42 protein-coding genes and 1 pseudogene (1 of these 43 only partly in view) are annotated in these 57,671 nt (G+C 70.0%); 21 read left to right on the top strand and 22 right to left on the bottom strand.

Annotation, left to right across the window (positions count from 1 at the left end):
- The 5 genes and pseudogenes from ACIBF5_RS18705 to ACIBF5_RS18685 form a co-directional block, all read right to left on the bottom strand.
- Positions 1 to 112: the start of an MBL fold metallo-hydrolase gene (locus ACIBF5_RS18705; RefSeq protein ID WP_396813163.1), read on the bottom strand. 2,072 nt of this gene lie to the left of the window's left edge; only the first 112 of its 2,184 coding nucleotides appear in the window; it begins with the start codon at positions 110 to 112; its stop codon lies off the left edge, out of view.
- A complete protein-coding gene (locus tag ACIBF5_RS18700; RefSeq protein ID WP_396813161.1) occupies positions 109 to 6,495 on the bottom strand; it encodes a hypothetical protein in 6,387 nt (2,128 codons plus the stop codon). Before ACIBF5_RS18700 ends, ACIBF5_RS18705 begins: the two co-directional genes overlap by 4 nt.
- 207 nt (positions 6,496 to 6,702) lie before the next feature.
- The gene (locus ACIBF5_RS18695) at positions 6,703 to 8,430 is read right to left on the bottom strand and encodes a sulfatase (RefSeq protein ID WP_396813159.1); all 1,728 of its coding nucleotides are present in this window, start codon (positions 8,428 to 8,430) and stop codon (positions 6,703 to 6,705) included.
- A gap of 66 nt (positions 8,431 to 8,496) precedes the next feature.
- On the bottom strand, positions 8,497 to 9,174 hold the full coding sequence (locus tag ACIBF5_RS18690) for an HAD family hydrolase (RefSeq protein ID WP_396813157.1): 678 nt from the start codon (positions 9,172 to 9,174) through the stop codon (positions 8,497 to 8,499).
- Between the two features lie 199 nt (positions 9,175 to 9,373).
- Positions 9,374 to 10,069 (bottom strand): annotated as a pseudogene (locus tag ACIBF5_RS18685) (CDP-alcohol phosphatidyltransferase family protein); the annotation flags it as partial.
- Positions 10,070 to 10,184: 115 nt separating this feature from the next.
- Between ACIBF5_RS18685 and ACIBF5_RS18680 the strand changes: the two are divergent.
- The 6 genes from ACIBF5_RS18680 to ribA all read left to right on the top strand — a co-directional run bounded on the left by ACIBF5_RS18680 (position 10,185) and on the right by ribA (position 15,253).
- Complete coding sequence (locus tag ACIBF5_RS18680; RefSeq protein WP_396813155.1) at positions 10,185 to 11,165, top strand: zinc-binding alcohol dehydrogenase; 981 nt, start codon at positions 10,185 to 10,187, stop codon at positions 11,163 to 11,165.
- Between the two features lie 3 nt (positions 11,166 to 11,168).
- Positions 11,169 to 11,567, top strand: a complete 399-nt coding sequence (locus tag ACIBF5_RS18675) for a 6-pyruvoyl trahydropterin synthase family protein (RefSeq protein WP_396813153.1) — start codon at positions 11,169 to 11,171, stop codon at positions 11,565 to 11,567.
- 37 nt (positions 11,568 to 11,604) lie between these two features.
- Positions 11,605 to 12,675 (top strand): glycosyltransferase family 4 protein, encoded by a 1,071-nt coding sequence (locus tag ACIBF5_RS18670; protein WP_396813151.1) that lies wholly within the window; start codon positions 11,605 to 11,607, stop codon positions 12,673 to 12,675.
- Positions 12,672 to 13,496: a class I SAM-dependent methyltransferase gene (locus ACIBF5_RS18665; protein WP_396813149.1), complete on the top strand. Its 825-nt coding sequence runs from the start codon at positions 12,672 to 12,674 to the stop codon at positions 13,494 to 13,496. The genes ACIBF5_RS18670 and ACIBF5_RS18665 overlap by 4 nt, the downstream gene beginning before the upstream one ends.
- A 124-nt stretch (positions 13,497 to 13,620) precedes the next feature.
- The gene (locus ACIBF5_RS18660) at positions 13,621 to 14,559 is read left to right on the top strand and encodes a YbhN family protein (protein ID WP_396813147.1); all 939 of its coding nucleotides are present in this window, start codon (positions 13,621 to 13,623) and stop codon (positions 14,557 to 14,559) included.
- A gap of 40 nt (positions 14,560 to 14,599) precedes the next feature.
- Positions 14,600 to 15,253, top strand: coding sequence for a GTP cyclohydrolase II (ribA, locus tag ACIBF5_RS18655; RefSeq protein ID WP_396813145.1), 654 nt, complete (start codon positions 14,600 to 14,602; stop codon positions 15,251 to 15,253).
- Positions 15,254 to 15,277: 24 nt separating this feature from the next.
- Here the strand turns inward: ribA and ACIBF5_RS18650 are convergent, their stop codons facing one another.
- The 3 genes from ACIBF5_RS18650 to ACIBF5_RS18640 all read right to left on the bottom strand — a co-directional run bounded on the left by ACIBF5_RS18650 (position 15,278) and on the right by ACIBF5_RS18640 (position 17,110).
- Positions 15,278 to 15,733 carry a deaminase gene (locus ACIBF5_RS18650; protein WP_396813143.1) on the bottom strand — a complete coding sequence of 152 codons (456 nt, stop codon included), beginning with the start codon at positions 15,731 to 15,733 and terminating at the stop codon, positions 15,278 to 15,280.
- Positions 15,730 to 16,419 carry a RibD family protein gene (locus ACIBF5_RS18645; RefSeq protein ID WP_396813142.1) on the bottom strand — a complete coding sequence of 230 codons (690 nt, stop codon included), beginning with the start codon at positions 16,417 to 16,419 and terminating at the stop codon, positions 15,730 to 15,732. Before ACIBF5_RS18645 ends, ACIBF5_RS18650 begins: the two co-directional genes overlap by 4 nt.
- Before the next feature lie 151 nt (positions 16,420 to 16,570).
- Complete coding sequence (locus tag ACIBF5_RS18640) at positions 16,571 to 17,110, bottom strand: MarR family winged helix-turn-helix transcriptional regulator (RefSeq protein WP_396813140.1); 540 nt, start codon at positions 17,108 to 17,110, stop codon at positions 16,571 to 16,573.
- Positions 17,111 to 17,217: 107 nt separating this feature from the next.
- Here ACIBF5_RS18640 and ACIBF5_RS18635 point away from each other — a divergent pair, with 107 nt between their 5' ends.
- From ACIBF5_RS18635 to ACIBF5_RS18615, 5 genes are all read left to right on the top strand, one after another.
- Positions 17,218 to 19,491, top strand: a complete 2,274-nt coding sequence (locus ACIBF5_RS18635; protein ID WP_396813138.1) for an LLM class flavin-dependent oxidoreductase — start codon at positions 17,218 to 17,220, stop codon at positions 19,489 to 19,491.
- A 98-nt stretch (positions 19,492 to 19,589) separates the two neighbouring features.
- Positions 19,590 to 20,600 (top strand): LLM class flavin-dependent oxidoreductase, encoded by a 1,011-nt coding sequence (locus tag ACIBF5_RS18630; protein WP_396813136.1) that lies wholly within the window; start codon positions 19,590 to 19,592, stop codon positions 20,598 to 20,600.
- 87 nt (positions 20,601 to 20,687) lie between these two features.
- Positions 20,688 to 21,335: a M15 family metallopeptidase gene (locus ACIBF5_RS18625; protein ID WP_396813134.1), complete on the top strand. Its 648-nt coding sequence runs from the start codon at positions 20,688 to 20,690 to the stop codon at positions 21,333 to 21,335.
- A 105-nt stretch (positions 21,336 to 21,440) separates the two neighbouring features.
- On the top strand, positions 21,441 to 24,452 hold the full coding sequence (locus ACIBF5_RS18620; protein WP_396813132.1) for a BTAD domain-containing putative transcriptional regulator: 3,012 nt from the start codon (positions 21,441 to 21,443) through the stop codon (positions 24,450 to 24,452).
- 60 nt (positions 24,453 to 24,512) lie between these two features.
- Positions 24,513 to 25,061, top strand: coding sequence for a GNAT family N-acetyltransferase (locus ACIBF5_RS18615; protein ID WP_396813130.1), 549 nt, complete (start codon positions 24,513 to 24,515; stop codon positions 25,059 to 25,061).
- Positions 25,062 to 25,218: 157 nt separating this feature from the next.
- On the opposite strand, the gene ACIBF5_RS18610 is transcribed toward ACIBF5_RS18615, so the two are convergent.
- The gene (locus tag ACIBF5_RS18610) at positions 25,219 to 26,112 is read right to left on the bottom strand and encodes a LysR family transcriptional regulator ArgP (RefSeq protein ID WP_396813128.1); all 894 of its coding nucleotides are present in this window, start codon (positions 26,110 to 26,112) and stop codon (positions 25,219 to 25,221) included.
- A gap of 96 nt (positions 26,113 to 26,208) precedes the next feature.
- On the opposite strand from ACIBF5_RS18610, the gene ACIBF5_RS18605 reads away from it, so the two are divergent.
- Positions 26,209 to 26,805: a LysE/ArgO family amino acid transporter gene (locus tag ACIBF5_RS18605; RefSeq protein WP_396813126.1), complete on the top strand. Its 597-nt coding sequence runs from the start codon at positions 26,209 to 26,211 to the stop codon at positions 26,803 to 26,805.
- A gap of 551 nt (positions 26,806 to 27,356) precedes the next feature.
- On the opposite strand, the gene ACIBF5_RS18600 is transcribed toward ACIBF5_RS18605, so the two are convergent.
- Together ACIBF5_RS18600 and ACIBF5_RS18595 are read right to left on the bottom strand one after the other, a co-directional pair.
- Entirely contained in the window at positions 27,357 to 27,728 is a 372-nt protein-coding gene (locus ACIBF5_RS18600; protein WP_396813124.1) for a hypothetical protein, read from the bottom strand.
- 32 nt (positions 27,729 to 27,760) lie between these two features.
- Complete coding sequence (locus tag ACIBF5_RS18595; RefSeq protein WP_396813122.1) at positions 27,761 to 29,269, bottom strand: helix-turn-helix domain-containing protein; 1,509 nt, start codon at positions 29,267 to 29,269, stop codon at positions 27,761 to 27,763.
- 214 nt (positions 29,270 to 29,483) lie between these two features.
- On the opposite strand from ACIBF5_RS18595, the gene ACIBF5_RS18590 reads away from it, so the two are divergent.
- Positions 29,484 to 30,089 (top strand): hypothetical protein, encoded by a 606-nt coding sequence (locus ACIBF5_RS18590; protein WP_396813120.1) that lies wholly within the window; start codon positions 29,484 to 29,486, stop codon positions 30,087 to 30,089.
- Here the strand turns inward: ACIBF5_RS18590 and ACIBF5_RS18585 are convergent.
- Complete coding sequence (locus ACIBF5_RS18585; protein WP_396813118.1) at positions 30,086 to 30,451, bottom strand: hypothetical protein; 366 nt, start codon at positions 30,449 to 30,451, stop codon at positions 30,086 to 30,088. The genes ACIBF5_RS18590 and ACIBF5_RS18585 overlap by 4 nt on opposite strands.
- Before the next feature lie 112 nt (positions 30,452 to 30,563).
- Between ACIBF5_RS18585 and ACIBF5_RS18580 the strand changes: the two genes are divergently transcribed.
- The 3 genes from ACIBF5_RS18580 (at position 30,564) to ACIBF5_RS18570 (ending at position 35,225) form a co-directional block, all read left to right on the top strand.
- A complete protein-coding gene (locus ACIBF5_RS18580) occupies positions 30,564 to 31,148 on the top strand; it encodes a metal-dependent phosphohydrolase (protein ID WP_396813116.1) in 585 nt (194 codons plus the stop codon).
- A gap of 53 nt (positions 31,149 to 31,201) precedes the next feature.
- Positions 31,202 to 32,074 carry a hypothetical protein gene (locus tag ACIBF5_RS18575; RefSeq protein ID WP_396813114.1) on the top strand — a complete coding sequence of 291 codons (873 nt, stop codon included), beginning with the start codon at positions 31,202 to 31,204 and terminating at the stop codon, positions 32,072 to 32,074.
- Between the two features lie 943 nt (positions 32,075 to 33,017).
- A complete protein-coding gene (locus ACIBF5_RS18570; protein WP_396813112.1) occupies positions 33,018 to 35,225 on the top strand; it encodes a discoidin domain-containing protein in 2,208 nt (735 codons plus the stop codon).
- A gap of 69 nt (positions 35,226 to 35,294) precedes the next feature.
- Here ACIBF5_RS18570 and ACIBF5_RS18565 read toward each other — a convergent pair whose 3' ends face one another.
- From ACIBF5_RS18565 to ACIBF5_RS18545, 5 genes are all read right to left on the bottom strand, one after another.
- Positions 35,295 to 36,011: a copper homeostasis protein CutC gene (locus ACIBF5_RS18565; protein WP_396813110.1), complete on the bottom strand. Its 717-nt coding sequence runs from the start codon at positions 36,009 to 36,011 to the stop codon at positions 35,295 to 35,297.
- A complete protein-coding gene (locus ACIBF5_RS18560; protein ID WP_396813108.1) occupies positions 36,008 to 38,122 on the bottom strand; it encodes a dipeptide ABC transporter ATP-binding protein in 2,115 nt (704 codons plus the stop codon). Before ACIBF5_RS18560 ends, ACIBF5_RS18565 begins: the two co-directional genes overlap by 4 nt.
- Before the next feature lie 12 nt (positions 38,123 to 38,134).
- On the bottom strand, positions 38,135 to 39,052 hold the full coding sequence (locus ACIBF5_RS18555) for an ABC transporter permease (RefSeq protein ID WP_396813226.1): 918 nt from the start codon (positions 39,050 to 39,052) through the stop codon (positions 38,135 to 38,137).
- A 5-nt stretch (positions 39,053 to 39,057) separates the two neighbouring features.
- Positions 39,058 to 40,017 (bottom strand): ABC transporter permease, encoded by a 960-nt coding sequence (locus tag ACIBF5_RS18550; RefSeq protein WP_396813106.1) that lies wholly within the window; start codon positions 40,015 to 40,017, stop codon positions 39,058 to 39,060.
- Between the two features lie 71 nt (positions 40,018 to 40,088).
- The gene (locus ACIBF5_RS18545; protein WP_396813104.1) at positions 40,089 to 41,897 is read right to left on the bottom strand and encodes a peptide ABC transporter substrate-binding protein; all 1,809 of its coding nucleotides are present in this window, start codon (positions 41,895 to 41,897) and stop codon (positions 40,089 to 40,091) included.
- 258 nt (positions 41,898 to 42,155) lie between these two features.
- Between ACIBF5_RS18545 and ACIBF5_RS18540 the strand changes: the two genes are divergently transcribed.
- The 3 genes from ACIBF5_RS18540 to ACIBF5_RS18530 are packed head-to-tail and all read left to right on the top strand — an operon-like array spanning position 42,156 to position 45,779.
- Positions 42,156 to 43,304, top strand: coding sequence for an ROK family transcriptional regulator (locus ACIBF5_RS18540; RefSeq protein WP_396813102.1), 1,149 nt, complete (start codon positions 42,156 to 42,158; stop codon positions 43,302 to 43,304).
- Between the two features lie 14 nt (positions 43,305 to 43,318).
- Positions 43,319 to 44,788: a M81 family metallopeptidase gene (locus tag ACIBF5_RS18535; protein WP_396813100.1), complete on the top strand. Its 1,470-nt coding sequence runs from the start codon at positions 43,319 to 43,321 to the stop codon at positions 44,786 to 44,788.
- Between the two features lie 4 nt (positions 44,789 to 44,792).
- Positions 44,793 to 45,779 carry an ROK family protein gene (locus ACIBF5_RS18530; protein WP_396813098.1) on the top strand — a complete coding sequence of 329 codons (987 nt, stop codon included), beginning with the start codon at positions 44,793 to 44,795 and terminating at the stop codon, positions 45,777 to 45,779.
- A 115-nt stretch (positions 45,780 to 45,894) separates the two neighbouring features.
- On the opposite strand, the gene ACIBF5_RS18525 is transcribed toward ACIBF5_RS18530, so the two are convergent.
- The 4 genes from ACIBF5_RS18525 to ACIBF5_RS18510 all read right to left on the bottom strand — a co-directional run bounded on the left by ACIBF5_RS18525 (position 45,895) and on the right by ACIBF5_RS18510 (position 51,227).
- Positions 45,895 to 47,946, bottom strand: coding sequence for a beta-galactosidase (locus tag ACIBF5_RS18525; RefSeq protein WP_396813096.1), 2,052 nt, complete (start codon positions 47,944 to 47,946; stop codon positions 45,895 to 45,897).
- A gap of 112 nt (positions 47,947 to 48,058) precedes the next feature.
- Entirely contained in the window at positions 48,059 to 49,399 is a 1,341-nt protein-coding gene (locus ACIBF5_RS18520) for an ABC transporter substrate-binding protein (protein WP_396813094.1), read from the bottom strand.
- A gap of 58 nt (positions 49,400 to 49,457) precedes the next feature.
- On the bottom strand, positions 49,458 to 50,402 hold the full coding sequence (locus ACIBF5_RS18515; protein ID WP_396813092.1) for a carbohydrate ABC transporter permease: 945 nt from the start codon (positions 50,400 to 50,402) through the stop codon (positions 49,458 to 49,460).
- A 3-nt stretch (positions 50,403 to 50,405) separates the two neighbouring features.
- The gene (locus ACIBF5_RS18510) at positions 50,406 to 51,227 is read right to left on the bottom strand and encodes a carbohydrate ABC transporter permease (RefSeq protein WP_396813090.1); all 822 of its coding nucleotides are present in this window, start codon (positions 51,225 to 51,227) and stop codon (positions 50,406 to 50,408) included.
- A gap of 437 nt (positions 51,228 to 51,664) precedes the next feature.
- Between ACIBF5_RS18510 and ACIBF5_RS18505 the strand changes: the two genes are divergently transcribed.
- On the top strand, positions 51,665 to 52,657 hold the full coding sequence (locus ACIBF5_RS18505) for a LacI family DNA-binding transcriptional regulator (RefSeq protein WP_396813224.1): 993 nt from the start codon (positions 51,665 to 51,667) through the stop codon (positions 52,655 to 52,657).
- A gap of 70 nt (positions 52,658 to 52,727) precedes the next feature.
- On the opposite strand, the gene ACIBF5_RS18500 is transcribed toward ACIBF5_RS18505, so the two are convergent.
- Complete coding sequence (locus ACIBF5_RS18500; protein ID WP_396813088.1) at positions 52,728 to 53,306, bottom strand: nucleosidase; 579 nt, start codon at positions 53,304 to 53,306, stop codon at positions 52,728 to 52,730.
- Between the two features lie 523 nt (positions 53,307 to 53,829).
- On the opposite strand from ACIBF5_RS18500, the gene ACIBF5_RS18495 reads away from it, so the two are divergent.
- Entirely contained in the window at positions 53,830 to 57,528 is a 3,699-nt protein-coding gene (locus ACIBF5_RS18495; protein WP_396813087.1) for a CARDB domain-containing protein, read from the top strand.
- Positions 57,529 to 57,671 lie beyond the last annotated feature (143 nt).

Raw genomic sequence — 57,671 nt, 5'->3', positions numbered from 1 at the left:
TAGCGAACCGGTCGTGGTCGATCCGCTCCCCGGCGTAGACCCCGGACCGCAGTACGGCCCGGGCCGCGTCGCCGGTCAGCGTCGCCAGGAGCCGGCCGGGGGTCCGGGTCATCCCCGTACGGTCCGGGTGGCGGCCGCCATGACCGGTTCGACGAAGAGCTGCCCGTCCTCGGCGCTGGCGACGAGCAACCCGAGGGTACGCAGCACGTCGACCACATCCGCCGTGCTGAGGTAGCCGCTTCGGGCGAGTTGGGCCGACCCGAGTGCGTCCGTACCCGGATCACCGGACTCCCCGTGCAGGGTGAGGTACTCGGCGATCGTCTCCGCGTCGGCGCGGTCGTCGGCGAACTCCGAGGCCAGGAACGTCCATGCCTGCTCCAGAGCGGCGTCGGCCCCGGCCCCTGAGGCGGCGACCAGCGCCTCCGCGTGCACCGGGTCGGCCAGATGGGAACGGATCCGGGCCAACGGATCGGCCCGGGTGCCGGCGTCGTTGTCGTGGGAGAGTTCCTCCGCGACCAGGTTCACGTTCACCGGCCAACCGCCGGTCGTGGCGAGCAGCTCGCCTCGGGACGCGTCGTCCTGGAATGGCAGCGTCGTCTCGGTGAGCCAGAGCCGTAGGTCGGTCTTGTCGTAACGGCGCAGGCCGGTCAGCCCGGAGGAGGCGTCGGACTCCGCGGCCGCGGTCAACCAGAGCGGTGCCTGCGACGGGGTGGTGACCAGGACGATGCCGAGCGTCCCGCCGGAGTGCGCGGCAATCAGCTCCCGAGCGGTCCGCCAGGCGTCACGGGCCACGTCCAGAGTCGCCGCCTTCAGGTCGACGAGCACCACCGCGTGGCCGCCGGCCGCCTTGACGGTGGCCTGCTGGCAGGTGTTCCGCAGGGACGACGGTTTCGCTTCGCAGAGGTGACTGCGGCGACTGCCGGAGTGGGCCCCGTTGTTCTCGTCCTCGATCGCCTTGATGCACCGCTCCACGGTCAGTGCCGACGACCCGGCGATCAAACGGACCTGACTGCGAGGTGCGAGCAGGTCCGCGATCTGCCGTGAGGTCAGCGGGCCACGGGTGAGCCCGGCACCGAACGCCGGTCGCATCAGGCTGCCGTCGAAGCTCTCCGGCAGCGGGGTCGACTCCGCCTGCTCCAGGAACTCGTCGACCTCGTCCTTCGACCCGAGCAGGTCGAGGACGTTCGGCGTACGCAGCCGGTAGCCACCGTTGGCGTACGAGAGCACCCCCAGGTCCACACACTCGTCGAGCAGCGCCCGGAACTCGCCGGTGCGTACGTCCTCCGGGGCGAAGCCCTGTGGCCACCACTGCTCACACTCCGCCCGCAGCTGGGTGGCGGTGAGGGCCGAACCGACGCCGTTCCCGTGCGCGTGGAACGCCACGCTGTAGGCGATGACCTTGTAGCGGGGGTCCAGGTTGAGGGTCCAGTCGAACCGCTTGCGGAACGAGTTCCGCAACGCGTCATCGGCCCAGACGATCTCCACGTCGTTGCCGGCGACGTGCTGCGGTGGTGCACCGGGCGCCATCGGTGCCCGTTGCAGATTGCGCAGCAACTGCGCGCCGAAGAGCTGGATCAGTGCCGGCTGGTTGTTTGCCAACGCCAACACGCGCGCGGCGTGGTCGTGGCCGGTGAACTGGTAACCGAGCGCGTGCAGGGGCCGGGTGAGCAGGTCGTACGCGGGCTGCGGCGCGAGCGGCCCGACACAGACCGGGTCACCGAAGTGCGCCAACGGATGGTTCGCCAGGCGCTCGAACCGGGCGGTCTGGTGCAGCCCGGCGAACACCACCTTGACCGCGCGACCGGTCCCCTCCATCAGCTCCTTGAAGTGGGTGACGTGGGTGAACCGACCGTCGGTGGCGTCCGCGTCGAGGAACGAGTCCGACTCGTCCAGCAGCAGGAGCAGTTGCCGTCCCGGTCGGGCGGCGGTCCACACCGAGACATGCCCGGTCAGCGCCGTGGCGATGTCACCAGAGGGAATCTCGCTCGGCACGATGCCCTTGTCCGCCAGCCGGGGCCAGAGCGTCGTCCACACCGCGTCGACCGGGTTGGCCTGACCGACCTTGTAGATCGACAGGTAGATCGCGTGCCGGGAGTCGCCGTCGTCGAACTCCCGGGTGGCCGCGCGCAGCAGCGCGGACTTGCCGAGCTGTCGGCCGCCGTACACGATGCAGGAACCCATCATGTCGACCACCTTGTCGCGCTCCTCGGCGCGGCCGTAGAACATCTCCTGCGGCACCAGGCCGGCGACGTCCGGGGTGAACGGTGTCGCCGACGTGAACGGCAGGGTGATCGCCATCGTGATGTCCCGGCCGGGCTCCGGCTGGGCGACGAGGTACGCGAACGCCGCGTCGTCGACCACGGCGGCGACCGGCAGTTTCCGGCCACTGCGGAACTGGCTCGCGAGTTCGCGACGGGCGGCCACATCGAGCGTGCCGAAGTAGAGCACGACCACCGAGTGGTCCGCCGGTTCGCTGCGGAGCAGCTCGACGAGTTCCTGCGGGGTCGGCGACCGCCAGACGGCGAGCAGGCGCAGGGTGTCGCCGGACGGGCTGATCGCACTGCCGAAGGCCGGGATGAGCGCCTTGCCGGAGGTTGCCCGTACGCCGGTGAGGTGCATCCAGTACGAGCGTCCGTGGGACTGCCCACGCCGGGACCGGGGTGTGTTCGTCTTGTCCACGAGGAAGCCGAGCTGTTCCAGGATGGCCTTGACCCGGCTGAGCGTACCGCCGCCTGCCTGGTCGAAGGACTTCGGCGACGACAGCGCCAACCACTGGCTGATTCGGCCGGAGGCGGCCTCCGGCCGACCGATCTGCGACAGGTCGACCCCGGCGCCGGTGAGCGCGTCAACCAGCCCGCCACCGGAGGGGTTCCGGCCGTCGTCGATGGCCCGCTCCAGTTCCGTGAGGAGACCCGTCTTCGGGCCGGCGGCTGCCGCGGCGTTGGCGAACATCGCCGGGAAGACCGGGTAGAAGAGCCGGAGGTGGTCCACGTCGGCGCGCGGGCCGGGCAGTTCGCGACCGCCACGCACGGTCTCCAGGTATTCGTTGGCGGTGGTCAGGTCACCCGTCTCGATGCAGTGGTCGATCCGGCTACGGGCCGCCGCCGGCACTTCGATCTCGGCGAGCTGCCACTGGATCGCCGAGATCGCCGCACGCGCCGTCGCCTCCCGGTCCGCCTCGATCCGTCCTACCCCCTTGAGCATGGTGTCGAAGTCGCGGCGTGGCCCCCGGGCGGCGGCCTCGTAGGCCCGGGCCCGAGTGGAGAGGTCCGCCCACTGGTCGGCGGTCATCCGCCCGAATCGGCGGTCGGCGTCGATGCTGGCGGCGAGAGCGGCGACCCGCCCGTCGAGCTGCTCCGTGGAGTCCGCGACCGAACGGTCCCGCACCGTGGAGAGCCGCTGCGCGAGCTGTGGATCGCTCGGCCGCAGGACCTCGATGAGGATGTGCGTACCCACCTGGTCGTGCTGCGCGGCCCGCTGCTCGAAGGCGGCCGTCCATCCGGCCGGGCCGGCGCGCAGCGCGTCGACCGCCACCGCGACGTCGCCGACCTCGACCCGACGGGAGAGCGTCAACTCGGAGGCGATGGGCAGCGTCGGGGCGAGCGTGAGGGCACCGACGATGACCCGTTCGGCGGGAATCTCCGGCCCGCTCAGGGTGGCCGTACCGTCGAGCAGTTCCAGCGACTCGGTCAGCAGCGCCAACCCGGCCTGCACTGCGGCGTCCCGGGCCTCGTGGCCGGTCCCGGAGAGTGCCGCCAACTCGTCCAGGGCTTGGCCTCGCACGGCGTTCACCCGGGTCCGCAGCTCCGCCATCGGATCGGCCATCCAGGTGCCGGCCGCCGGCCTGGTCAACTTCTCGGTCGCCTCGACCCAGTTGGTGAGCAGGACGGTGACGTCCGAGGTCCAGTCCAGCACCTTCTCACGTGCCCGGGCTTCGATCCGGCGAGTGCGCTTGCCGGACTGGGGACGGCGGGTGTCCTGGTCCAGCAGGGCCTCAAGGGACGACTTGGCGCGCAGTTCGCGGATCCGGTGCCGGACGAAGCTCAGCTCCTCGACGTCGCGGGAGCCGGCGGCGACGATGGTCAGCGGGGCGCCGAGGTAACCGCCGGGTGCCATCCACGCCTGCCACAACTCGGTCGCGGCCTGGTAGCGGATCGTCCGGGAGGGAGCAGACTGGAGCATGTCGCGGGCCACCCTGGCGAGCGCGGCGTGTTCCGCCTCCGCCTCGGCGGCCCCGGCCACCGCCCCGACACTGCTCGGGGTGAGGTAGGCGCCGTTGTAGATCGCGGTCAGCAGCGCCTCGGTGAGGTTCTCGACCGCCGAGCCGGACTTGACGATGCTGCTCGTGACGTCGCGCAGCGGGCCGGCGGCGCCGGCGATCGGGGAGAGGAGTCCGGCGCGTACGGACGCGGCGTAGACCAGCATCTGCACGTCCAGCCGGTCGTGCAGTGCCTCGGCGTCCAGTTGCCGGACGGCGTCGGCGAAGGCGGCGGCGTTGGAGCCGGCCGAGGTCCGCATCGCGGCGGCGTGCGCGGCGAGCCGGTGTGCGGCCACGACGGGTACGGGTGTCTCCGCCGCCTCCAGCAGCCAGGAGGCGAGTGCGTACTGGCGGTCGTTGAGCAGGGTGGTGTAGAGGGCGTCCACGCCGGGCGGGGTGCCCGCGGCATCGGCGGTCGTGAGGGGTACGGGTGCGGGTGCGGGTGCGGATGCGGATGCGGATGCGGATGCGGGTCGGTTGACAAGGGACTCGCTGGCGGCACGCGGGGCGGGGATCGTGAAGTTGAGCGCGGCAACGACCTCGTCGATGGTCACGTCCCAGCCCGGGAGCGTCGGGTCCAGCCCGATCGCGCCACCGTCGAACCGGCCGTTGCCGTGTATGTCCGCGTCGGTGAGCTGACGCTCGTACCCGGCCGCTACGACCAGCGGATCCGGGTCGGGCTCGTCGGCACGGGTGGTGGTCGTGCCCTCGTCGGGCTCCGGCACCGACGGCTCGGGCCCGATGACCTCCGGTGTGGCCACACTGGCCGCGGCCACCGATTCGCCCTCGACCTCCTCCTCCACCTCTCCCTCCTCTTCGACGTCACCCCCGGCCTCGGGGGCGGGGGCGGCCTCGACGGGCTCGACGGGTCCGACGAACTCGACGGGTCCGGCGGACTCGGCGGTGGCAGAGGCGGGACGGGCGCGCAGGGCTAGGGTGCCGGGGAGCATGCAGAGCAGCGCGGCGCCGGGGGACGCCTGCGAGGCCCGGCGGGCGAGTTCGGCGCAGCGCTCGGGGTCGGTCACACCGATGTCGATCGCCGTGACGAGGGCTTCGAGGCCGGCGAGCAGAGTTGGGTCGCTGTCGGCGTCGACCGTGGCGGCCAGGTCGGCGACCTGCTGGATCTCGGTGACGACGTACGTCGGCCCGGAGAGTGTGGTCAACTGCCGGACCCGCGCGACCAGTGCCAACGTCGACGACGCCGCGACCGTCTCAGCGAGGGACGACCGCGCCTGCTCGACGGTGGTCGGTAGCGCTACGCCGGTGGCGGCGGCCACCCGTACGAACAGGTCCTCCATCTCGGCGGCCAGTCGGATCATCCGGTCGAGTTCGGCGGCTGGAGGTATCCGACCGGCCTCTGCCGCCTGCGCCAGTGCCGGCAGGTCACGTCGGCGGAGCTGTCCGAGTACGGACTCGACGGCGTCACAGCGGGCGGAAAGGTCGGCCAGTTCCTCAGACGTCGCCCCGGCCCCGGCGGTCGCTCCGACCTGGGACGGGTGACCGTTGGCGGCGGCCGAGACACGATCGGCGGCCGGGACGGGACCGGCCCCACCGGCCCGGTCGAGTTCGGCGACGATCTCGACCAGGCGGCCCAGCGCCACCGGGTGCTCGGGCAGCAGGGGAAGCCGCTGACACACCTGCCGCCAGAGGCGCCGGACGATCTGGGCCTGGCTGTCGGTCCACCCGCCAGGCAGCTCCGCGACCAACCAGCCGAGCGCGGCGACCGCTCCCGGGTGCCCGGTGCTGACCATGGAGGACCAGACCGCGCCGCGTACGGCGGACGTGTTCCCGAACTGGCGGATGTCGCGTAGCGGGTCGTGTATGGCGGTGTCCGTCAGGAATCCCAGGCCGGACGGGTCGGCGCGGAGCAGCGCGGCGAGTTCACCCTCGGTGAGCATGCCGGTCATGGCACTGCTACGCACCCCGAAGTGCAGGGCATCATGCAGGACCCAGGCGGCCCGCTCCTCGGGCACCCTCGCGAGCATCGTCCGGGTCGACTGCGCGACCACATGGGCCGAGGCGCCGGCCCGTACCTTCAGCTCCCGCTGAAGCGTGGAAAGCTCCTGAGTGGACAGCCGGTGGAGTTCGTCGACGAGTTCGGCGACGGTCACCCCGTTCGCGGCGGACTTGGCCAGGCGCGCGGGGCGCGACTCGCGCACTTCGACGTCGCGTAGGGACCAGCCTCCGTCGCCGCCCCCGTCATCCGTACGAACCTGGCCGGGATCCGGGTCAGTCAACGAGATCTCCCTCACACCAGTCCGACGACTGCCCACTGTCTAGCACGCGCTCGCCGTGACCGGTGACCAGCGCGGCCCGGCGTGCCGTGGACAAGACCCGTTATCGCGACCTGGGGTGCCAAATGCCCAATATGTACGGTGGCCGATCTGCGACAGAACCGTGGGACGACAGCGCCCGGTTTCACCGATCCGACCCGGTCTGACCGGTCAGCCGAACGCGGTGAGGAACCGGTCGCGGAAGGCGTTCATCGGCCAGACCGGCGCCTGAGGGCCGGGCCGGAGCCCGTCCTGCCAGCCCCAACCGGAGACCCGGTCGAGTACGGTCCGATCCCGGGCGACGATGGTGATCGGCACGTCCCGGCTCGCACCCTCACCCGTGACGATCGGCGCGGGCTGGTGGTCGCCGAGGAAGACGAGTACGAGATCGTCGTCGCCGTACTTCTCCACGTAGGAGATGAGACTGGTCAACGAGTACTCGATCGAGCGTCGGTACTCGGTGCGTACCCGGGCGGCGTCACGCCACACGACGTCCGGCGAGTCGCCCTCCCTGGCCATGCTGTCGAAGACCGAACCGTCGCCGAGTTCGTCCCAGTCGACCATCCGGGGCAGCGGAGCCCACGGTCCGTGGCTCGACACCAGGGGGATCTCCGCCATCAGCGGCGGGCGGTCCGGCCGGGCCCGCTCAAGGCGTTCGAAGGCCGCCAAGGTGTACTGGTCGGGCATGGGGGCGAAGCTGAACCTCGGGCCCTGGTACCCGAGGTCACCGACCCCGTAGATCCGCTGATGCTGGTAGAACGCCCCCTCCGGCCAGGGCCGGGTCATCGCCGGCATGACGGCGACCGTCCGCCAGTCGGCCCGACGGAAGGCGCCGTTGAGGGTCAGCCGGTCGCTGGCCAGCAGGTTGCTGTAACGCTGCTGGTTGTTGATCCACAGCCCGGAGAGCAACGTGGCGTGGGCCAACCAGCTCCCTCCGCCTGCGGTCGGCGAGGTGAGAAAGGCACTGCGGGAGGCGAACCCGGCCGCGTTAAGCCGCTGGTTGCCCTCGTCGAGGAGCGCACCGACCTGTGGCGCGAACTCCGGATCCTGCACCGCGTCGCGCCCGTAGCTCTCGACGAAGGCGAGCACGACGTCCTTGCCGCGCAGCCCGGTCAGCAACTGCTCGCCCGGGGTGTCCCGGAAGGCGTCCACGGCCGCCTCGGCGGCGAACGTCTCCTGGTCCCGCAAACCGGCACGTACCTGGACCGTACGGTCGTAGGCGAGGGCGGCGGCCCCGCTCGCGGCGACCGGCAGTCCGGGCGCGAGTTCGGCGCCGAACACGGCGCAGACGACCCAGACGGCGCCGAGCCCGGTGACGACGCGGGTCGAGACGGTCCGGTGCCGCACCACCACCCGGGTCAGCCGCAGCACCGAGAGTGCCATCAGGACGAGCATGGCGAGGACGAGCAGCACCAGCACCACCACGGCGCCGATCGCGCCCGCCCGACCGACCGAGTCGGTGAGGACGCTGAAGGCGTCGTCGAACAGGATCCAGTCGAGCACCAGGTCGAACGGCCGGTCCAGGACCTTGAAGAAGCCCAGGTCGAGCAGCTTCACGACGGTCAACAGACCGAGCACCGCGCCGAGCACCAGCGCCGTGACCCGCCTCGCGCCGGCGGGCAGGAACAGGACGAGGAGTACACCGAGCAGTCCCTCGATCGGGATACGGGTGAAGGCTCCCGGGGTGAAACGGCTGATCTGCTCCGGTGCGACGAGCGCGAAGAGCACCAGAAGACCGGCGAGCACGGTGCCCACCCTCGCCATCAGTTGCCGACGCACGCTCCGGTCCCGCGTACGTTCGGCACCCGCGACCGGCCGGTCCTCCCCCGTACCCGGTGGTCCCTCGGTCGTTTCCCGCTCCGGAGCCGGTTCCCGTCGCGGACGAGTGACGAACGACAAGCCAAACACCTCTTACGCGAAGTCTGGTGGATCGGGTCGGTACGACGGCCGGCGGCGCTTCGCGGGTTAGCCGATTCCGGCCAGGGAGAGGATGTGTCCGAGCCCGCGCGGTCCGGTCGCGACCGGCCGGGGCAGCAGGAACACGCACATTCCGGCGGCAACCCCACCGGAGTCGGTGAGCGGGTTGTCTCCGACCATCAGGGTCCGCTCGGGTCGGACGCCCAACTGGTGACAGGCGGTGAGGAAGACTGTGGTGGAGGGCTTGCAGACGCCGTGCTCGTAGGACATCACGACGGTGTCCAGGTAGGGCGAGAGGCCCAACTGGTCCATCGCCGGACGCAGGTCGAACCCGGTGTCGCTGACGATGCCAATGCGCAGCCCCCGCTCCCGGAGGGCTTTCAGGGTCGGCAGGGTGTCCGGGAACGCCTCCCAGGATTCGGCGCTGACGGTGAGCGCGTACAGCGTTTCGCTCAACCCGGGGGCGAGTCGCTCGCACCCGGCCTCGTCGTAGAGCGCGGTCCAGACCTCGCGGTGCCGGGCGTTGGAGAGGTCCCGCCCCTTGGCCATCTCCTCTGCGGTGCTGCTGCGGTCGAGCACCTGCCGCCAGACCCGGGCGACCTCGTCGGGGTCGGGTGGTGCGACGCCGAGGGTGGCCACCGCCTGGTGCAGTAGCTTCTCGCCGCTGCCGGAGAGCCGGATCAGCGTGTCGCCCGCGTCGAACAGGACCGCCTCGAACTGACTCACGTCCGTATCTCCCTACTCCGGCCGGAAACTGGTGCACAGCATGAGGGCAGCGTCTCGCGGGATCGACAGGTGGGCCACCCGGACGAGGCCGCCGCCTGGCGCGGCAGGCCGTCCATCGTGGTCACCGGGCGTACCTGGTGGCCGGCTGCCGGGCCGCGTCCACCGGCCGGGACGGGGCCGCCAGGGTACGGACGGCTCCGGGTCGGACCGGGCGGTGACGCCACAGCCACCAGATGTCCCGGCCGAACGACTCGACCAACAACGTCAGTGCGATCCCCAGCCCGAGGGCGATCAGCGGGCGCGGGAGCAGGTCGGCGGTGGCGGTCACCAGCGCCACCCCCTGGATCGCCGCGACCACCTTGCGCCAGTAGCGGGGCGGCAGCGTCCCCCGCATCCACGGCAGCACCCCGATCGCCACCACGAAGGCGTACCGCATCCCGCCGATGGCCAGCGCCCAGGCGCCGATCACCGGCGTGAGGTAGACGCTGAGGGTGAGCAGGAGGAACGCGTCGACCTCCATGTCGAAACGGGCGCCGAGTGCGCTCGCGGTGCCCGTACGCCGGGCCACCTTGCCGTCGACCGCGTCGAGCAGGAGTGCGACGACGGTGAGGGTGACCAGCAGTCCCACCGGCACCGGTCGGACGAACGAGTCGGCGGTCAGCGCCGCCACGCCGCCGATGAGGGTGGCCCGGGTCAGGGTCACCCGGTCGGCCGGTCCCATCCGGGTCGCGCCCGAGCGGTGCAGCCCTCGACTCAGCAGGACACAGGTGGCGACTGCGTACACGACCCCGACCAGCCAGCCCGCCGCACCGAGGCCGACTGTTCCAGCAAGGCTCACCAACAGGACAACCTGGACAATCAATCCGATCAGCGGACCGCTTTGAACCGTGCGCACCCTGCCTCCGTGTCTATCGTGTGTACGACCTTGATAGGGAAACACGTAATATGCGGCCGTTCGGTTCGAACGGATCTTGGAGAGGATCGATGGGATCCTGGAAGAGGAGGGGCCGGTGACACGCGAAGCCCGGTCCTTCTGGCTCCGGTCCCCCGGGGTGGGCGAGATCCGGTCGACGCCCCTGCCCGATCCGGGACCGGACGACGTCCTCGTCCGCAGTCTCCACTCCGGCGTCAGCCGAGGCACGGAGACCCTGGTCTTCCGGGGCGGCGTCCCGACCGACCAGTACGCGACGATGCGCGCCCCCTTCCAGGAGGGCGACTTCCCCGCCCCGGTGAAGTACGGCTACCTCAACGTCGGCGTGGTCCAGGAGGGGCCGGCCGCACTGCTCGGTCGCATTGTCTTCTGCCTCTACCCGCACCAGAGCGCGTACGTCGTCCCAGCCACCGCCGTGACCGTGGTACCCGACGGCGTGCCGCCCGCGCGCGCGGTGCTGGCGGGCACCGTGGAAACTGCGGTGAACGCCCTGTGGGACGCCGCGCCGCTGGTCGGCGACCGGGTCACCGTGGTCGGTGCGGGCATGGTCGGCGCCTGCGTCGCGGCGCTGCTCGCCCGCTTCCCCGGGGTGCGGGTCCAGTTGGTCGACACCGACCCCGGCCGCGCCGACCTCGCCGTGGCGCTCGGAGTCGAATTCGCGTCGCCGGCCGAGGCCGCCACCGGGCGGGACCTGGTGGTACACGCGAGCGCGACCTCCGCCGGATTGCAACGTTCGCTGGACCTGCTCGCCCCGGAGGGTACGGTCGTCGACCTGAGCTGGTACGGCGACCGTCCGGTGAACCTCTCCCTGGGTGGCTCGTTCCACTCCGGTCGGCTGACCATCCGCAGCAGCCAGGTCGGCACCGTCTCGCCGGCCCGGTCGGCGAGACGCAGCTACGCCGACCGGCTGGCGCTCGCCCTGGACCTGCTCCGGGAGCCCGCGTTCGACGCGCTGATCACCGGCACGTCCCGCTTCGACGACCTGCCCGATGTGCTCGACCGACTGGCCGCGGGCACCCTGCCCGCGCTCTGCCACCTCATCACCTACGACCAGGAGTAACCCTTGTTCAGCGTGACCGTCCGTGACCACATCATGATCGCCCACAGTTTCCGGGGCGAGGTCTTCGGGCCCGCACAGCGGCTCCACGGGGCAACCTTCGTCGTCGACGCGACCTTCCGGCGCCCCGAACTCGACGCCGACAATATCGTCGTCGACATGGGGCTCGCCGCCCAGCAGCTCAAGGACGTTCTCGCCCCGCTCAACTACCGCAACCTCGACGACGAGGCCGCGTTCGCCGGGGTCAACACCTCCACCGAGGCCCTCGCCCAGGTGATCGCCGACCGTCTCGCCGAGCAGGTCCGGATCGGCGCCCTCGGCGAGGGAGCGCACGGGCTGACCGGCATCACGGTCACCCTGCGCGAGTCGCACGTCGCGTGGGCCAGCTACGAACGGTCCCTGTGAGAGTGCGGTCCTTCGGCGTACCGGCCGGGGCGGCACCGTGACCGTGGTGCACGTGGTGCTCCCGGGCGACATCGACGATCCGACCACACCCAGCGGCGGCAACAGCTACGACCGCCGGGTGTGTCAGGGGCTCGTCGCATCGGGATGGGCGGTACGCGAGCACGCCGTGCCGGGCGGTTGGCCGTACCCGGGCGCGACCGAACTCGCCGCCCTCACGGGTCTGCTCGCGACAATTCCCGACGACGCCGTGGTGCTTCTCGACGGCCTGGTCGCGTCGGCCGTACCGGAGGTTCTGGTGCCGCAGGCGCACCGGTTGCGTCTGGTGGTCCTGGTGCACCTGCCGCTCGGCGACGACGACGTGCCCCGCCGGGCGGCGGAACGCGAGGTCCTGGCGGCGTCGGTCGCCGTCATCACGACCAGCGAGTGGACCCGACATCGACTGGTCGCGCTGTACGCGTTGCCCGCCGACCGGATCCACGTGGCCGCGCCGGGCGTGGAGCCGGCCCCGGTGGCATCCGGCACGGCCGGCGGTACGGAACTGGTCTGCGTCGCGGCCGTCACCCCGCACAAGGGACACGACGTGTTGACCCGCGCCCTGGCCAGCGTCGCCGACCTCCGCTGGAACTGCGTCCTCGTCGGCGCACTCACCCGTGACCCGGACTTCGTCGAGGGGCTGCGCCGTCAGGTGGACGAACACGGTCTGACCGACCGGATCCGGTTCGCCGGCCCGCGTACCGGTGCCGACCTCGACGCCGCGTACGCCGCCGCCGACCTGTTGGTGCTGGCGTCACGCGGCGAGACGTACGGCATGGTGGTCACCGAGGCACTGGCGCGCGGACTCCCGGTGCTGGCCACAGCGGCGAAGGGGCTACCGGAGGCGCTCGGTCACACTCCCGACGGACGCCGACCGGGTCTGCTGGTGGCACCCGGGGACCCGGCCGCCCTCGCCGACGCGCTGCGGCGGTGGCTCGGCGACGCCGCGCTGCGGCAGCGGCTACGCCGGGCCGCCACCGACCGGCGGTCGACGCTCACCGGTTGGGAGGTCACCGGTCGGTTGGTCTCGGAGGTGCTGGCACAGGTGCCGGTGGTAGGCGGGAGGGCAGCATGACGGTGGAGAGCACCCGGGCGTTCGCGGCGTGGCTCGGGCTGCGCGAGCCGGCCGACGCGGCGGCCCGCGCGGTGGAACTGGTCGAACCGATCCGGCGGCGGCTGGTCGGCGGTCGACGTACGGTCGTCCACGACCTCGGCACCGGAACCGGCTCGATGGGGCGGTGGCTGGCCCCGCTCCTACCCGGCCCACAGCACTGGATCATGTATGACCGGGATCCTGAGCTGCTGGCGCGGGCCCGGGCCGAGATGCCCGCCCACGCCGCCGACGGCGCACCGGTCACGGTCGAGACCCGGCTACGGGACATCACCCGGCTGACCGCCGAAGACCTCGACGGCGCCACCCTGATCACCGCCTCCGCACTGCTCGACATGCTGACCGCCGAGGAGATCGAACGGATCGTGTCGGCGTGCGCGGCCACCGGCTGCCCCACGCTACTGACCATCTCGGTGATCGGCCGGGTGGAACTGACCCCGCCCGACCCGCTGGACGTGGAGATCACCGAGGCGTTCAACGCCCACCAGCGCCGTACGGTCGACGGGCATCGCCTGCTCGGACCGGACGCCGCGGCGGCCACCCTGGACGCGTTCGGCCGGCACGGGGTCGACGTGCTGGTCCGGCCGAGCCCGTGGCGACTCGGCCCGGCACAGGCCGAGCTGACCACCGAGTGGTTCGAGGGCTGGGTGGGCGCGGCCCGCGAACAGCGGCCGGACCTGGAGGCTCCGACAGCCGCGTACGCGCGACGCCGGCTGGCGCAGGCGACCACCGGCGGGCTCGATGTCGTGGTCTGGCACCACGACCTTCTCGCGAACTGTCAATGAACCCTCGGCCGCCGAAACACGTGTATACCCACGAACGCTCGTCGAGGGAGGCACGTGTGCGGAGGGTACCGGCAGCGCACCGAGGCATCGCCGACACCGCCGCCCGGCGTCGACGATGAGGCGGATGAACGGGGCCTGGGTACGGACGCTCGGCGGGATCGCCATCCTCGCCACCCTGCTCTGGTGGCTGGGCGCCGGTCCGTTCCTCGACGGGCTGCGCCTGATCGACGGCTGGGCGCTGGCCGCCGCACTCGGCATCGGCGTACTGACCACGGTCTGCTGCGCCTGGCGCTGGAGCCTGGTCGCCGGCGGCCTCGGTGTCTCGTTGCCGTTGAGCACGGCCGTGGCCCACTGCTATCGGGCGGTGTTCCTGAACGCCACGCTGCCCGGGGGCCTGGTCGGTGACGTGCACCGGGCGGTACGACACGGTCGCGATGCCGGTGACGTCGGTCGCGGCATCCGAGCGGTGGTCTGGGAACGGGTCGCCGGGCAGGTGGTCCAGGCCGTGGTCGCGGTGACCGTCCTGCTCGCGCTCCCGTCTCCGGTCCAGTCGTACCTGCCGGTGGCGATGGCGGTGGCGGTGGCCGGGGCGGTCGGTGCCGTACTGGTGGTCCGGGCGCTGCCCCGGGGTGGACAGTCACGGTGGGCGCGGGCACTGCGCGGCGCCGAGGCCGACCTGCGCGGCGCGTTCCTGGCCCGACACAACTGGCTGGGTGTGGTCCTGGCCTCCACTGTGGTGGTCGCCGGTCATCTGGCGACGTTCCTGGTCGCGGCCCGCACGGCGGGCTCCACCGCGCCGCTGTCCCAACTCGTGCCGCTGACCACGCTGGCGCTGCTGGCCATGCTGCTGCCGGCGAACATCGGCGGTTTCGGGCCGCGTGAGGGTGTGGCCGCGTGGGCGTTCGCCGCCTCCGGCCTGACCGCCGCCGAGGGCGTGACCACCGGCATCGTGTACGGGGCACTGGTGATCGTCTCAAGCCTGCCCGGCGCCGCCGTACTCGTGCTCCGGCGCCTCCGGGCACCCGCCACCGCCGCGCGCCGGGGCGCCACCGTGGGTGGTTGAGTCCCCACCCGGTACGGCACCGTTCAACCAAGGGAGACCCATGTACGACGCACTGCCTGTCGCGACAGTCCGGACGCAGGTCACGGTGCCGCTGCGCTTCCCTGACGGGTACGCCACGACAGCGCGGCTGTTCTCGTTCCACGGGCTGGTGGACGCCCGGGAGCACCTCGCGTTCGGCCTCGGCGACTGGGCTGGCTCGCTCGGCCGGTCGGTCGCCGGCGGACCGGCCCCACTGGTCCGCCCGCACAGCGAGTGCCTCACCGGCGACGTTTTCGGCAGCCAGCGGTGCGACTGCGGTCCGCAACTGCGCGAGGCGGTCGAACGGATCGCCGACACCGGCGGATTCCTGCTCTACCTGCGGCAGGAGGGACGTGGCATCGGCCTCTACGCCAAGCTCGACGCGTACGCGTTGCAGGACGCGGGGCTGGACACGTTCGAGGCGAACGTGGCGCTCGGTCACCGGGAGGACGAGCGCGACTACACCGCCGCCGCCCAGATGCTTGCCACCCTGGGCGTGGACCGGATCACGCTGTTGAGCAACAACCCGGAGAAGACCGAGCAGCTGCGCCGGCTCGGCGTGACCGTGACCGAGGTCGTGCCGACCGGGGTGTTCCTCTCCCCTGCCAACGCCGACTATCTGGCGGCGAAGGCCAGCCGCGCCGCCCGCGCCTCCGACCTGCCCGTCGTCAGTTGACCCGGATGCCGGTCACCGGCACCGTCAGGGTGACTGATCCGGTAGGAGCAGGTGGCCGTTGACGGCACGGACCTGGTCGGCGAGGTCGGGTATCTCGACCACCTCGACGCCGGCCGCCTGGAGCAACTCGACGGCGTGACAGTCGGCCAACAGCGGCGGTTCGCGCAGCGCGAACACGACCCGGCGAATGCCGGCGGCGAGTATCAACTGGGTGCAGCTCCTCGGCCGGGAACGGCGGGTGCTGCACGGTTCCAGTGAGCTGTAGATGGTGGCCCCGGAGAGGTCGGTGTCGGCGAGCTTGGCCAGCGCCGCCTCCTCCGCGTGCACGTACGGGTCGGTCTCGCGGGAGTAGCCGGTGGCCAGCCGCGCCCCGTCGGGGCCGACCACCACCGCGCCGACGGCGTAGGCGAAGCTGACCGGTGGGCTCTGGTACGAGAGCGCGATCGCCGCTTCGAGCCACTGGCGGTCGTGGTCGGTCACGCGGCACCGGCCCGGTCGGAAAGGGCGTAGCGGACCAGCACCACGTCGCCGATCTGGCGGACCTCGGCCACCCGGGCCCGTCGACCGGGGTGCCACGGGAACCGGCCGTCGTTGACGAACCGGGGCGCCCGGCAGTCGCCGACGAAGAACGGGGCGATCACCAGGTGCAGTTCGTCGGCGAGCCCGGCGGTGAGGAACTGGGTGTGCGTCGCGCCTCCCCCCTCCACCATGAGCCGGCGTACGCCGCGCCCGGCGAGGTCGGCCAACGCCCGTACCAGGTCGACCGGTTCGCCCCCGTCGACCACGGCCGCCACGCCCGCGAGCCGTTCCCGGGTCTTCTCGACCGTGCCGGTGGCGCAGTAGACGATCTTCTCGGTCTCGTCGCTGAAGAACCGGGCCGCCGGGTCGATGTCGCCGCTGCCGACCACCGTGACCCTGGTCGGTGACGCGGGCAGGCCGCGCGCGACCCGCTCGTCGCGGCGCCGCTGCGAGCGCACCAGGAGCCGGGGGTTGTCCCGCCGGATCGTGTTGGCGCCGACCAGGATCGCGTCGCACTCGGCCCGCAACGCGTCGACCCGGTCGAAGTCCTCGTCGTTGGAGAGCAGCAGCCGCTGGTCGCTGGCGTCGTCGAGGTAGCCGTCGATCGACGTGGCGCAACTCAGCAGGACGTACGGTCGCTCACTCACTGGCTCGACTCCCTGGTGCGCTGGACCGACCTGCCGCCGCACCCGGCGGTGCACCCGTCCGCGCTGGTACGAGCGGCCGGTCAGGCGAGGGTGCCGTTGCATTATCTGCCCTGGCACAGGGGGCGGGGCCGGGCCCCGACGGGAGTGTGGTCTACGGCGCCGATCTGTCGGCGGAGGCCGGGGCGAGGACGTCCTGCACCGCGAGGCAGGGGTCGGTGGCCGGTGCCGCGACATGGATCGCGTCCGCCGCGCGTTCGGCTGCGGCCCGGAACAGGTCCCGCTGCTGTTCCGGGAGCCCGGCGAGTACGTGTTCCTCGGCGTGCGCGACCCGGCGTTCGGCGTCGGCGAGCACCTGTCGTCCGTGCTCGGTGGCGACGATCCGGCGTGCGCGCCGGTCGCGCGGGTCCAACTGCCGCTCGATCAGGCCGGCGGTCTCCAGGTCGTCGAGCAGGTACGTCAGGACGCTCCGGTCGATCACGAGTCGGGTCGCGAGGGCGCCCTGGGTCGGGACGTCGTCGTGGACGACCACGCCGAGGATGTGGAAGCCCCGGCTGCCGTGGGGGAGCTCCCCCAACGCCTCCTCGACGTGTTCGTGCCAGCGGCGCAACACGGTGGCGAGGGACCAGCCGAGATTGGTGCCCGGCCGGCGGCGCTCCGGCCGGTTCGCGAGGTCTCCATCAGCGGCGGACATGCGATCGAGTCTAGCAAGGTAGGTTGATCACAACATGTGTTGTCGAGCAAATCATTTGCTGCCTAGAATTCATGTCGCACCAACGATCGTGAGGCAAGGAGAAGGGCATGCCCGACTACGGCCACGAACTCCTGTTCGGGACGTTTGTCACGCCGAGCGCGAACGACCCCGACCGGGTCGTGGCGCTGGCCGAGTTGACCGAGTCCGCCGGACTGGATCTGGCGACGTTTCAGGACCACCCGTACAACGCGGAGTTCCTCGACACCTGGACCCTGCTGAGCTGGGTCGCCGCGCGAACCGAACGGATCCGCGTCTCGGCGAACGTGCTCAACCTGCCGTTGCGCCCACCGGCGATGATCGCCCGGGCCGCCGCCAGCCTCGACCTGCTCTCGCACGGTCGGTTCGAGCTGGGACTCGGCGCGGGCGCGTTCTGGGATGCGATCGAGGGCATGGGAGGCCGTCGCCTGACCCCCGGTCAGAGCGTCGAGGCGTTGAACGAGGCGATCGACATACTTCGCGGCGCCTGGGACACCTCGACGCGGGGGCCGTTGCGGCTGCGCGACGGCCACTACCCGGTGCCGGGGATGCGACGAGGCCCGGCACCCGCCCACGACATCGGCATCTGGCTGGGTGCGTACAAGCCTCGGATGCTGGCGCTGACCGGCGCCAAGGCCGACGGATGGCTACCGACCCTGGAGTTCCTGAAGTCACCCGACCGGGTCACCGCCAACCGCATGATCGACGACGCCGCGACCGTCGCGGGGCGTGATCCCCGTCAGATCCGCCGCCTGCTCAACCTCCTCCAGGTCGACTTCTCCCCCACCAACCGGGGCCTGTTCCAGGGGCCGCCGGAGCAGTGGGTCGAACAACTGCTGCCCCTGGTGCTCGATGAGGGATTCAGCGCCTTCCTCGTCGGACGCGACGACCCGCGCATCATCCAGACGTTCGGCCAGGAGGTGGCGCCCGCGTTGCGCGAGGCCGTCGACCGGGAACGTGGCACGCGTGCCCCCACCACCGGACCGGCGCGGGCGACCGTGGCCCTGGCCCAACGCCAGCCCGGCCTCGACTACGACGCGCTGCCGGCGTCGCTCGCGGCCAAGGCGGTCGAGCCCGGGGACCCGGAGTACGACCGGGTCCGGCACACCTACAGCCACCAGGGAACACCTGCGGTGGTGATCCGGCCCGGCAACGCCACGGAGGTGGCCGAGGCGCTGGCGTACGCGCGGACACAGGACGTACCCCTGTCAGTGCGCAGCGGTGGCCACGGCATCAGCGGTCGCTCGACCAACGACGGCGGCATCGTCGTCGACCTGTCGAGAATGAACAAGATCGAGGTGCTCGACCGCGCGACCCGCCGGATCCGTCTCGAACCCGGTGCGCGCTGGGGAGAGGTCGCCCAGGCGCTCGCCCCGCACGGCCTGGCGATGAGTTCCGGCGACTACGGCGACGTGGGCGTCGGCGGGCTCGCCACCACCGGCGGGATCGGCTACCTGGCCCGCAGGTTCGGGCTGACCATCGACCACGTCGTGGCCGCCGAGATCGTCGTCGCCGACGGCAGGCTGCTCCGGGTCGACGCGGAACACCACAGCGACCTGTTCTGGGCGATCCGTGGCGCCGGCGGCAACTTCGGCGTGGTCACCGCGTTGGAACTCGAAGCGTACGAGGTCGGCGACGTGGCGTACGCCCAGCTTCTGGTCGACGCGACCGACACCGCCGGGATGCTGCAACGGTGGGGGCGACTCGTCGAGGACGCGCCGCGCGAACTCACCAGCTTCCTCATGGTCTTTCCCGCACGGCAGCAGAGCCCTCCGATGGCCCAGGTCACCCTCGTCTACGCCGGCGACGACGTGGACGCGGCGCAGGAGGCGCTCAGCCCGTTCCTGGAGATCGGGCCGATCCTCCAGCAGCAGGCGCAGTTGGTGCCGTACCCGGCGATCGTCGCCGCCCCGCACCACCGGCACCACGGACAGGGACTGGATGACGTACACAGTGGTCTGCTGCACCACATCACACCGGAGGCAGCGGGCGCGGTGGCGGCCATGATCCGCTCCGGGGACGTGATGACGGTCCAGTTCCGGTCGGTCGGCGGCGCCGTCAACGACCTTCCCCGCGACGCCACCGCGTACCCGCACCGGACCCAGAACTTCTCCCTGCTCGCCGCCACCGTCGCGGAACGACGGGCAGCACTCGACAAGCTCTGGGCCGACCTGTACGGGCAACTCGACGGCATGTACCTCAGCTTCGAGGCCGACACCGATCCGGAACGCCTGCTCGACGCCTTCCCCGAACCGACCCTCGGTCGGCTGCGCGAGGTCAAGGCCGCCTACGACCCCGAGAACATCTTCAACCGCAACTTCCCGATCCCCCCGGCGGACAGCTAGCCGCCCGACACGCGGCGTGGGGGGACGTTGCGAACACGATCGATAACGACAACCATGTCCGATAGGTCGGGTCGAGTCCCGTACCAGCGAGGAGGACCATGTCTCCCCCACAGGCACACCTGTTCCTGCTCGCCGGGCAGTACCCCGGCACCACCCACGCCCAGACCCTGGAGGCCGCCCGGCACTACGCGCTCGCCGCCGAGACCGCGAACTACGCCGGAGTGTGGATCGCCGAACACCACTTCATCTCGTACGGCATCTGCCCCTCCGCGCTGACCTTCGCCGCCCACCTGCTCGGCGCCACCAACCGGATCACGGTGGGGACGGCGGCCTGTGTGCTCTCCAACCGGCACCCGGTGGCGCTAGCCGAGGAAGCGGTGCTCCTCGACGAACTCGGCGGCGGGCGGTTCGCGTTGGGCGTCGGACGCGGCGGCCCCTGGGTGGACCTGGAGGTCTTCGGCACCGGACTGGACCGCTACGCGAACGGCTTCGCCGAATCGGTCGACCTGCTCGTGGCCTGGCTCTCCGGCGCCGAGGAGGTGGCCGGGACCGACCGCTTCCCGTTCCGCCCGGTCCGGGTGGTCCCCCGCCCCCGCCGACCGGTCCCGACCTGGATCGCGGCCACCTCCGCCCACACCGTCGACCTGGCCGCCCGGCACGGCCTCCCGCTCCTGCTCGGGCTGCACGCCGACAACACCGAAAAGGTCGAGCTGCTCGGGCACTACGCCCGCGTCGCCGAGGAACACGGCCACGATCCGTCGACGGTGGAGCACGCCAGTGCACACCTCGCGTACGTCGCCGACACCGACGACGACGCCCGTGCCGCCGTCCGGACACACCTGCCCGCACTGCTCGGCGGCGTGGACGAGTACGTCCGGATCGACGGCACCCCGACCGGTGGACGGGATCACCGGCGGTACGTCGAGCGGCTGCTCCAGATCCACCCGGTCGGCGCCGCAGCCTACTGCCGCGAACGACTCGCCGAGGCCGCGGCGACCACCGGCGTACGCCACCTGCTGCTGATGGTCGAGGCCGGGGGCGGCCGGTCGGCGACGCTCGACAACATCGACCGGCTGGCCGCACAGGTTATCGCCACAACCACGAGTTGAAGAGAAATTGGAGCGGGATCCGGCACGCTCGTCCCATCGGGGGGAGTCGCCGTCCGAACTGGGGCGGACACGCATCGTCGGGAATGGGTGCTGAACGTGGGCATGGTGCTGCTGTCCGATCCAGCGGTGATGGCGACTCCGGTACGAGAGTCCGGCGAGCCATTGGTGGATCTACGCAACGTGGCAGCGTTGCGGATCGACCAACGGCTCGCCGACCCGGACGGTAGGTACGCACACCTGCGGGTCGGGGTGGTGGACCGCCTGGTGATGGCACAGACCATGCTGCCGCCCGGGTTCAGGCTCCTCGTCGTCGAGGGCCACCGCCCGATGCGGACCCAGCGGCAGTACTTCGAGGCACACGTCCAGCGGCTACGGGACCGGACGCCCGACGCCGACGAGTCGACACTCTGGCACCAGGCCAGCCGTTACATCTCCCCACCGGAGGTCGCGCCACACGTGGCCGGAGCCGCCGTGGACCTGACCCTCTGCACGGTCGACGGCGAGGAGGTCTGGATGGGTACGGAGGTGAACGACACCGACACCGACACCTGTCACACCGACTCGGCAGACATCTCCGCCGAGGCGCGTACCAACCGGGACCGGCTCGCCACCGCACTGCGCACCGCGGGGCTGGTGAACTACCCGAGCGAGTGGTGGCACTGGTCGTACGGCGACCGCTACTGGGCATACCTGACGCACGCCAACCACGCCCCGTACGGGCCGGTCGAGGGCTGATCCGACCGCTCCGGACAGCCCCGTCGTCACCTCGACCCGCGAGCCGGCCGAACCACGGCCACTACGATCCAAGGGTGTCGGGTGGCGTAGTGGCTGGAGGTCGTCGTGCTGCAGGTCCGACTCCTCGGCCCGGTCGCGGCCTACTCCGCGGATGAGCCGATACCGCTGGGGGGCAGCAAACCCCGGGCGCTCTTCGCGGCACTGGTGCTCGAACGGGGACGGGTCGTGCCAGCAAACCGCCTGGTCGACGTGGTCTGGCCGGAAAACCCTCCGGAGCGGGCCCGCGCGCTGATCCAGACCTACATCTCCACGCTGCGCAAGTCGTTCGCCCGGCACGGGCACCCCGAGGTGATCGGCACCGAGTCCCCCGGCTACCTGGCCCGACTCGACGGCGCGACCGTCGACGCCGACCTCCTGGCCGACCTCGTCGACAGGGCGAGGGAACAGGTCGCGCGGGGCGACCTCGCGGGCGCATCCGGCCTGCTCCACCGGGCGGTCGGCCTCAGCCACGGACCGGCCCTGTCGGGACTGGGGAACTCCCCCCTGGAGGCGGAGGCCCGCCGACTCGACGAACTGCTGCTGACCGCGCTGGCCGAACGCTTCGAGATCGAACTGGGCATGGGCCGACTCGACCACCTCGCCGAGCTGACCGGCCTGGTGACGCGGCATCCCACCAACGAACGCCTACGCGGACAGTTGATGGTGACGCTGTACCGGCTGGGACGCCAGACCGACGCGCTCGCCTGCTATCGAGAGGGCCGCTCGGCCCTCGTCGATGAACTGGGGGTGGAGCCGGGGCGGCGGCTGCGGGACCTGCACAGCGCGATCCTGCGCGGCGGCGGCGACCTGCTTGAGACCAGCCAACCGGCTCGGGAACCCCGACCCCCGGCAGTCGTCCCGGCGCAGGTGCCGCTCGGCCCCTCCGACTTCACCGGACGCGAGGCGGTACGTACCACGCTCGCCGACGCGCTGCGGACCGCGACCCCCGGCACCCACGTCCTGGCCGGCCAGGGCGGCAGCGGCAAGTCCGCCCTGGCCGCCTGGGTCACCCGGCAGGTGGCGGAGTCGTTCCCGGACGGTCAGCTCTACGCCGAGATGCGGGGCATGACCGAGACGCCGGCAACCCCCGACGAGGTGCTCGCCGGTTTCCTGAGGTCGCTCGGCGTCAACCCGACCCACCTGCCGGACTCGACCCGTGAGCGGACCGAGCTGTACCGCAGTCTGGTCGCCGACCGGCGCCTGCTCGTCCTCTTCGACGACGCCGCCGACGAGCAGCAGGTCCGGCCCCTGCTTCCGGCCGGCCCGAGGTGCGCGGCCCTGATCACCTCACGGGACCGGCTCGCCGGGCTGGCCGGCGCGGCCCTGACCGAGGTCGAAGTTCTCACCGACGACGAGGCATGGACGCTGCTCACCCGCATCGTCGGCGCCGCCCGGGCCGACGGTGACGCCGAATCGGCCCGACGCATCCTGGCCGCCTGCGAGAACCTGCCGTTGGCGATCCGGATCGCCGGCGCGCGGCTGGCAACCCGTCGGCACCTGCCACTGCGGGTGCTCGCCGAACGCCTCACCGACGAACGACAGCGCCTCGACGAACTCGCCGCCGGCGACCTCGCGGTCCGGTCCAGCATCTCCCTGAGCTATCGGGCACTGGACCCGTCGGCCCGCACCGCCCTGCGGCACCTGGGCTTCTTCGGCCTCCCGAAGTTCGACGCCTGGGTGCTGAGCTTCCTGCTCGCCACCTCCGTCTCTCTCGCGGAACGGATGCTGGAGGTGCTGGTGGACGCGCATCTGGTCGAGTTCACCGGGGTCGACCAGACCGGGGTGCTGCGCTACCGCCTGCACGACCTGGTCCGCCTCTACGCCCGTGAGCGGGCCGATGCCGAGGAGCGGCCCGAGGTGCTGCGGGACGCCATCTCCCGGGCGGTCGGCGGGTGGCGGACCATGATCGACCGCATCACCACCACCTTCCCTCCGGCCGAGGTGGTCTGGCGCAGGCCACCCGGCCCCGGGCTGCCGATCGCCGAGGAGTTCGCCCAACGGGTGCTCGCCGACGCGAGCGGCTGGCTCCAGCGCGAGGAACCGGTACTGGTGATCGGCGTCGAACGGGCGGCAGCGGTCGGCCTGCACGAACTCGCCTGCGACTTCGTCTCGGCCAGGATGGCGTTGCAGTTGGAGGGCGCCAACCGGTTCGAGCTCTGGTCCCGGATCGTCACCGCCGCCCTTGAGGCCGCCGAACGGGCCGGCAACCTCGACGGTGAGGCGAGGATGCTGGCCGAACTGGCCCAACTGCGCTACGCCGAGGACCGGTACGACGAGTCCCGGCGGTACTTCGGCGAGGCGCTGAGCCGGTTCCGTGTGCTCGGCGACGTCCCCGGTCAGACCGCCGCCCTGGCCGGACTGGGACTCGCCTGCCGGGAGCCCGGCTACCTGGCCGAGGCGCTGCACTTCCTCAACCAGGCCGTACCACTGTTGCGGGATCTCGACGACGCGGTCGGCATCGGGTACGTGCACCGCGTACGCGGCTCGGTGCTGCTGGAACAGGGCGACTTCGCGATGGCGCTCGCCAACTTCGAGGTGTCGTTGCGGGCCTACCGGCGGACCGGCAGCCGGCGTGGGGTCGCGTACACGTTACGCAGCCTCGGCCTCTACCACCGCGCCCGAGGCGACTACGAGCAGGCGTTACGGGCCTGCGCCGAGTCGGCCGAGATCTTCCACGAACTCGGCAACGAACTGATGCACTCGTACGCCGTACGCGCCCACGCCACCACCGAACTGCGGATGGGGCGGGCCGACGCGGCGCTGCCCCGGCTGGAGTGGGCGCTGTCGGTGGCGCGGGAGGCGGGCGACCGCTGGGGGCAGGGAGTCGCGCTGCGCGTACTCGGTCAGCTCTACCTGGCGACCGGGCAGCTCGGGTTGGCGGAGGCGTCGCTGGATGCCTCGCTGTCGCTGTGGGACCGGGTGCAGGCACCACTGTGGCGGGCACGTACCCGGTACGACCTGTCCCTGGTGTACCGGGCGCGCGGCGACATCGACCGGGCCGACACGGCGTTCACCGACGCGTACCAGGTGTTCCACCACTACAACTCGCGCGAGTACGTCGAACTCCGGCGCCACTGACCCGGCACGCCCCGCCGCGCCGAGGCGGTCGGAGCCTGCCACGCGTCTAGGCTCACCCCCGTGGACGATTCCGACGTTCAACTGCGACCCACACGCGCCGACGACCTCTGGCTATTCGAACGACAGGCGGTCGACCCAGAGGCCGTGGGCTCTTTCAACTGGTCCGGATACAAGGATCCGACACACGCGCGCCGCCAATTCGACCAGAACGGCTTACTGGGCCCGGACGCCGGACGACTCGTCGTGTCGAACGGCGGCACCATAATCGGTGACGTCGCCTGGAGCAGGGTGACGTACGGGCTTCCGACCTGGTGGTGCTGGAACATCGGGATCTCACTGCTGCCCGAGTATCGGCACCGGGGCCTCGGCACCGCGGCGCAGTCACAACTCGTCCGCTATCTGTTCGGCACGACTCCAGCCGAACGGATCGAGGCATACACCGACGTGCAGAACAAGGCCGAACAGCGGGCGCTGGAAAAGGTCGGATTCACCCGGGACGGCGTACTTCGATCCACGCAGTTCCGGGACGGACAATGGTGCGACCTGTACCTCTACAGTCTCCTGCGACACGAATTGGAGACCGGTCCCGGCTACGGTTACGGGGAATGACGTCAACGGCCGGCGAGGCGGTCAGTGCGGTCTCATCTCGACCAGTTGCTCGCCCCCGCTGGTGCGCTGGTAGAGCACCGTACGTCCAGTTGGGTGGTGGTCTTCGGCGACTCCAACTGGGTGAGGATGATCGCCCGTACGGGGCCGAGCAGGGCACTCAGCGCAGGGCAGACCTGGCGGCGGTCTGTACGGCGCTGGTCAGCGCGTTGAGGATGACCGAGTCCAGCCGCCAGTGCTGCCAGTAGAGCGGCACGTCGAGGTGTCGGCCGGGGGCGATCTCCACGCAGCGGCCGGCGGTGATGTCGTCACGGGCGATCTGCTCCGGCACCAGCCCCCAACCGAGGCCGAGCCGGACCGCCTCGACGAAACCCCAGGCGGATGGGACGTGGTGCAGTGGCGGGTCGAGCCGTCGCCGGGTGACCCGGTTCAGGAAACGGTGCTGGAGGGTGTCCTTGCGGTTCAAAGCGATCATCGGTGCGGCGGCGAACGAGTCGCGGGCCGGTCCGTCCGAGAAGTGCCGGGTGGCGAGCCGGGGCGCCGCGACGGCGAGGTAGCGCATGGCGCCGAGCCGTTCCACCCGACACCCCTGGACGGGTACGTTCTGCGCGGTCACCGCGGCCATCACCGATCCGTCCCGGAGCAGTTCGGCGGTGTGGTCCTGATCGTCCTCTCGGAGATCGAAGGTGACCGTGAAGCCCGGTGGCAACTCGGTCAGGGCGGCGAGGAACCAGGTGGCGAGCGAGTCGGCGTTGACCACCACCGCGACCCTGGTCCGGGCCTCGGCGCCGCCCAGGGAGCCACGGGCGGCGCGCAGCGCCTCGTGTTCGAGGAGGGCGACCTGACCGGCCAGGCGGAGCAACGCCTGCCCTGCCTCGGTCGCCTCGCACGGCTTGGTACGGCGTACCAGCACCTGCCCGACGACCTGTTCGAGCGCCTTGATCCGTTGGCTCACCGCCGACGAGGTGACGTGCAACGTACGGGCTGCGGCCTCGAAGCTGCCCTCGTTGACGACGGCCGCGAAGGTGGTGAGCTGTACGGAGTCGAGTGCCACCTAAGTAATCCTAATCAAGCCTAAGAATCATTAGCTGGAGCGAAGCTCCCCGCGACCGTAGCGTCGGCGCATGTCCTCCTCCCCCACGACCACGTCATGATCGCCTCCACAGTCGCCGGGTTCTCGGTCTCCCTCGCGCTGATCGTCGCCATCGGCGCGCAGAACGCGTTCGTCCTGCGCCAAGGGCTCCGCCGGGAACACGTCCTGCCCGTGGTCGTGGTCTGCGCCGTCTCGGACGCGCTACTGATCACGGTCGGCATCGCGGGCGTCGGCGCGGCCATCGCCAACCACACCACCCTGCTCGACATCATCCGCTACGGCGGTGCCGCGTTCCTTCTCTGCTACGCCGTGCTCGCCGCCCGGCGGGCACTACGGCCGGCGGCGCTCACCCCCACCGAACGGCCTCCGGCCGCACTCGGCGTGACCCTGCTGACCTGCCTCGCCATCACGTACCTCAACCCGCACGTCTACCTGGACACGGTGCTGCTGCTCGGAGCCGTCGCCCACCAGCACGAACACCGCTGGCTCTTCGGCGGCGGAGCCGTCCTGGCCAGCACCGTCTGGTTCGCCGCACTCGGCGCCGGGGCGGGACGGCTCGCCCCCGCGCTGACCCGGCCGACCGCGTGGCGCGCGCTCGACGCTCTGATCGCCGTGGTGATGGTGGCGCTCGGCGCCTCCCTGCTCCTCGGCTGACCAGGTACACATCCGCCCTGGTCACATACCGACAGGCGAGACAAGAATATCGTGGTCGCGACCGTAGGCCACCAAGGCATCCGTATTCTGATATTCGCCGTTGGCCGCACTCGGGGTGAGCTTGTCGAGATAGCAGAAGAACTCGGCAGACGCAAGACAGCGACTGATGCTTATAGGCAATTGATTGGTTGTAGTCCGAGGGCCTTTCGACGATGTCGTCGAGGATGTCAGATCTGTTCCGGCCGGTCGTGGCGAGGATGCCGTACCTGTACGCCTCGCGGCCGTCGACGGTAACGGCCACGATAGCGTCAGGTGTACCGGCACCATCGCGGCGCCGCACCAGGTCGACGAGGTCGGATCCCCCGTCGGAACGCAGGAGGACGTCGTCTCCGCCGAGAAAGAGGAAGTCATCCTCGCCTACCAAGTCCCGAGCGATCATGGCGGGTGCGGCGGTGCCGTACCGATGGTCATCACCGAATGCGAGACGGAGCCGAATGTGAGACGGAACCCTTAAATCTCAGATCCCAGCCAGCGGGACCATCGTGGCTACTTCACCTAGGTGGTACCGAGGTGATCTCGATGTGCTCGAAGATGTCGGCGTCGGTCTCCTGCTGCCAGCTCGGTAGGTCGTTCCAGGCCGCGACGTACGACGGTTTCGGGTTCGGGATGTGGCGGTGGATTTGTGCGGCCCAGCACACCGCGACGAACTGGCCCTTCTGGGTCCGGGTTAGCTGTCGGGTCGCGCCGCCGCTGCCGTGGATGAAGGCGGCGATCAGGTCGTAGACGGTCGCGGCGCTCCGCTGTTCCCAGTCTGGTGTTTCGTCCCACGGAATGACGTAACCCGGCTTCGGTTCGCCCGGGTAGTGCTTCCTGACTCCTGCGATCCATGCCTCACGGAAGACTTGCCCGTTTTCCATCGACACTTGGAGTACCTTTCGTCGCCGGTCCCGAATGATCAAGGCGTTGTCGTGCTCAGTTGTGCAATCTGCGCGGCCAGGTGCTGCACGTGCTGGTCTGTGGGGTAAGCCGCGAGGTACGGGAGCAGGCTGCATAGCTTGCGGACTACGACTCCGGAGCGGGTCTGCCGGGCGATATCGAGCGCCGCGGTGCCGTGGGTGACGAGTTGTAGGGGATCCCGGTGCAGCGCGCCGACGGCCGCCAGGTCAACCAGCGTGACGCCGCGGCGCCGGCCGGGCGGGGTGCTGCTTAGTACGTCGGTCAGGATCGGTTCGGCTAGGTCCGGGCGGCGCTGCCTGACGTAACAGCCGGCGCGGTCTTCTGCCAGCCGGCTGCCGTCGAAGCGAAGCCAGCCGCCGTTGTGTGGGCGGGCGCCGAGCGCGTGGACCTGTTCTGCGGTCTCAAGGGCGCGCTGGCAGCCGTCCAGGTCGCCGACGCCGGCGAGGGCTTGTGCGTGGACGGCGTTGACCCAGTGCCGGGTAGATAGGTGGGTGTCGCCCCGGGAGGCCAGGTCGTCTGCCAATTCCAGCAGGGGTACGGCGAGCTCGTAGCGTTGCTCGAAGACGCTGATGTACGCGTGTCGGGTCATGGCGCAGGCCCAAAGGTCCATTGCCCCGGCTTCCCGGCTTGCTGTGGCGGCAAGGGTGTAGCAGTGCGCCGCATTGGCATAGCGGTTGGCATCGAATGAGAGCTCTCCGGCGAGTTGGAACGCGTCGGCGGTCAGCTCACACAGTCGCTGGTGAACGGTGTCGGGTTGTGGGTGGCGCAGGGCCGTGGTGAGCCGTTCGAGCTGCGCTCGGACGTCGGGGAACAACTTGCCCTTGGCCGGCGCGGCAAGAAAGTCGATCCATAGACCGTCGTTGAGAGCCGCGAGATGCTCCACCGTCTCTGGATCACCACGTCTGGAGAGATCAGCGGTAAGGCGGTTGGGGTCGAGCCGCTGAGGGTCGATCAGGGCTGTGGCTTGTCCGGTGCTGAGTGCGGCGGCGGCCACGCTGAGCAGGGACAGGATGTCGCGGCGATTCATGTCGGCGGAGTCCGGCTCGTGAGCATCGGGCGGCGCAGCAGCATAAGCGGAGTTTCCCACACTGCCGGGGTCGAAATCCGGACCGTGGTCGGCGAACGGGCCATGGAACCAGCGCAGATGAGTCGGCATGCCGAGCGTACGTGCCCAGAGTTCGAGGCGGTCCAAGTCGCGGATTGACGGACCGCTCTCGATGCGGCTGAGCTGCGGCTGGGTAAGGCCGACCCACGCCGCGACCGTCGCCTGTGGGATGACGCCTCCGTGGAACGGATGGCGCCGGTATGCCGCGATGAGGTGGCCAAGGTGGCGCTCCTGTACCGCGTCCCGGACGCGGTCCGTTTCCCAGAATTCGGCGGGCACGACCGGCGGGCGGGCGAGCCGGTCATGGGCCTGTCGGACGCAGGCAGCGCAACTGGTGCCAGGGTTGTCGCGGGCCAGCCGGGTGCCACATCCGCAGTAACGGTACTCGGCAGATGAGGTCACGGCGTGAATCGCTCCTCGCTGTCGGACGACCAACGGGCGGTGACGGACACGCTACACGGGCCGTATGCGCAGCGGGTATACGTCGCATGCTCCAATCGGCATGTCTCTCGGCCTGGCCAGTTACCTAAGGTACGTCGTAACCGGGTGCGGTGGCCGATGCCAGAGAGGGCTCGGCCACCGGGCTCGCCCGATCCCAACCCTAGGGAGGACGGCCATGACCACCGATCTGGAAGCGACGACGGTCGGCAAGCGGGCAGCGGAAATCCTGGAGGCCGTGCAGGCGCACCCCGCCTACGCGCGCCTCACCGACGCGTCGATGAAGTACAGCCCGTGCTGGGCGACGTTCACCGGCTACCCCACGATCTCCAACTGGAACCTGGCCGCCGACGGCGGGCCGCTGCTGGTTGAGGCGCTGCGTGTGCTGGCGCTCAAGGCCGCGGTGTACGACCTGACCGGCGGCGACGAGCAAGCCGCTGAGCTGTTGGTCCCCGACCCGGTGGACGAGATGATCCACGCCGTCCTGGCGCAGTTCACGCTCATGACCAAGCTGCAAACGGACCTCGGCCTGCTCTTCCCGCACGCCACCGAACTGGAGTCCTACACCTACACGCGGGGCTGCGTCACCGACGACTACTACGCCGCCGCCGGTTGGGGCGAGCCGCCCCTGCGGTACTGGCTCGACAGCGGCGATGTCCATCGGCGGCTGGCCATCCTCAACGGCCTCTACCAGCAGGTCGGGATCGGGGCCGACGGACGAAGCCACAACATCGACTTCGACACCGTGGCCGACGGGCGGGAGCCCGTCGGCGCCGTCAGCTAGCGACGGGCCAGCTCGACCGAGAGCACTCGGCGCAGGGCCGCAACCACATCGCCCGAGGCGAACCGTTGGGTGGCGACCCGTTCGGCCCACGCCACGGCCGTAAAGATCTGGTCCTGGCTCGCCATGCGCAGTGTGGCGACGAGCCACCCCTCAAGGTCTTCCCGCTCCGTCGGCAGTTCCAACGCCTCTGGCGACGGCGGCGGGGCGGGAAGACTCAGGTCCGGCAGCGGCACACCGGCCGACGCGTACGCACCCGGGGGCATGCCGACCCGGTACGGATGCACGCACACCGCCGTCCCGCCCCGGCCCACCCGCCACCCGACAGCCGGGTCGTAGGCGAACTGACGGTCCGGACGACTCACCACGTCGAAGCATCCTGGGCCGAGCACCTGTGCAGGGCAGACCCCACACGTGTCGTCAGGCCACGACGGCAGCGGACCATCCACGCACCAATCCTAGGGCGGAGGCGCTCAGATGACCGTCCCATCCCCACCACGCCACCCGACGATCGACCGGGCCATGGCAGACGCCCGCACCTGGTGCGCCGGTCGGATCATCGACGACCGGCCCGCGATCGCCCACGCCGTCCGGGTCGCGGTCACTCTCGGCCGTCACGTTCCAGACGTCGCACCGGACATGGTCGCGGCCGCGCTGCTGCACGACAGCCCAGAGTTCGCCCCAGCCGGCATCAATCTCGATGCAGTCCTCACCAGCCGCTACGGCCCGGAGGTGACCCGGGTCATCCGTGCCCTTGAGGTCGAACACGCCGCACTCGACAGCCCCGACCCGCCGGTCACCGTCGATGACCACCCAGTACTCCTGATCTCCACCGCAGACAAGATCGTGGCTCTCACGTCCCTCCTGCGCCGCGCCGTGCTCTCCGGCAACATTGACGCCTTCTTCGGTGCTCGCCCCGGCCTGCTGCGCCTGCTGCCGTACTTCCGGCGGTGCCACCGCGCCAGCGCCGAGCATGTGCCACCAACCATGACCAACCAGCTCGGCATCGTGCTCGATCACCTCGACCAGGCCACCGCCCCGGCACGGCTCGCACTACGGTGAGCGACAGCTCGTGGGACTCCCACCTCATCGATCGCCTATGCGTCGATCTCTGCATGGCAGCAGGTCTGCCCGCGCCGACGCGACGACTACCGATCCGGGTATGGCGACTGTCCGGGGTAGAACGGGTTCTCCTCGCCAACGGTGCGACCGTCGTCCTCAAATACGCCAAAGCCCCCTTCGCCCGTGAGGCCCAGGCACTCACCATCGCTGCCGCACGCCGCATCCCCGTACCCACACTCCGTGCCGCCACCACTGTCGACGGTGTCCTCGCCATGATCATCAGCGATCTCGGGCAAAGCAGTCGCCCCCCGCACCGTGCCGACGTAGCCACCGCCGCCGTTCGTCTACACGAAGGCGGTCCGGCTCCCGAGCTCCCCACCGTCAATCAATCCACCCTGCAAGCCCTACCCGGCCAATGCCTGGCACTGGTCGACCACCTTCACAACACCGGACGAATCACCAATCCCGAACAGCTCAAACGCCCACTCACCGCCCTCGCCTCAGACGCCCGACGCCTCGCCGCCGACACGGAGAGGCCACCGTACGGCCTCTGTCATGGCGAGCTTCATCCCAGCGCCATTCACATCGGGCAGGCGGGATGGCACCTCCTCGACCTCGCCCTCGCACACACCGGGCCCGGACTACTCGATCTCGCCTCCTGGTACGGCACCCGCGACGCCCCCAAGCAGCACACCTTCGAAAGGCTGATCACTGAATACATCGCCAGCGGTGGCGACCCCGCCGCCAACACCGATCGCGGTCGCCTCCCAGCCGCCGCCTGGGCGCTCGGTTGGCACCGAATTACTTCCGCCGCTTGGCACCTCGGCCAGGCCGTACGAGACGCCGCGCGAGACTGGGTCGACCCGGCGGACCTACGAGCGGCGCATCGGCAGCTTGCTACTGCCGCGGTCCTGCTCGTTCAGTGAGGCTTACGACCACTCCTCAGTCTGAAGGGCTCATCCGACACCCGACGGTGCCGAACGAATCTCGAATGGATGCATATCCCCGCCGTCGCCCCGACCTGCCGGACAGCCGTGTACACGACTAGAGGGACCAGCCGCCGTAGGTCAGGCCGCACCGGTCGCAGTCGCTGTCCGGATGGAGTTCGGGCGGCCAGGCGTGGTCCACACAGTTGACACCCCGCCTCGATACACGGGGATCCGTCAGACCTCCGACGGGGGGATCGACAGCGGCGTGACCTGGGGTGGGGCAGGGCTCGTTCGGGGTGCCGGCGTCATCGGTCGTGGCCTGCTCCAATCACCCGTGGTGAGCGATGCCGGGCCGGTACGGGGGCGGAGAGCTAGACCTCCGTCCATGATGCACTGATCAACAGCCTACCCCCAGTGCTCAGTCGGGCACGAGTGGTGATGGCCTGTCAACCGGCATTGGCCCGGCCGAACGCGTGGCGCGTGCTCGACGCTCTGATCGCCGTGGTGATGGTGGCGCTCGGCGCCTCCCTGCTCCTCGGCTGACCGAGTGCACACCCGACCAGGTTCAGGAAGGTGAGTCAGAGTGTGCTGCTCACACGGCCATGACCTGCGCCAACAGGGGCGCCACGGCGGCAGATCTGGGTGCCGTTGTACCTACTCCAACTCGTGACCCTACTGTCCAGATTGGGGACTGACGAGCCGGGTGGCCGGAAACAGCAAGTTGGACGGAGCTTGTCCCGTACCTTGACACAAAGATCCGATGTATCCAGACTGTGAGGGGATCGAAGACGACAAGATTCTCGCCATTCCGCTCATTCATCGGATGTTTCGTGGACTAACGTGCTTCGGAGGGACTGTGTCTCGGATCGTGGTTCTTGGGCTGACACTCGCGTTGGCTGGGGGTGGCGTCAGCCCGGCTGCCACGCCGAAGGCATCGCCGGTGATCGTCAAGGTAGCTGCCTTCGGGGCCGACCCCACCGGCCGGGCCGACTCCGCGCCCGCGGTCACCGCGGCGCTGCGGCACGCCAAGACCCTCGGCCGCCCGGTCAGGATCGTCTTCGCGAAGGGCACCTACCAACTGTTCCCGGAGCAGGCCGAGACGCGCGAGCTGTACGTGTCCAACACGGTCGGCGCCGACGAGCGGTACCGAGACAAGAAGATCGGGCTGCTCGTCGAGGACATGCACGACGTCACCATCGACGGTCGCGGCGCGAAGCTCGTCTACCACGGCCTGCAGACGGCATTCGCGTCAATCCGCTCGACCAACGTGACGTTCACGAACTTCTCCTTCGACTACGCCGCGCCGAAGGTCATCGACGCCACGGTCGCCGGCGTGGGCGTGTCCGACGGTCACGCCTACCGCATTCTGTCGATCCCCGCCGGAAGCCCGTACCGGGTAAGCGGAACGCACATCACCTGGCTCGGCGAAACGAGCCCGGTCACCGGGCAACCGTACTGGTCAGGCGTCGACGGGCTCGAGTACACACAGATCCACGATCCGGCGGCGCAGCGGACCTGGCGCGGCGACAACCCTCTGTTCACCGGCGTCGCCACGGTCACCGACCTCGGGAGGCGCCGGATCCGCATCGACTACACGACCGCCACACCGCCGTCGGATGCCGGGCTCGTCTACCAGATGCGGCTGATTGGGCGGGAGGAACCGGGCGCGTTCATCTGGGAGTCGAAGAACGTCACGATGCGCTCGATAAACGCCCATTACCTGCAGACCTTCGGCGTCGTGGGCCAGTTCAGCGAGGACATCACCATCGACAAGGTGAACTTCGCGCCGGACCCGGACTCTGGCCGGACGACGGCGTCCTTCGCCGACTTCGTCCAGATGTCCGGCATCAAGGGCAAGGTCACGATCACCCGGAACGTCTTCGACGGCCCGCACGACGACCCGATCAACATCCACGGCACCTACCTTGAGGTTATCGGGAAACCGGGTCCGGACACCCTCACTCTGTCCTACAAACACCGAGAGACGGCGGGCTTCCCACAGTTCTACCCCGGTGACGAGGTGGAGCTCGTCGACAAGCTCACGATGTCCCCGCTCGATGGCGGGAGGGCGGTGGTCACCGCAGTGGACGGGCCGAGCGGAATGGACCACACCAAGCCGCTGACCACCATGACCGTCACCTTCGACCGGCCACTCCCCGGCGCGGTCGAGATCGGCGGCACGGTCGCGGAGAACATCACCTACACACCGTCCGTCGTCATTTCCGGCAACGTCTTCCGCAACGTGCCGACCCGCGGTGTGCTGGTCACCACCCGCAAGCCGGTGCTGATAACCGGCAACCACTTCGACGCGATGTCCATGTCCAGCATCTACATCTCCTCCGACGCCTACCAGTGGTACGAGTCCGGACCCGTTGCCGACGTCACGATCCGCAAGAACTCGTTCACCCGACCCGCCGGTCCGGTCATCTTCGTTGAGCCGACCAACCGGCTCATCGACCCGGCAAAACCGGTGCACCACAACATCTCGGTCGAGAGCAACACGTTCGACATCGGCGACGTCACCGTCGTCAACGCCAAGAGCGTCGCCGGGTTCGGCTTCACCAGAAACACCGTCCGGCGGCTGGACGGGCCAGGTCACCCGCCGTACACCTCACCGCTGTTCGTGTTCCACGGCAGCTCGGACATCCGGGTCGCGAACAATCACTACGACAAGGGGTTGAATCCTTCCGTGGTGAAGGACCCCAACGTGGCATTGGGTAAGCCGGCCTCGCAGCAGAGTGTGGCCTGGGACGGCGTCGCCAGCCGCGCGGTCGACGGCAACACCGACGGCAACTACCACGCGGGATCCGTCACCCACACCGCTGACGCATCCGACCAGGCGTGGTGGCAGGTGGATCTCCTCAGCAGCTACGCCATCGACGAGATTGCGATCTGGACCCGAACGGACTGCTGTGCCGAACGCCTGACGAATTACTGGGTGCTCCTGTCCGACTCCCCGATCAACGGAGACTCGCTTGAGGCGGCGCGGACGGCACCGGGCGTGACCGCCATCCACCAGCCGGGTCAGGCCGGGCGCCCCACCAGGATCGATCTCGACGGCCCGACAGGCCGCTACGTCCGCGTACAGCTGGAGTCGGGCAACGACCCGCTGTCACTGGCGGAAGTTCAGGTACGAGCCCGCCAGTGACGACGCCCCCGCGTACCAGCAAGCCAGGATCAAAGGCACTGCGGCGCTGGTACGCGGGGGTAACACCCATCAGCTTGTACGGACTGCGGCGACCACCTGACGTACCTGGTCGCCGTCGGTGGCCTCACGCCCATCGCGGTCCACGGGTGCCCGCAGGTGCACCTCGCGTGCCCCGGTCCGCTCGACCACCTCCCGGACGTTGTTCGCGCGGATGCCACCGCCCGCGATCACCCGCAACCGCCCCGCCGCCTGTCGTCGCAGCGCGGCGAGGCGCTCCGCGCCGGTCAGGGCGGTCGGTGCCGCGCCGGAGGTGAGGACCGCGTCCGCGCCGAGGGAGATGATCTCCTCCAACGCGCCGAACTGATCCTCGATCTCGTCGAACGCCTTGTGGATGGTGACCGGCATCGGCCCGGCCGCCTCGACCAGTCGACGCAAGACGGGCAGGTCCAGCCCACCCCGCTCGTTGACGGCCCCGACCACCACCCCGAGGGCGAGGTCGTGCGGGTTGTGCAGGCCGCGTATCGCCTCGATGTCGGCGAGCATGACCTGCTCCTCGGCCGCACTCACCCGGAAGTCGCCGCCCCGGGGACGGACCATCACGCGTACGCCGGCCCGGCGCAGCAGTCGCAACGTGACCGCGACCGCGCCCAGGCTCGGGGTGGTCCCGCCCTGGCCGAGATCGGCGCAGAGCTCCACCCGGTCGGCACCGGCGGCCTCCGCGACCAGGGCGCTTGGTACGTCCCCCACGCAGATCTCGACCGTCGTCGGTAGCTCTGGCCCGCTCATCCGACCACCTTCGCACCCGCCGTGACCCGAGCGGACTCCGGGCGCAGCGGAAAGTGACAGGCGACCTGGTGTACGTCGCCGGCGAGCGGTGGCTCGGTCTCGCAGACGGCCTCGGCGAGCGGACACCGGGTCCGGAACCGGCAGCCGGTGGGCGGGTTGAGCGCGCTGGGCAGCTCACCCCGGATGGTGATGCTGTCACGCGGTACGGCACGGTCCGTAGTGGCGGTGGGGACGGCGTCGATGAGCGCCTGCGTGTACGGGTGCCGGGCAGCCCGTACCACATCGTGGGCCGGGCCGACCTCGACGAGCTTGCCGAGGTACATGACGCCGATCCGGTCGGCCATGTAGTCGACCACGGAGAGGTTGTGGCTGATGAACACGTACGCCAGGCCCAGTTCGCGTTGCAGTTCCCGCATCAGGTTCAGCACCTGCGCCTGGATCGACACGTCGAGCGCGCTGACCGGCTCGTCGCCGACGATCAGGCGGGGCTGCAGGGCCAGTGACCGGGCCAGGCCGATGCGTTGCAGTTGACCACCGGAGAACTCGTGTGGGTAACGCTCCAGCACCCGCCGGGAGAGTCCGACCTGGTCGAGCAGGGTGGCGATCCGTGCCTGACGCGCCGGCCCGTCACCGACCTGCTGGATCTCCAACGGCTCGGCGAGGATCGCGTCGACCCGCATCCGTGGGTTCATCGCCGCGTAGCTGTCCTGGAACATCAACTGGACCTGCCGGTGCATCCGACGCCGTTCACGCCGGTCCAGGGTCGCGGTGTCGGTGCCGTCGAGGACGATCTGCCCGCTGCTCGGTTGCTCCAGGCCGACGACCAGCCGCCCCACCGTCGACTTGCCGCACCCGGATTCGCCCACCAGACCGAACGTCTCGCCGGCCCGGACCTCGAACGACACCCCGGCCACCGCGCTGACCTGCCCGGTGACCCGGCGCAGCAGCCCGCCGGTGGTCGCCTCGAAGTTCTTGACCAGCTCTCGGACCGCGAGGATCGGCTCCTCGGTTGCCACCGGCGCCGCCACCGGTACGGCGACCTCGCGGACCACCGGCGCCGCCACCGGTGTCACGGTCGGCGTCGCGGCGGGGTGCAGGCAGGCGTGCTGGTGGGCGTCGGTCGAGAGCGTCACCTCGGTGGTACGGCAGTCCGCCGAGACGAACCGGCAGCGCGGGGCGAACCGGCAGCCGGTCAGCGGCCGGGACAGGTCCGGCGGCAGGCCGGGAATGCTGTACAGCGGTTCGTTGCCGTCGGTGTCGCGCATCGCCGATTCGGGCAGCGCCTCCAGCAGCGCCTCGGTGTAACGGTGTCGGGGGGAGCGGAACAGTTCGGCGGTGGCGGCGTTCTCGACCACCCGGCCGGCGTACATCACCGCGACCCGGTCGGCGCGTCCGGCGATCACGCCGAGGTCGTGCGTGACCAGGATGACCGCCATCCCGAACTCCTCGCGCAGGTCGTCGATGAGTTCGAGGATCTGCCGCTGGGTGGTGACGTCGAGGGCGGTGGTGGGCTCGTCGGCGATCAGCAGGCGCGGGGAGCAGATGAGGGCCATGGCGATGGCGACGCGCTGCCGCATCCCACCGGAGAGTTCGTGCGGGTAGTTGTCGACGATCCGGTCGGGGCGGGGCATGCCGACCCGGCGCAGCATCTCGATCGCGCGTTCCCGCGCCTGCGCCTTGCCGACCCCCTGGTGGACCCGGAGTGGCTCGGCGACCTGGGTGCCGATGCGCATCGTCGGGTTGAGCGAGGTGAGCGGGTCCTGGAAGACCATGCCCATCCGCACGCCACGGATGCGCCGTACCTCGTCGGGTGGGAGTGCGCGCAGGTCGTGGCCCTCGAAGAGAATCTGCCCGCCGACCACCTCGCCGCCTGCGGGCAGCAGTCCCATCACCGACAGCGCGGTCATGGTCTTGCCGCTGCCGGATTCGCCGACGATGCCAAGTGTTTCGCCCGGCCGGATCTCCAGGCTGACGTCGTCGAGGGCGCGTACGGTGCCGCGACGCAGCGCGATGTCGGTGTCGACGTGCCGCAGGTGCAGCAGGGGCTCCGGGTCCACGAGCGTGGCGGAGCCGTCGTGGGGGCGGGTGGTCGGATCGGTTGGTGCGCTCATAACCTGCTCCTGCTAGCGCCGCCGGAGGCGGACCTCGAAGGCGTCCCTTAGCCCGTCGCCGATGAAGTTGAAGGCGAGGACGATGAGGATGATGGCGATTCCGGGCGGATAGAGCAGCCACCAGTGGCCGCTGTAGGTGTCGGCGAGGCCGTCGGAGAGCATGCCGCCCCAGTTGGCCGCCGGCGGGGGAACGCCGAGGCCGAGGAAGGACAGGTAGGCGACGTAGAGGATCGCGTCGGCGACCTGGAAGGTGGCGTTGACGATCACGGTGCCGATGGCGTTCGGGACGATGTGCCGGCGTACCGCGCGCCCACCGGTGCCGCCCATGGCCCGCATCGCCTGGATGTACTCACGGGAGCGCAGGCTGAGCGCCTCGCCCCGGACCAGCCGGGCCGGTCCCAGCCAGGCGAAGGCGCCGATGATGAGGATCAGCATCGGCACGCTCGGGGTGACGATGGCGGCCAGGAGCATGAACAGGAACAGCGCCGGGATCGACATCATCGCGTCGACCACCCGCATCATCGCCGCGTCCACCCAACCGCCCGCGAAGCCGGCGACGGCTCCCCAGACGGTACCGAAGGCGGTGGCGAGAATGCCCGCCGCCAGCCCGACGACGATGGAGGTCTGTCCGCCGAGCATGAGGCGGCCGAGTTGGTCGTAGCCGACGCCGTCGGTGCCGAGCGGGTGTCCGGCGGTGCCGGGGGCCAGGTGCACCGAGGCGAGGTCGGTGTGGACCTGGTCGGTGCGGTGCAGCAGCGGCCCGAGGAAACAGATGCCGGCGAGCAGGATGAACAGGCCCAGCCCGACCAGGGCCAGACGGTTCTCGCAGAAGACCGCGACCCCTTGACGCCAGAGGCCGCGTACGGGTGGCTCGTCGGTGTCGCCGAGGCGGGAAGGATTCGGGTCAGCCGGGCGGGGTGTCTCGTCCAGGGTCGTCACGACGCGCTCGCCCGGAGTCGGACCCGGGGGTCGACGGCGGCGTACACCAGGTCGGCGAGGAGCGCGCCGAACACGGTGGCGACCGAGATGATCAAGGTAACTCCGAGCAGGATCGGGAAGTCGCGCTTGAGCGCGGCCTGCCAGAAGAGCTGCCCCATGCCGGGGAAGTTGAACAACGACTCGACCACCAGGGCGCCACTGAACAGTGCCGGCAGGTACATGCCGAGCAGGGTGATCACCGGGAACAGCCCGTTGCGCAGGGTGTGCAGGACGACCACCCGTCGTTCGGACAGGCCCTTGCTGCGCGCGGTGCGTACATAGTTCTCGTTGAGGTTGTCGACCATGGAGGAACGTACGTAGCGGGAGTAGACCGCGATCGTCACGATCGCCAGGGTGACGGTGGGCAGGACGAGTCCGGCCGGGTCGGCGAGGACCTCCGCCAGGGTGAACCCCTGCGGCGCCTCGGGCGGCAGGACCGGCCAGACCTGCGAGAACAGAATGATCATCATGAGGCCCAGGAAGAAGATCGGGGTGGCGTACGCGAGCAGCGAGACCGAGGTGATCGCGTAGTCCGGCCACCGGTTGCGCCGTACCGCCTGGATCACCCCGAGCGGGATCGCCAGCACGACGGCCAGCAGGGTCGAGAGCAGCGACAGCACCATGGTCTTCGGGAGCCGCTGGGCGATGGCCTCGGTGACCGACTGGTTGAGTTGGAACGAGTAGCCGAGGTCGCCGTGGAGCAGACGCTGGACGTACATCGCGTACTGCTGGATCCAGGGCTGGTCGTAGCCCATCTCGTGGTCGAACGCGGCCAACTGCTCCAGCGTCGCCTCCTTCCCGAGGGTGGCTCGGGCCACACCCCCGGGCAGGAGATGCAGGATGATGAACGTGATCACCGTGACGAGCACGACGACGATGAGGGCCTGGCCCAGGCGCGTGACGAGATACCTGACCACTGGCGACTCCCTCCCGGTCAGGGGCTCCGATGGCGCGCGGGGGCGCCATCGGAGCCGGGACGGTCAGTGACTCAGCTCTTCCAGGACCAGTCCTGGAAGAACATGTTGTTCATCGGGTCCTGCGGATCGACACCCTGGAGCCCGGTGCGGTACGCCGAGATCTGGAACACCGGATTGGGCATCCAGAGCACCGGCAGGTCCTTCGCCAGCAGGTCGTTGTACGCCTTGAGCGCACCGTCGTCCTCGGAGAACTGGGTCGCCTCGATCAGCTTGTCCGCCTCCGGGTTGCTGTAGCTGCCCAGGTTGACCGGGGCATCCGTGGCGAAGAGCCGCTCACCGCTGGCGAAGGCCGGGTAGTACCAACTGCCCTGCGATCCGAAGAAGGACATGTCCCAGGTGCAGGTGGCGTCGGCCGGCTTGCAGGCCGGGGTGACCGCGACCGAGTCCGGGACCTCCTTGATGGTCAGGTCGATCCCGACCTTCGACATCTGCGACTTGATCTCCGCGAACATCTTCGTGGTCGCGGCGAAACCGGTCTGGCTGACCACGGTCAGGGCCAACGGGGTGCCGGCGGCGATGCCCTCGCCGCACTGGTCCGCGCCACTGCCCGCGTTCTGGCAGGTGGTCTGGCCGTCCGGGGTGACCTTCCAGCCGTGGCTCTCCAGCAGTTGCCGAGCCTTGGCGGGGTCGAAGGAGTAGACGCATCCGGCGGAGGCGTCACCGCCCGGCTTCGGCGGTACCGGCCCGCAGCTCGGCGACGCCATGCCGGACCAGATGACCTTGCTGATGGTCGGCTGGTCGATCAGCATCTGCATCGCCTGGCGCAGGTACGGCTGCTTGAACAGCACGCCCGTCTTCGGGTTGTGGTAGTTCAGTTGCAGGTAGGTGATGGACCACCCGTACCAGGGCGAGATCTTGTAGTCCTTGGACTCCAGGTACTTCTCCTGGGACAGGTTCGACGCGGGTACGTAGCCGTAGTCGATCTCCCCGGCGCGGAGCACGTTGAACTCCGCGTCGTCACTGGTGAACGGCCGAAGTACGACCTTCGACAGCTTCGGCTTGTCGCTGCCGGAGTAGTTCGGCTGTGCGGTGAGGACGACCTCTCCGTTCGGCACGTACCGGTCCAGTTTCCACGCCCCGCTGTTGACCTTCCACAGCTCGTTGGTCGCGTACGTCTTCGGGTCCTTCGCCGCCTCGGTGAGGAAGGCGAAGACCTTCTGGGCGCCGGCCGGCGTGCTGGACAGGTCGGCCGGTTGCGCGGTCGCGGAGTCCTTGTCCCAGACGTGCTGCGGCATCGGCACGATCCGGTTGAGCTGGTTTCCGACGAACCACGCGGTGTTGTACACCTGGGTGGTGGTCAGCGAGAAGGTCTTGGCGTCCTTCACCGTGAACGCGGCGATGTTGTCGGGGAAGCCACCGGCCCGGTAGGACGCCCACTTGTCCTTGTTGGCGGTGACCAGGTCATACCAGAACTTGATGTCCCGGGTGGTGACCGGCTTCCCGTCCGACCAGGTGTTCTCCTTGAGCGTGATGGTCATGGTCCGGCCGCCGTCGCTGATCTCCGGGGGCTGGGCCATCGAGCGCTCGGGATCGATGTTGTACTTGGCCGTGCCGTCCAACCGGTACTCGTACAGGTGCCGGTACTGGGCGGCGCCGAAGATCGCGTTCTCGCCCTGGGTGAAGCCCGGTGCCGAGATCGGCAGGATCCAGTTCGGGGTGCGGAAGGCGACGGTCACGGTGTCCCGGCCCTGACTTCCGCCCGCGCCGTTCTTGGTCGAGCCGGCACCACCCGTGCAGGCGGTAAGCCCCAATCCGATGACGATCGCGCTGGCTACGGCCATGGTGCCGCGCCGTGCGCGCCACGGGAATCTGCGTCTCATGGGTCTCCTCGATTGATGGCCTACGCCCCGCGTCGTCCGCGTCGGGTCCGGCCGCCCGGTGCTCCTCGAACGATCAACGCGAAGAATGTATAGCGGGTAAAGTTTTGAGTCAACGAAACTAACCGTCTTTGTTCGGCAACTTTGGTTGGGCTACGATCAAAGTCGGCGAAGCATCTTCCGATACTCTTCGCGGTGGCGCGTCCCCGCCGCCGGACAGCGCAGGGAAACGCCGGAAGACCGGCCCTGAGAAGGAGAGGCATGTCGGACCCGTCGATCTCCGCCACCCTGCGCGAACAGACCATCAACCTGCTCGCCAGCGGTGCGGCCACCTCCCGCGCCGACCTCGTGGAGGCACTCCAGGTCGCCCCCTCGACGGTCACCAGCGTGGTGCGGCGCCTACTTGAGGAGGGCGCTGTGCTGGAGGAGGGCGTGGGCCGTTCCACCGGCGGACGACGGCCGCGCATCCTGCGCCTACGCGAGACCGAGGGTGTCTTCGCCGTCTCCGAACTCGGCGCCCAGCACGCCCGCGTCGGCATCTGCGCACCCGACGGGCGTCTACTCGCGACCGAGGAGGTCGCCATCGACATCGCCGCCGGCCCCGGCGAGGTCTTCGACACCGTCGCCCAGACGTTCACCAGGCTCCAGGCCGCCACCAGCCCGGGGCAGGCGCTACTCGGCGTGGGTGCGGCCCTGCCGGGTCCGGTCGAGTTCCCCCGGGGCCGTCTCATCGGCCCCGCCCGCATGCCCGGCTGGAGCGGTGTCGACGCACAGGCCGACCTCGGCCGGCGGTTCGACGTCCCGGTGGTGGTCGACAACGACGCCCGTGCCGCCGCCATCGGCGAGTACGTCACCAGGGGCCGGGACACCGGCGACATGATCTACGTCAAGGCCGGCACCGGCATCGGCGGCTGCCTCGTCACCGACGGCCAGATCTACCGGGGCGGCCGTGGGCTCAGCGGCGACGTCACCCACGTACGCGTGGCCGACAGCGGCGAGCGCCACTGCTCCTGCGGCAACCGGGGCTGCCTGGAGACCGTGGCCAGCGGCGCCGCCCTGGCCCACCAACTGACCGAGGGCGGCCTGCCGACGACCACCACCCGCGACGTCATCACCGCGGTGAACAACGCCGAGCCGACCGCGGTAACCATCGTGCGCCGCGCCGGCGGGCTGGTCGGGGTGGCCCTCTCCGGGCTGGTCAACTTCCTGAACCCGGACGCCGTCGTCATCGGCGGTGCCCTCTCCAGCCTCGACGTCTACGTGGCCGCCGCCCGTGGGGTGCTCTACGAACGCTGCCTACCGTCCATGACCCAGTCACTCTCCATCGACGCCAGCACCGCCGGCGCGAACGCGGCCCTCATCGGCCTCGGGCACCTGGTGCGTACGGCGGCCGAAGCCCGACCCGCCTGAGGAGTTCTGCACCCGTGCCCCGTCCCCTGCGCATCGCCATCGGCGGCGTCCACATCGAATCCAGCACCTTCACCCCCCACCTGAGCACCGCCGACGACTTCGAGGTCACCCGGGGGGACACGCTGCTGGCCCGCTACGACTGGCTCTCCCCGGTCCACCCCTGGGCCGCCGACGTGGAATGGATACCCCTGGTCCACGCCCGGGCGCTGCCCGGCGGCGTGGTCGACGCGGCCAGCTACGACGCCTGGTCCACCGAGATCACCCGCACGCTGGCCGAGATCGGCCCGGTCGACGGCATCCTGCTCGACATCCACGGCGCGATGAGCGTCGTCGGGCGCGACGACGCCGAGGGAGACCTGGTCACCGCGATCCGGTCGGTGATCGGACCGGAACCGTTCATCTCCGCCGCCATGGACCTGCACGGCAACGTCTCCCCGGTCCTGTTCCACGGCTGCGACCTGCTCACCTGCTACCGCACCGCGCCCCACGTCGACGTCTGGGAAACCCGCGAACGGGCCGCCCGCAACCTGGTCGACGCGCTACGCCGGGGGGAACGCCCCGACAAGGCCCTGGTGCACGTACCGGTCCTGCTGCCCGGCGAGATGACCAGCACCCGGATCGAACCCGCCCGGGGCCTCTATGGACGCATCCCCGAGATCGAAGCCCGGGACGGGATCATCGACGCCGCCATCTGGATCGGGTTCGCCTGGGCCGACCAGCCCCGCTGCCGGGCCGCCGTCGTCGTCACCGGCACCAGCGCCGGCCCCACCACCGATGCCGCCCGGGAGCTCGGCGACCTTTTCTGGGCCGCCCGGGACGAGTTCGCGTTCGTCGCGCCGACCGGCTCGATGGACGACTGCCTCGACGCGGCCACGGTCGCGGTCACCGACCCCGCCCGGCGCCCGTTCTTCATCAGCGACTCCGGTGACAACCCCGGCGCCGGCGGGGCCGACGACGTCACCTTCGCCCTCGAACGGATGCTCGCACGCCCCGCGATCCGCGACGGTTCACTTCGGGCGGTGTACGCGTCCCTGGTCGACCCGGAGACGGTGGCACAGATCGCCGGCCAGCCGGTCGGCTCAGCGGTCGACGTACTCGCCGGTGGGCGGATCGACCCACGTGAGCCCGGCCCGCTCCGGCTGGAGGGCACCCTGGAGGCGGTCGCCGACGACCCCGACGGCGGACGGTGTGTGAGCGTACGGGTCGGTGGCCTGAGTGTCCTGCTCACCTCCCGGCGGATGCAGTACCGCCAACTTGCCTCGTACACACGACTCGGGATCGCGGTCGACGCGGTGGACCTCGTCGTGGTGAAGATCGGCTACCTCGAACCCGAACTCTTCGACGCGGCCGGGGACTGGCTGCTCGCCCTGACCCCGGGCGGGGTCGACCAGGACCTCGAACGGCTGCCGTACGAACGCCTGGTCCGACCGCTCTTCCCGCTGGACCGCGACTTCGTCGCGGACCTCGCCGTGGTGACCGGGTGATCACGTGACCCGGCACAGCACACCCGTCGTCGAATCCTGTGTCCTCGCGGTCGACGTCGGGGGCACCACCATGAAGGGGTCCGTGGTCGGCGAGGACGGGCGGATCCGGCACTCGCTGGTCGTACCCTCCCAGACCGGGACCGACATCGAGCCGATCGACGCGGTACGGGCCCTCTGCCTGCGGCTACGCGACGACGCACTCGCCCTCGGCGCCACACCGGTCGGGGTCGGGGTGGTCACCCCCGGCATCGTCGACGAGGCGGCCGGGGTGGTCCGCTACGCCTCGAACATCAGGTTCCGGGACGTCGCGCTGCGTACCCTGGTCGGCCAGGACCTCGGCCTGCCGGCGGCGATCGGGCACGACGCGCGGGCGGCGGGCCTCGCCGAGGCGGTTGCCGGAGCCGGCCGTGGGCTGGACAACTTCGTCCTCCTGCCGCTGGGCACCGGCATCGCCGCGACCGTGGTGCTGCACGGCGAACCGGTCACCGGTGCCTCCTGGTCGGCCGGGGAGGTCGGTCACACCCCGGTCCACCCGGGCGGCGAACCGTGCAGTTGCGGCCAGCGGGGCTGCCTTGAGGTGTACGCCTCCGCGGGTGGCATGGCCCGCCGCTACGCGCGGCTCGGTGGCACGTCCGGGCTGGACAGCCGGGCCATCGCCGAGGCCACCGGCACCGACCCACTCGCCCGTAGCGTCTGGGACACCGCCACGCACGCCCTCGGAACCGCGCTGACCACCCTGACCCTGACCCTCGACCCGGCCTGCATCATCCTCGGCGGCGGCCTCGCCGAGGCCGGCGCGCAACTGCTCGACCCGGTACGCGACACGCTGCGCGCGGCGCTCGCCTGGCGCAGCGCCCCGCCGGTGCTCACCTCGACCTTCGGAGCGCTCGCCGCCCAGGTCGGCGCGGCCATCCTGGCCCGGCGGGCGGCCGGACTACCGGTGCCCGAGGGGTGGGGCGCTCCCCTACCCGAGTCGGTCGGGCACCGCTGACCGGACACCGAAGCGGCCTCCGACGCGTTCATGTGCCTATCGCGGTGACGGGCGCCTGACAGCCGTGTGGCGCCCCACCCGTCGCCGGGTTGAGGCGCCACACGGACGAAACGGTTCAGCGTCGCCGTACGCTGACCCCTCGCGCGGCCAGGACGGACTGCGGGCCGACCGCGCCGTCCGGCTCACCGAGTACGTCGCCGCCGACCTCGGAGAGGTCGACCGACTCGTCCGTACGGTTGATCACGAACCAGAACTCCGCACCGTCGCCGCTGTCGGAACCGCCCCGGATCGTGAGCTCCACTCGGCCGCGCAACGCCTCCGGCAGCTCGCTGCCGACGCCGGCCGCGTCGAGCAGGCCGGCCAGCACCGGGCGGAGCCCGGCCTGTCCGAGCCGGGTCGAGACGTAGCTCGCCGAACCGGTGTCGGTGACCCGACGGGTCACCGCCGGGCGGCCGGCCAGGTTGCCGGTGCGGTACCGGGCCAACACCTCCACCCGGGCGTCGGTGACATCGATCCGGTCGGTCCAGAGCGTGCCGGTGGTGCCGTTGTCCAGCTCCACCTGTTCGGTGTCGAGCAGCGGACCGAACTCCTCGATCCGGATGCCCAGCAGGTCACGCAACGCACCCGGGTAGCCGCCGAGCCAGACGTGGTCGTTCTCGTCCACGATCCCCGAGAAGTACGTGGTGACGAGGTGCCCACCAGCGGCGACGTACGCGCCCAGGCGCTGTGCGAGCGCCGCCGGTACGACGTGCAGCACCGGTGCGACAACCACGTCGTACCCGTCGAGCGGGGCGGCGACCGGTAGCACGTCGACCCGGACGCCAAGGTCGAGGAAGGCCGAGTACCAGTCCAGCGCCTCCTGCCGGTAACGCAGGCGGGAGCTGGGGTGGGAGTCGTGCTCGCTGGTCCACCAGGAGGTCCAGTCGAACAGGATGGCCGCGCGGGCAGGCCGGCGGTGCGTGCCGGCGATCGGCGCGAGCCGGCCCAGCGTGGCTCCCAGGTCGGTGACCGCGCGGAAGACCTCGCTCTCGGTACCGGCGTGGGGAAGCATGGCCGAGTGGTACTTCTCCGCGCCGGCCGCGGACTGCCGCCACTGGAAGTAGCAGACGGCGTCGGCCCCGTGGGCGACGTGGGTGAGCGAGTCGCGGGCCAGCTCGCCCGGTCGCTTGGCCACGTTGATCGGCTGCCAGTTGACCGCGCTGGTGGAGTGTTCCATCAGGAACCAGGGCCGGCCCTGCGCGATGTTGCCGGTGAGGTTCGCCGAGAAGGAGAGTTCGTCGAGGGCCTGCGGTCCGGGTAGGACGTAGTGGTCGTTGGCGACGAAGTCGACCTCGCCGGCCCAGTCGGCGTAGTCCATTCCCCGGGTCTCGCCCATCACCATGAAGTTGGTGGTGATCGGGACGTCCGGGGTGATGGCGCGCAGGATGTCCCGCTCGGCCCGGAGGTAGTCCTTGAGGGCGTCGGAGGAGAAGCGCTTGAAGTCCAACTGCTGGGTCGGGTTGGGGTGGGACGCGGCGAGCCGAGGCGGCAGGATCTGCTCCCAGTCGCTGTAGCGCTGGGACCAGAAGGCGGTGCCCCAGGCGGCGTTGAGCCCGTCGAGACTGCCGTACCGCTCCCGCAACCAGTCGCGGAAGGCGCGGGCGGCGTCGTCGGAGAAGTCGTAGATGTTGTGGCAGCCGAGCTCGTTGGAGATGTGCCAGGCGGTCAGCGCGGGGTGGTCGGCGTACCGCTGGGCCATGGTCTGAACCAGGCGCAGGGCGTGTTCACGGAAGACCGGCGAGGTGGGTCGCCAGTGCTGCCGGGCGCCGGGCGAGATGGTGGCGCCGTTCACGTCGACCGGGAGGATCTCGGGGTGCGCCGTGGTGAGCCAGGGCGGCGGCGAGGCGGTCGCGGTGGCGAGGTCGACGGCGATGCCGCCGGCGTGCAGCAGGTCCATGACCTCGTCGAGCCAGGCGAAGTCGTAGGTGTCCGCGGTGGGCTGGATCCGAGCCCAGGAGAAGATGGCGAGGGAGACGATGTTGACCCCGGCGGTACGCATGGCCTGGATGTCCTCGGCCCAGACGTCCGGGGACCACTGCTCCGGGTTGTAGTCGGCGCCGAACGCCAGCCGGGCACCGGGCTCCGGGTCAGGCCAGCGCAGCCAGCGAGGGGTGGTACGAGAAACCACTGCTGCTCCTTGCACGTTCGAGCGGTGACGACCACGGACCACGGGCCGGGTACGCCGACCGAATGCGCCGGGACGGCCGGCCTCGCGGCGGGCCGTCCCGGGGCGTGGGGTGTTACTTGACGGTGAAGCCCTGCTCGGTGCCGTACTTGACGCTGGCGTCCTGCCAGGCCTTCAGCCCGTCCGTCAGCGTGGTGCTGGAGACGTAGGCCTTGCCGACGGTGTCGTTGAAGATGCTGTTGGCGTAGACCTGGAAGGGCAGGTACGACCAGCCGCTGACGACGTTCTTCGCGGAGTCGGCGAAGATCTGGTTGGCCTTCTGGCCGCCGAAGTAGGCGAACTCGGTGTTGAGGAAGGCCGGCGACTGGAGCTGTGCCGTGGTGGCCGGGAACGCGCCGTTGTCGACCCGCGTCTGCACGCCGTCACCGACGTTCGCGAACTTCAGGAAGCCGTACGCCAGGGCCTTGTTGGTGCTGGCCTGCGGGATGGCGAGCGAGCTGCCACCGTTCTCGGCGCTGCTGTTGGCACCGGCCTGCCACTGCGGCAGCGGCGCGACCCGCCACTTGCCCGCGCCGCCGGGCGCGCCGGAGACCAGGTTGGCCGGCATCCAGGCGCCGGTGGCGAGGGTGGCGATGGTGCCGTTGGCCAGGCCCTGGTACCACTGGTCGCTCCAGGAGCTGATCGGGGCGAGCAGCTTCTCGTCGATCAGCGGCTGCCACGTCTTGGCGAAGGCGGCGGCACCCGGGTCGGTCATGTCGATCTTCACGTTGGTGCCGTCGACCTGGTACGGCTTGCCGCCGGCCTGCCACATGAGGCTGGTGGTGAAGCCGGCGTCGCCGGTGTCGTTGGTGATGTAGACCTTCGGGTCGGCGGCGTGCAGCTTGCGGGCCGCGGTCACGAACTCGTCCCAGGTGGTGGGGACGGTGATGCCGTGCTTGTCGAAGACGTCCTTGTTGTAGTAGAGCGCCATCGGGCCGGAGTCCATCGGCAGGCCGAAGATGCCGCTGCCGGAGTGGACCGAGGCCCACGGGCCGGGCGTGAAGGTCCCGTCGAGGTCGCCGGCCTTGAAGGCGGTCAGGTCGGTGACCGACTTGGCGAGCGCGAACTGCGGCAGGGCGTAGTACTCGATCTGCGCGACGTCCGGGCCGCCCTTACCGGCGGTGATGGCGTTCTGCAGGGCGGTGTACTGGTCGTTGCCGGTACCGGCGTTGACCAGGTTCACCTTGACGTTCGGGTACTGCTGCTGGAACTTCTCGGCGACCTGCTTGATGGTGGGCTCCCAGGCCCACACGGTCAGGTTGCCGCCCTTGGTCAGCGCGGCCTGGACGTCGGCGTCGGAGAAGGTCTCGCTGGCGCTCGACCCGGAGTCGCCCGAGCCGCAGGCGGCGAGAGCGAGGGTGGCGGCGGTGGCGACGGCTGCTGCCGCCAGGAAGCCCCGCCGGGGAAACTTGATCATGACTGTCCTTCCGAACCAGCAAAAAGAGGGGGTACGACGTAAGGGGTGGGCGTCGCCGTCAGTCCTTGACGCTGCCGGCGGAGAGCCCCGACTGCCAGTAGCGCTGCAACAGCAGGAACGCGGCGACCAGCGGCAGGATCGTCAGCAGCGATCCGGTGATGACGAGGTTGAACACGGGCTGGCCGCCGGCGGTCTCGGCCTGGGCGTTCCAGGCGTGCAGCCCGAGGGTCAGCGGGTACCAGTCCGGATCCTTGAGCATGATCAGCGGCAGGAAGTAGTTGTTCCAGGTCGCGACCATGGTGAAGAGCAGCACCGTGACGATCCCCGGGGCGAGCAGCGGCAGCGAGATCCGGAAGAAGGTGCGGAACTCGCTCGCCCCGTCGACCCGCGCGGCCTCGATCATCTCCGTCGGGATCGCCTCGCTGGCGAAGGTCCACATCAGGTAGAGCCCGAACGGCGAGATGAGGGACGGGATGATCACCGCCCACGGGGTGTTGGTGAGGCCCAGGTTGCTGAACATGAGGAACGTCGGTACGGCCAGCGCCGTGCCCGGAACCGCCACAGCACCGATGACCGTGGCGAAGACGCCACGCTTGCCGGGGAAGTTGTACTTGGCCAGCCCGTAGCCACCGAGTACCGCCAGGAAGGTCGCCCCACCGGCGCCGATGACGACGTAGAGCAGTGTGTTGCCGAGCCAACGAAGGAAGATCCCGTCGTTGTACGTCAGCGTGTCGTGGATGTTGCTCCAGAGGGCGAAGTCACCGTCGAACCAGAGCCCGAACGAGGTGAAGAGCCCCTCCTGGGTCTTCGTCGCGTTGATGACCAACCAGACCAGCGGGATCAGGCTGTAGATCAGGACGATCGCGGTCAACGCGGTGAGCAGGACGCTCTTGCGCGGCCGGGCCACGGTCGAGCGGACCCGCGTCGGTCGCGACCGCAGGTGCGGCGTCGGGGTACGCGGGGTCTTGACCGGGTTCGGTTCCGTACGCGTGGTCGTGTTCATCGGTCAGCGCTCCTTCCGCATGCCGCGCAACTGAACGACGTAGGCGATGACCATGGTGAGCAGGCCCATGACGATCGCGACCGTGGCCGAGTAGTTGTACTGCTGCCCCGCGAACGACAGCGAGTAGGCGTAGAAGTTCGGGGTGAAGTACGTGGTGATCGCGTTGGGCGCCAGATCCTGCAGGATGCTCGGCTCGTTGAAGAGCTGGAAGCTGCCGATGATCGAGAAGATGGTGGCGATGACCAGCGCGCCTCGGATGGCCGGCAACTTGATCGCGGTGATGACCCGGAACTGGCTGGCGCCGTCGAGGTCGGCCGCCTCGTAGAGGGAGGCGGGGATCACCCGCAGCGCCGCGTAGAAGATCAGCATGTTGTAGCCGACGAACTCCCAGGTCACGATGTTGCCGATCGAGGCCAGCACCCAACTGGGCGTCAGCGGGTCGGGCAACGAGGTGCCGAGCGCATCGTTGATGTTGCCGACGAGACCGAACCTGGAGCCGTACATGAAGCCCCACATCAGGGTGGCGACCACCGCCGGCACCGCGTAGGGCAGGAAGATCGAGACCCGGAAGAAGCTCTTGCCGTAGAGCCGCCCACTGTCGATGGCCAGCGCCACCACCAGGGCGATGCCGAGCATCACCGGCACCTGGACGACGAGGAAGAGCGCGACCCGGCCGATCGCCGACCAGAGCTGCGGATCGCTCAACGCCCGCTGATAGTTGTCCAGGCCGACGAAGGCGTTGCCGCCGATCAGTCGGTTCTGGAACAGGCTCAAGTAGATCGCATACGCGATCGGAGCCAGGAAGACCAGTGCAAACACGGCCATGAAGGGGGCGACGAAACGCCAACCCACCCATGACCGTTGACGACGGCCGGGCGCCCGATCGCGGGTGCCTGGTCGAGCTGCCACGACCTGTGGAAGTGCCACTTCACGCATCCTTCCCGTCGCTCCGATGCGACCCATATGTTTACGTAAACACCCTGGTCAGAAGGATGACAACTCAGCGTAGCTCGCAGTTACGGGGAGGTCATCCAGGACATCACGCGGTGATGTTTACGTAAACATTGCGGGGGTGATAGTTTCACCGCGTTCGAGGATCGTCAAGACGGGGGTGCTCCGACCACCACTTCGCCGCCACCAACCAGGCGGCAAATCGGGGCCTAGCAGCGGGAAGGAGCCGTACGGCTATGACCGCAGTCACACCGGAGGAGACCCCCGGAGGACCGACCCGGCGCATCGGGCGTCCCCGGCGAGGCGTCTCCATGGCCGATGTCGCCCGACTCGCCGGCGTCTCGTCCCAGACCGTCTCCCGCGTCTCCACCGGCCACCCGGGCGTGATCAACTCCACCCGCCAGCAGGTCCTCGCCGCCATGCGACAGCTCGGCTACCGCCCCAACAGCGCCGCACGAGCCCTCAAGCTCGGCGAATTCCGTACGATCGGCGTCATCCTCTTCACCCTGTCGACGACCGGCAACAGCCGTACGGTGGAGGCGATCGCCACCCACGCCGCCCGCGAGGGCTACGCCATCACCCTGATCCCGGTGGCGGCACCCACTCAGGACGGCGTCCTGGGTGCCTTCACCCGACTCGGCGAACTCGCCGTCGACGGAATCATCGTGATCATGGAAGTCCACCTGCTGGACGCCACGACGGTCAACCTGCCGCCCGGCGTACAGGTCGTCGTGGTGGACTCCGACGCCGACGACCGCTACACGGTCGTCGACACCGACCAGACCGACGGCACCCGGCAGGCCGTCCGCCACCTGCTCGACCTCGGCCACCGGACCGTCTGGCACGTGGCCGGACCCAGCGGGTCGTTCGCCAGCGAACGCCGTAGCAAAGCCTGGCGCGCCGCCCTGGAGGAGGCGGGCCGGCCGGTGCCCCCGTTGCAGACCGGCGACTGGTCGGCGGAGTCCGGCTACCGCGCCGGGATGCTCCTGGCGGACGAGCCCGAGTGCACGGCGGTCTTCGCCGGCAACGACCAGATGGCGCTCGGCCTGCTCCGCGCCTTCCACGAAAGAGGTCGTACGGTTCCCGCCGACATCAGCGTGGTCGGCTTCGACGACATCCCGGACGCCGCCTCCTTCATCCCACCCCTCACCACGGTCCACCAGGACTTCGCCGAGGTCGGCCGGCGATGCGTACAGGGTGTGCTCCGGCAGATCCACCACGAGGCGACCGACCCGGGCACCACCCTGGTCCCCACCCGGCTCGTCGTACGCGCCAGCACCGCACCACCGGCCGCCGCGCGCTGATCCACCCGGTCTGCGGCCGGCTCCCCGGCCGCCGCCGGCGAACAGGCGCGCCGGCCGGACAGACAGGTAGCTAGGCCGGGATGTTCCGCGCGGACCAGTCCGCGAGGGCACGGGCGCACTCCGCGACCGTCTCACGCCACGCTCGTACGGCGCCGTCGCCCGCGTCGTCGCTGACGTGCTTGACGATCCGCAGCGGCACACCGGCCTCCTGTGCGGCGGCGGCGATGGCGTAGCCCTCCATGTCCACCAACGAGGCGCGAACCGCCAACCGGTCCCGGGAGGCGTCGTCGGCGATGAACGCGTCTCCGGTCGCCAGGGTCGGACCATCCGCGTCGGGAAGCGTCAGCGGCTGTCCGACGAGTTCGCCGGTGAGGGTACGCAGCACGTCGCTGGCCAGGTCGTGCTGGATCACGGTGCCGACAACGTGGGTGCCGGTCAGCCCCACCCGCAGCGCGCCCGCCGTGCCCAGGTTGACGATGCCGGACGGTCGCGCCCCCCGGGCCAGTACGGTCGCGAGCGCGATCGCTCCATTGACCTTGCCCATGCCGGTGAGCAGGATCGGCAGGCTCGTGTCGAGGAACTGCGCTTCTTCCTTGACGGCCAACACGAGCAGGGGTCGGTCGGCGGAGATCTCACCAATAAGTTCCACGCGGCAACCGTACTGCCGGTCGGTGTAGCGCCTCGAACCGGAGTGACGATAGCCATGGCCCGAACCTCCGACGGCGGATCGTCCGGTTGGTCCTGAATTAGCCGACGAGCCGGGCCAGCGGCGGCCGATCGCCACACATCCGGGGCAGTCGATGGAGCAGACATCGAAGTATTGACGCACCAGTAGCGCGTCGGTAACATTCGGCCAAAGTACTGCAAGATCTCGACAAAGCTTTGCTTGATTCTCCGCTCTTGATTGAAATTTCCGCAGGTCCGTCCCCTGGCGGTGTTCCTCCCCATTCCGGAGAGGCGCGGTGATGCTGACGGCTCGGTAACTCCTCACCAGCGGTCCCACCCGCCCCGAACGGACCGCGCGGGCACGCGCCTCGCCCGCCCGACCACCTCCCCGTCCGTCCGATCCCGAGCGCCCATCGCGGATCGACCGGCGCCGCACCGAACCACGCCCCGCGCCCGTGGACACAGACCGCGCGCGGAACCCGTCCCTCCACGCGACAAGGACAGTGATGAGACAAACGAACCTGGTCAGGATGGTGGCGACAACAGTCGCCGCCGCCATGATCGCAACCGTGGGATGGGCGGCCGTCGCGAACGCGGGCGGCCGACCCGACCACCCGTTCGAACAGAGCGCCGCCGCCCCGGTCGACGTCCAGGACGTGCCCGGCAACCTCGCCCAGGGCCGCCCCACCCAGCAGAGCGGCCACGCCGACGTCTACGACTCGTCCCGGGCCGTCGACGGCAACCAGGGCAGCTACTGGGAGAGCGTCAACAACTCCTTCCCGGGATGGCTCCAGGTCGACCTCGGCTCCTCGGTGACGGTCAACCGGGTGGTACTGAAGCTGCCGACCTCCGGTTGGGGCACCCGTACCCAGACGCTGAGCGTCCGGGGCAGCACCAACGGATCCACCTTCTCCGACCTGGCCCCGTCGCAGACGTACACCTTCAACCCGGCCGTCGCCGGCAACTCGGTCACGATCACCTTCGGCCAGAGCACCGCCCGCTACGTACGGATCAACATCACCGCCAACAGCGGCTGGCCCGCCGGTCAAGTCTCCGAACTTGAGGTCTACGCACCGGACAGTGGTGCCGACACCACCCCGCCGAGTGTTCCGGGCACGCTCTCGTACACCCAGTCAGGCACGGCTGTCACCCTCAACTGGGGCGCGTCGACCGACAACGCGGGTGGCAGCGGCATGGCCGGATACAACGTCTACCGCAACGGCACGTTGGCGCAGTCGATCGGCAACGCGACGACCTTCACCGACACCCAGCCGACCACCGCCACCGTCTCCTACTACGTCCGCGCGCGGGACGGCGCCGGCAACCTCTCCGGCAACAGCAACACCGTCACCCGTACCGGCACGCAACCCCCGGCCTGCACCAACGTCGCGGCCGGCAAGACCATCACGGCGAGCGGCTCCACCTTCACCTTCACCCCGGAGAAGGCGAACGACGGTCAGCTCGGCACGTACTGGGAGGGTGCGCCGACGTACCCGCAGACCCTGACCGTGGCGCTGGGCGCCAACCACGTCGTCAACACGGTCACCGTCAGGTTGAACCCGGACGCCGCCTGGGGCACCCGTACCCAGAACTTCCAGATCCTCGGCCGGGACCAGACCTCGACCACCTACACCAACCTGGTGTCGGCGGCCAACTACCAGTTCGTCCAGGGCAACAACGTGGTGGCGATCCCGGTCGCCGCGACCACCGCGGACGTGCAGCTACGGTTCAACTCCAACACCGGTGCCCCGTCCGGCCAGGTCGCCGAACTTGAGGTCTGCGGTACGCCGGCACCCAACCCCGACCTGGTCGTCACCTCGACGACCTGGACACCCGCCTCACCGAACGAGGCCAGCGCGATCACCCTCTCCGCCACCGTCCAGAACATCGGGTCGGCGGCTGCCGGGGCGACCACGGTCAACTTCAACCTGGGCGGCGTGGTGGTCGGCAGCGCGCCGGTGACCGGCCTGAACGCCGGTGCCTCGACCACCGTCTCCTACAACGCCGGAAACCGGCCGATGGGCAGCTACAGCGTCTCGTCGGTGGTCGACCCGACCAACACCGTCGTCGAGCAGAACAACGGCAACAACACCTTCACCTCGCCCTCGCCACTGGTGGTGGCCCAGGCACCCGGCCCCGACCTCCAGATCCTCGTCATCAGCTCGAATCCGCCGAACCCGGCCGTCGGCGCGGCGGTCACGTTCACCGTCGCGGTGAACAACCGCGGGACCAGCGCGAGCGGCGCGACCACGGTGACGCGGCTGGCGGTGGGCGGGACCACGCTCAACACCAACACGCCGTCGATCGCGGCCGGCACGACCGCGAACGTGGCCATCAGCGGTAGCTGGACCGCCACCAGCGGCGGAGCCACCATCACCGCCACCGCCGACGCGACCAACGTGGTCGCCGAGACCAACGAGTCCAACAACGTCCTCACCCAGTCGATCGTGGTGGGACGCGGCGCTGCGGTGCCGTGGACCTCGTACGAGGCGGAGGCGGCCAGGTACCAGGGCGCCCTGCTGGAGACCGATCCGCTGCGCACCTTCGGGCACACCAACTTCGCCACCGAGTCGTCGGGCCGCAAGTCCGTACGACTCAACACCACCGGACAGTTCGTCGAGTTCACCTCGACCAACGCCGCCAACTCGATCGTGGTGCGCAACTCCATCCCGGACGCGCCCGGCGGTGGCGGCATCGAGGCCAGCATCAGCCTGTACGTCAACGACACCTTCGCCCAGAAGCTGACGCTCTCCTCCCGCCACAGCTGGCTCTACGGGAGCACCGACGATCCGGAGGGGCTGACCAACACCCCGCAGGGCGACGCCCGGCGGCTCTTCGACGAGGCGCACGCGCTGCTCGCGCAGTCGTACCCGGCCGGCACCCGGTTCAAGTTGCAACGTGACTCGGGCGACACCGCGTCGTTCTACATCATCGACTTCATCGACCTGGAGCAGGTCGCCCCGGCGACGACCCAACCGGCCGGCTGCACCTCGATCACCGCGTACGGTGCGGTCGCGAACGACGGGATCGACGACACCGACGCCATCCAACGGGCGGTGACCGACGACCAGAACGGTGTGATCGGTTGTGTCTGGATCCCGGCCGGACAGTGGCGGCAGGAGAAGAAGATCCTGACCGACGACCCGTTGAACCGGGGTCAGTACAACCAGGTCGGGATCAGCAACGTCACCATCCGGGGCGCCGGCATGTGGCACTCCCAGCTCTACACGCTGACCGAACCGCATCTCGCCGTGGGCGGCATCAACCACCCGCACGAGGGCAACTTCGGGTTCGACATCGACGACAACACCCAGATCTCCGACATCGCCATCTTCGGCTCGGGCCGCATCCGGGGCGGCCCCGGCGGCGCCGAGGGCGGCGTGGGGCTCAACGGGCGGTTCGGTGAGAACACCAGGATCACCAACGTCTGGATCGAGCACGCCAACGTCGGGGTCTGGGTCGGTCGGGACTTCGACAACATCCCCGACCTGTGGGGGCCGGGCGACGGGCTGGACTTCAGCGGGATGCGCATCCGCGACACGTACGCCGACGGCATCAACTTCACCAACGGGACCCGGAACTCGCGGGTGTTCAACTCGTCGTTCCGTACCACCGGTGACGACTCACTGGCGGTCTGGGCCAACCGGTACGTGAAGGACCCCTCGGTGGACATCGCGCACGACAACCAGTTCGTCAACAACACCATCCAGTTGCCCTGGCGGGCGAACGGCATCGCGATCTACGGCGGCTACGGCAACAAGATCGAAAACAACCTGGTCTACGACACGATGAACTACCCGGGCATCATGCTCGCGACCGACCACGACCCGCTGCCCTTCTCCGGGCAGACGCTGATCGCGAACAACGGTCTCTACCGCACCGGCGGCGCCTTCTGGAACGAGGACCAGGAGTTCGGTGCGATCACGCTCTTCGCGGCGACCCGGGACATCCCCGGCGTCACCATCCGCGACACCGAGATCATCGATTCGACGTACGACGGCATCCAGTTCAAGACCGGCGGCGGCAACGTACCGGGCGTGGCGGTGACCAACGTACGGATCGACAGGTCGAACAACGGTGCCGGCATTCTCGCCATGAGCGGCGCCCGGGGCAGCGCGACGTTGACCAACGTGACCATCACCAACTCGGCCACCGGCAACATCGTGACGCAACCCGGGTCGAGCTTCGTCATCACGGGCGGTTGAGCCGTCTGACCACGCACGGGTGCGCACACCCGGCCGCGGGGGGGGGGGGGCCGGGGGGGGGGGGGGGGGGGGGGGGCCCCGGGGGGGGGGGGGCCGGGGGGGGGGGGGGGGGGGGGCCGCGCCCCCCGGGGCGGGCGGGGGCC

It is taken from the genome of Micromonospora sp. NPDC050417, assembly GCF_044458865.1.
GTDB lineage: Bacteria > Actinomycetota > Actinomycetes > Mycobacteriales > Micromonosporaceae > Micromonospora_G.
Note: the sequence above shows the minus strand (reverse complement) of the source record. Positions and strands in the feature narration are given on the sequence as shown.

What these genes read in the sequence shown, in the direction of transcription:
- ACIBF5_RS18515 (WP_396813092.1), bottom strand. Translation starts at nt 50,402, where the DNA reads ATGAACACGACCACGCGTACGGAACCGAACCCGGTCAAGACCCCGCGT.
- ACIBF5_RS18590 (WP_396813120.1), top strand. Translation starts at nt 29,484, where the DNA reads ATGACCACCGATCTGGAAGCGACGACGGTCGGCAAGCGGGCAGCGGAA.
- ACIBF5_RS18495 (WP_396813087.1), top strand. Translation starts at nt 53,830, where the DNA reads ATGAGACAAACGAACCTGGTCAGGATGGTGGCGACAACAGTCGCCGCC.
- ACIBF5_RS18560 (WP_396813108.1), bottom strand. Translation starts at nt 38,122, where the DNA reads ATGAGCGCACCAACCGATCCGACCACCCGCCCCCACGACGGCTCCGCC.
- ACIBF5_RS18630 (WP_396813136.1), top strand. Translation starts at nt 19,590, where the DNA reads ATGTCTCCCCCACAGGCACACCTGTTCCTGCTCGCCGGGCAGTACCCC.
- ACIBF5_RS18510 (WP_396813090.1), bottom strand. Translation starts at nt 51,227, where the DNA reads ATGGCCGTGTTTGCACTGGTCTTCCTGGCTCCGATCGCGTATGCGATC.
- ACIBF5_RS18540 (WP_396813102.1), top strand. Translation starts at nt 42,156, where the DNA reads ATGTCGGACCCGTCGATCTCCGCCACCCTGCGCGAACAGACCATCAAC.
- ACIBF5_RS18635 (WP_396813138.1), top strand. Translation starts at nt 17,218, where the DNA reads ATGCCCGACTACGGCCACGAACTCCTGTTCGGGACGTTTGTCACGCCG.
- ACIBF5_RS18665 (WP_396813149.1), top strand. Translation starts at nt 12,672, where the DNA reads ATGACGGTGGAGAGCACCCGGGCGTTCGCGGCGTGGCTCGGGCTGCGC.
- ACIBF5_RS18545 (WP_396813104.1), bottom strand. Translation starts at nt 41,897, where the DNA reads ATGAGACGCAGATTCCCGTGGCGCGCACGGCGCGGCACCATGGCCGTA.
- ACIBF5_RS18660 (WP_396813147.1), top strand. Translation starts at nt 13,621, where the DNA reads ATGAACGGGGCCTGGGTACGGACGCTCGGCGGGATCGCCATCCTCGCC.
- ACIBF5_RS18520 (WP_396813094.1), bottom strand. Translation starts at nt 49,399, where the DNA reads ATGATCAAGTTTCCCCGGCGGGGCTTCCTGGCGGCAGCAGCCGTCGCC.
- ACIBF5_RS18575 (WP_396813114.1), top strand. Translation starts at nt 31,202, where the DNA reads ATGGCAGCAGGTCTGCCCGCGCCGACGCGACGACTACCGATCCGGGTA.
- ACIBF5_RS18580 (WP_396813116.1), top strand. Translation starts at nt 30,564, where the DNA reads ATGACCGTCCCATCCCCACCACGCCACCCGACGATCGACCGGGCCATG.
- ACIBF5_RS18565 (WP_396813110.1), bottom strand. Translation starts at nt 36,011, where the DNA reads ATGAGCGGGCCAGAGCTACCGACGACGGTCGAGATCTGCGTGGGGGAC.
- ACIBF5_RS18640 (WP_396813140.1), bottom strand. Translation starts at nt 17,110, where the DNA reads ATGTCCGCCGCTGATGGAGACCTCGCGAACCGGCCGGAGCGCCGCCGG.
- ribA (WP_396813145.1), top strand. Translation starts at nt 14,600, where the DNA reads ATGTACGACGCACTGCCTGTCGCGACAGTCCGGACGCAGGTCACGGTG.
- ACIBF5_RS18505 (WP_396813224.1), top strand. Translation starts at nt 51,665, where the DNA reads ATGGCCGATGTCGCCCGACTCGCCGGCGTCTCGTCCCAGACCGTCTCC.
- ACIBF5_RS18605 (WP_396813126.1), top strand. Translation starts at nt 26,209, where the DNA reads ATGATCGCCTCCACAGTCGCCGGGTTCTCGGTCTCCCTCGCGCTGATC.